Consider the following 57,671-nt stretch of genomic DNA (forward strand, 5'->3'; position numbering starts at 1 on the left):
ATCAGGGGAGAGAAAGCAGAGAATATAGAAGTTGCGATCGCATATTTCACTGCTGCATTAACCGTCTACACCCGCGATGCCTTTCCCGAAAAATGGGCCGGCACGCAAAATGATCTGGGAGAAGCCTACCGTAACAGAATCAGGGGAGAGAAAGCAGAGAATATAGAAGTTGCGATCGCATATTTCACTGCTGCATTAACCGTCTACACCCGCGAAGCTTTTCCCGAAGATTGGGCTATGACGCAAAATAATCTGGGAGTTGCCTACAGTAACAACAGAATCAGGGGAGAGAAAGCTGATAATATCGAAGTTGCGATCGCATATTTGACTGCTGCATTAACCATCCGCACCCGCCATGCCTTTCCCGAAAAATGGGCTAAGACGCAAAATAATCTGGCAATTGCCTACAGTGAAAGAATCAGGGGAGATAAAGCAGAGAATATCGAACTGGCGATCGCATCTTACACTGCAGCATTAACCATCCACACCCCCGATGCCTTTCCCGAGTATTGGGCCCAGACGCAAAATAATCTGGCAAATGCCTACAGTAAAAGAATCAGGGGAGAGAAAGCAGAGAATATTGAAAATGCGATCGCCTCTTTTACTGCTGCATTAACCATCCGCACCCCCGATGCCTTTCCCGAAAAATGGGCCCAAACGCAAAATAATCTGGCTTCTGCCTACAGTGGCAGAATCAGGGGAGAGAAAGCTCAGAATATCGAAAATGCGATCACATCTTACACTGCAGCATTAACCGTCTACACCCGCGATGCCTTTCCCCAAGATTGGGCAAGGACGCAAAATAATCTGGCTTCTGCCTACAGTGGCAGAATCAGGGGAGAGAAAGCTCAGAATATCGAACTGGCGATCACATCTTACACTGCGGCATTATCCGTCTACACCCGCGATGCCTTTCCCGAATATTGGGCAAGGACGCAAAATAATCTGGGAGAAGCCTACCGTAAGAGAATCAGGGGAGAGAAAGCTCAGAATATCGAACTGGCGATAGCATATTTCACTGCTGCATTAACCGTCTACACCCGCGATGCCTTTCCCGAAGATTGGGCTATGACGCAAAATAATCTAGCAAATGCCTACAGTGACAGAATCAGGGGAGAGAAAGCTCAGAATATCGAACTGGCGATCGCATCTTACACTGCTGCATTGTCCGTCCACACCCGCGATGCCTTTCCCCAAGATTGGGCTATGACACAAAATAATCTGGCAGCAGCCTACACTTACAGAATCAGGGGAGAGAAAGCTCAGAATATCGAACTGGCGATCGCATATTGCACTGCTGCATTAACCATCTACACCCGCGATGCCTTTCCCGAATATTGGGCAAGGACGCAAAATAATCTGGCAGCAGCCTACACTTACAGAATCAGGGGAGAGAAAGCAGAGAATATCGAACTGGCGATCGCATATTTCACTGCTGCATTAACCGTCTACACCCGCGATGCCTTTCCCGAAAAATGGGCTCTGACGCAAAATAATCTGGGAGAAGCCTACCGTAAGAGAATCAGGGGAGAGAAAGCAGAGAATATCGAACTGGCGATCGCATCTTGCACTGTTGCATTAACCATCCGCACCCCCGATGCCTTTCCCGAATATTGGGCCCAGACGCAACATAATCTGGCAGCAGCCTACAGTTACAGAATTAGGGGAGAGAAAGCTCAGAATATCGAACTGGCGATCGCATCTTACACTGCTGCATTGTCCATCCACACCCGGGATGCCTTTCCCGAATATTGGGCTCTGACGCAAAATAGTCTGGCAGCAGCCTACGCTTACAGAATCAGGGGAGAGAAAACTCAGAATATCGAACTGGCGAAAAAGTGTTTCCACAATGCTTTAACTATTAGAACTCGCGAGGCTTTCCCACAAGAACATACAGAAATTTTATCTAATTTAGGTAATCTTTACCAAAGTAACCAGCAATGGCAACTCGCTTATGATACCTATGCCACAGCGATTGAAACAGTAGAATTTTTACGGGGCGAGATTCAATCTGGGGATGAAACCAAACAGAAATTAGCCGAAGAATGGAATCAACTCTATCTGGGCATGGTAAAAGTTTGCATCGAACTGCAACGCTACACCGAAGCTGTGGAATTTGCCGAACGTTCCAAGGGGCAAAACTTAATCGAGTTGCTGTCAGTGAAAGATTTGTACCCCAAAGGAGAAATTCCCCCCCAAGTGCGCCAAGAGTTGCAACAGTTAAGACAACGAATTGCCAAAGAAAATCAACGGTTAAAACAAGCTGAAGAAAAAAATTATGACTTCATCAACCAACTGCGCCAAGATTTAGCTGCAAAATATCCCTATACACCTCTCAAATTTGGTGAAATTCAGAAGTTAGCCGATGAAAAAACAGCCATTGTAGAATGGTACATTTTGGGCGATAGTTTTTGTGCTTTCCTCATCGCGAACGCTGCCCCCCAGCCCCCCTTAAGAAGGGTGGAGAAAGAGGGATCGGAATCCCCCTTGAAAATGGGAGAGAATCAATTAGAAGTTACACAGTTATCTCACAGCGAACCCGATCGACATTCAGCACCCCCCTTATTAAGGGGGGCTGGGGGGATCGGATTTTGGCAATCATCACCGCAAGATTTAGAAAAACTAATTGATTGGGTAATTGAATATTTAGGAAGTTATGGAAATTATAGATACAGGTTATCTAATGAATGGAAAGATAGTCTACAGGAAAAACTAGCAAATCTAGCCCAAATTCTTCACATCGATGAAATACTCAATTCGATTCCCGAAATCTACGATAAACTAATCCTGATTCCCCACCGCTACTTGCACCTGTTCCCTCTCCACGCCCTCCCGGTGAGTAGGGAAAATTGGCAGCGCTTTCACCCGAACAACCAAAATTGCCCCCTGAATCCCTGTCTCGTTGACTGCTTCGATAATGGAGTTTCCTACGCCCCCAGTTGTCAACTATTGCACCAAGTCCAAAAATACGAACGCGGTAAATTCGATAAGTTATTCGCCATTCAAAACCCCACAGATAACTTGATGGCAGCCGAAATGGAAGTACAAAGCATCAAAAACATCTTCCCCAAGTCAGAAACTTTAGCTAAACAAGATGCCAAAAAAGGCGAACAATCCGAGTCAAAGTTAGAAATAGCCGAAAAAGTCGCCGACAGCCATCATCTGTTCTTTTCCTGTCACGGTTCCTTCGACCCCAACGCACCCCTAAAATCTGGTTTACAGCTATATGATGGTACTCTCACCCTAGAAGAAATCATCCGCTATTTCAACCTCAGTCAATGCAGCCTAGTCACCCTTTCCGCCTGCGAAACCGGACAAGTCCAACTCGACGACACCGACGAATACATCAGCCTCACCAGCGGTTTCCTACTAGCTGGTAGTCCCAGTTTATACGTCAGCCTGTGGTCAGTAAACTCCCTTTCTACAGCAATTTTACTGATCAAAACCTACGAAAACATCTACCACCAACCCGGTAAATTCGCCCTAGCATTAAGCCAAGCCCAAATCTGGATGCGAGACACCGACATCCAAGGCTTCCTCGACTGGACAAACCAATGTCACCTCCTAGACACTGACTGGCGAGAAACCTTACAATACTGCTTGGAAGAGGACAAAGCAACTCAAGGAGTCTGTGCTAAAATCTATCAAAACCCCTATCATTGGGCCGGCTTCTCTGCGGCTGGCAAAGGAGAGCAAAACATGACTAATAGCAGCAACAAAATAGAAATTTTCCAGCAATTAATTCAATCAGATTTATTTTTTAACTTGAGATATGCCCTAGCTTCTCTCAAAGTTGAATTAACAGACAATGATGACAACAATGTCGGACTTATTGAAAAGTGGCTGCAAGATAAGCCAGCAATGAAGCTTCAATACAGGGCTAAGGTGATGAAATCAGAGGAAGTTAAATTACCCAATAAAGGGCAATCACCCACTAAGCCGGGACAGCAAAGTCAAATTTTGAAAGACACCCTAGAAAATATGACGATAGCTGCGGAAAAACCTCCTGAAGCAAATCAAGATACGCCGTCTTCTCCATGAAAAAATTTAGTATCAGTGTTTGTTATTTCCATCTCAATCAGACTTTAGCTGAACCTCCGGATCGAGTTTCACCTACAGCCGAGTTTATTTGGGAAAATCTGATTAAACTAAGTGAAAAACTGCCTTTCACTGAACTCAAAGATTTAAAATCTCAATTAGTTTGCTACGAATTTGATGGAGAATACCAGGATTTCAAACATCAGACAAAAACCTTAAATTTAATCAATCAATGGCTAACCAAAGAACAAGAGAAGATCGTACTTACTGCGATTCACAAAAATCAATTAGCGATTAGCGGGAATCTGCAACCCTTCCTATGGCATGATACCTACGCTTTCGATCTAACTTTATCTCCCGCCGATGATGAGCGAGATATTGCAGCAGCAGAAATCGATTTATTTGAACCTAGCAGCCTTTTCTTAGACTTTTCGGAAAACACTCTCGGTGAAACCATCTGGCTTTACGGACAAACAGAAATACCTGATACAGAATGTCAAGGCGTAGCTGATGAATTAGTGAGAAATCTGCTAAAAAACACTAACTTTACATTTAGATTAGTCCATAAAGGTAACTTGCTCAAAGTTCCCCTATTTGAATATGAAATTAGCCAAGCAAATCAACCCAATAAACTCTATCGGATTTTAGTTTGGATCGACAATCAAGGGATATCTCCAGATGTAACCTCTGTTTATGACGATTTATTTAACTCACTCTTGACTCGCCACAAAATTGAATATATTTACCAACAAGCGAAAAAAAGTTATATTGCAGCCAGAAAAGCTTACAGCGAACTAGAAGCAAAGATTACACAATTCAAGCAAGATAAGCCCTTAGAAGAACTGCAAAAACTTCTCGAATCAATGCCCGAACTATCTATGCAGTATCAACGGCAACTGCGAAATCTGCAAGGGCATTATACCACAATCAAAACCAATCAGCTCAACTATCAAACTTACTTACAAAAATTCTGGCAACCGGGCGATATTCCCAGTTGGCGAGAGTTTGGCAAAATTACCTGCAAGCGCTATCTGGACCAAATAGAAATCTACCTCAGTTATATCCAGCCGGGTAAAGACTTAATCGGCGAATTTATCAATACATTGCGGGGTTTGGTGGAAATAGAACAAGCCAAGTCCGATCGCAAATTGCAAGAACTGTTACAGATTAAGGAAGATAGGGAAAAAGAGCGCGATCGCAATTTACAAATTACCATAGCCGTTATCGGTGTGGGTATAGGCGTTGCGGGGGTTGTTTCCAGCAGCTACACCTTGGCTGTAGACAAACCTTGGGCATCACCCTCTTTCCAGCATCCTCTGCCGCTTCATCCTTTCTTTAGTGCCGTTATAATTAGTTGCTTGTGCGGTGGAGTCTTGGGATGGCTTGCTTTGCTGACTGCTCGTAAAGTGCTAAAATCATCATCCGATAGGCAAAGTGTATCTGGTTCCCAAAGTCAACCAGTTAATCCTGTTTTGCAGGAAGCGGAAGAAGTGCGATCGACCAGAGATACAGAAGTTCGATAAGATAGAATTAGGTTCGCCACTGATTAAGCCAGCGAACTTGCCCTTTCCAGTCAGTAGCTTGTGTTTCTGAAAGCAGTCGATCGAGCGAAGCAATTAGACTAGATAATGTCCAACTGTTTTGAGCAGCCAAAATGATGCCACCATGTTCGGGATAACGCTGAGCTAAAACCTGAAAATCCCGGATATTAAACGTAAAAATACACCGCCCTCGCGCTGTTGCTTCTAGCAATTGAGCCTCATCGCTAGCATTTAAAGCCATCCACTCAGTCGGTGTCCGAGTGACATCGTGACTGCGAGATAAAAGGGCGGCTTGCAAAGCTTTAATAGAGGTATCGGCATCTAGATGCAATAGCGGTTTAGACATTAGCAGCTTCGATAATTTGCTCAGCGGCAATAGATGCGTCTATTTCTTGATGGTGAGCCACATAAAAAGCGAGAACATCGTTCACTCGATCTTCACTTAAGCCATACTCAGTGGCAATTTGGTTTGGAGAAAAACCCCATTTCTGCGCTGCGATGACTACTGTTTGCACCCGCAACCGAGTGCCGCGCAAAACGGGAACGAGTTCGCCGCTAGCGCCGCGCACATAGGTGATTTCAGGAAAAGCCGGGTCGTCATTCCGCTGGTTGAGGGTAGCGACTTTTTCGGCTACAGCCCAGAGGATAAACTGATCGAACGAAATGCCTTGGAGTGTTGCCAATTTTTCAGCTTCTTGCTGTAACTGAACGGGTAAGTTTAAGGCGTAGGATGTCATCGATCTAACTTCCGTTTGCTAATATAATTTCATCGGTTCATTCTTTAACAACTTCCATCAACTCCTCAATCAAAACATCGAGGGTGCGAGCTATCTTTTGAATGGATGTGATATCAACCGTTGCTAGTCCTTCCGATCGAGCATAGTGCCTGACTGTGCTGTACGGAACCTCGGATCGATCGGCAACATCCTTTAGCGTCCATCCTTTTTCGTCAGCCAACTCTCGAATTCGGAACCTAACTAACCCCATTCTACTTGACAAACGATAAGTATCTATCGTTTAATATTTGTAATCACAAAGACGATCGCCCTCAGACCTGATAAATCAAGGGCAATCGCCTCTCTAACCATCCACTTTCGTGGAAAGGATTTTCCTATGATACCAAAAGAACTCACTTATCGCGATCGACTTAAACCTTGGTGTATAATTCGCCAACTCCCAAACTGTCAGCGGTTAACAGTCGCCCGTTTTAGTCGTCGCCCTGATGCCGAATCTTACTTGAATGCACTGCGTCGCTTAATGCCCGCAGTCACACATACAATTGTTTTCGTAAATGCGCTGTGCGTCAATGAAACCAGCGTTCCTATTCAAACACAATTGTCGATCGACAGTTAAAGAATGCTTAGTTCGATCGAGTTTTCGAGAATCCCATCTAAAACTCGATCGACTTTCTAGAAAAACCACTCAATATAAAACAACTGCCGACAGCAAAAACTGTCAACAGTTGTTCTATATATTCAATGCGGATGGCGAGACTCGAACTCGCAAGGACATATTGCCACACGCACCTCAAGCGTGCGCGTATACCAATTCCGCCACATCCGCTCTTTCTGGCAATCTCCGGGATTTTTTGCGTTACGAGTTAAAGATCCACAGGTTGAGGTTCCTGACATTTAACTTGTGACTTGCCCTTTTGCACCGCCGATTTACAATCATAGCACCACTACCAGCCAAATGTAAAATAAACTTTTATGAACAATTTCTGCAAAACCATTATCCAGAACATACCGAAAGGCATTATTGTACAGAATATTGAGTGAATTAAGCAGCGAAGATGGGGTTCTCGAAAATTTTAATCGCTAATCGGGGAGAAATAGCTCTCCGCATACTGCGCACCTGCGAGGAAATGGGGATTGCCACGGTCGCCGTTCACTCCACCGTAGATAAACACGCCCTGCACGTCCAGTTGGCAGACGAAGCCGTTTGCATCGGCCCCCCCACCAGCAGCAAAAGCTATTTAAACATCCCCAACATCATCGCGGCCGCCCTGACGCGCAACGCCGCAGCCATTCACCCGGGCTACGGATTCCTCTCGGAAAACGCCCGATTTGCGGAAATCTGCGCCGACCATCAAATTACCTTCATCGGCCCTTCTCCTGCCGCGATGCGGGCGATGGGCGACAAATCCACCGCCAAAGAAACTATGCAGCGGGTGAAAGTCCCCACAGTTCCCGGTAGCGAGGGATTGCTGGCGGACGAACACGAAGCTTTGTCGATCGCCCGCGACATCGGCTATCCTGTGATGATCAAAGCCACAGCCGGCGGTGGTGGCCGGGGGATGAGGCTAGTGAGAGAAGCATCCGAACTCCCCAAACTATTCTCCGCAGCCCAAGGCGAAGCCGATGCAGCCTTCGGCAATCCCGGAGTCTACCTCGAAAAATTCATCGAAAAACCCCGGCACATCGAAATCCAAATCCTCGCCGACAACTACGGTAACGTCATCCACCTCGGCGAGAGAGATTGTTCCATTCAGCGCCGACATCAGAAACTCCTCGAAGAAGCCCCCAGCCCAGCCCTCACCCAGAAACTCCGAGATCAGATGGGTCACGCAGCCGTCGCCGCCGCCAAATCCATCAACTACACGGGTGCCGGCACAGTCGAATTTTTGCTTGACAAATCGGGCAAGTTCTACTTCATGGAAATGAACACCCGCATCCAAGTAGAACATCCCGTCACCGAGATGATTACAGGCCTCGATTTGATAGCCGAACAAATTCGGATCGCCCAAGGCGAAAAACTGCAAATCAAGCAAAACCAAGTAATTCTCAACGGCCACGCCATCGAGTGCCGCATCAATGCCGAAGATCCCGATCGCAATTTCCGACCTCACCCCGGCAGAATCAGCGGTTATTTGCCACCCGGCGGCCCGGGTGTGCGGATGGACTCTCACGTTTACACCGATTACGAAATACCCGCTTACTACGATTCTTTAATCGGTAAATTGATAGTATGGGGGCGCGATCGACCTTCAGCGATCCGGCGCATGAAACGCGCCCTGCGGGAATGCGCCATCACCGGCGTCCCCACAACTCTGGGCTTTCACCAAAAAATCCTCGATAGCCCTGAATTTCTCAACGGCGAGGTTTACACCAATTTCGTCGAACAGTTCATGAACAATAGTCAGTAGTCAGTTGGCAGTAGGCAGTTGGCAGTTGGCAGTAGGCAGTTGGCAGTTGGCAGTTGGCAGTTGGCAACTAACCCATGCCCCATGCCCCATGCCCCATGCCCCATGCCCCATGCCCATGCCCCATGCCCCATGCCCGCTGACTCTTACATCATCATCGTCAGGAGTCCTTGCTGACCGAGAATCATTTCTCGCAGCAAGCTACAGATACCGACCCAAATAATCGGCGTAATGTCCACCCCGCCGATCGGCGGTACAATCTTTCTAGTTACGGCTAAAAAAGGTTCCGTCGGCCAAGCAATCAGACTCAACGGCAACTTGCTCAGGTTCACCTCGGGATACCAAGTCAGAACGATCCGAAAAATAAAGAGCAAAGTCATCAGCACTAGGACAGAGCCCAGAATCCAACTTGCAACGGTAATACCAGTCATGGGTCTTATCTCGAAATCTTAAGTTTTGTTAAGTCAGCCGTTCATAATTTTAACCGTTTCACAGGTGCGATCGAAAGTATAAAATTAATAAAAATCAAATTGTTGTAACAAAGGCTTTGAATCTATGACTCCTTCTCTCGCGAACTTTTTGTACAGCCTGCTGGTGGGCGTGGCTGTGGTAGTGATTCCAGCAACGATCGGCCTGATCTTCATCAGCCAAAAAGACAAAATCAAGCGCACCTAAAAAGTCTGGGGGGCTTCAAGTCCGGCGTAAAAGTCAATTTTCGCCTGCACGTCGGGCCTTTCCCCGATCCGAAAAACCTCAGCTACCAGCAACTGTGAAGGCAAAACCTTCGGTTGACTGCCAAGCTGAGGTTTTTTCCCGTTAAACTCATTATTATACTCAGTTCCTAAGCTGAAACCCTGACCGGACGCTGCCCCAGAAAGCACAGTCGGGATAACAGACTTAATGATAGATGTAAAATCTAACTCGCTAACATAGGAAAGACATAGGAGATAGGCTAATGGTCAATTTAGGATTGAACTGGAGCAGCCTGTTAGGGATCATCCTAGCAGTAGCAGGGGCAGGACTGTACTTTCTGCGATCGTGGCGTCCCAAACTAGCCCGAGACCACGATATTTTTTTTGCAGCAGTCGGCCTGCTGTGCGGCGGTATTCTGTTATTTCAAGGATGGCGGCTTGACCCAATTCTGGCCTTCGGTCAATTTCTGCTCACCGGTTCGGCCATATTTTTTGCTGCAGAAAGCATTAAGCTGCGGGGAGCAACCACCGCCCAAGCCAAAAGTCGCGCTCAATACGTAGATGAAGAGCGACCTGTCAGCAACGCCTACGGTTACGAAAGCTACGATTCCGACATCGAGCAGCTAGAACCAGAGGAAGACTATCCGCAGCGTCCCCGGATCAGAGGCAGCCAAGACTACCGTTCCTCCCGGGAAGCCTACGACGACGAACCCCGCCGCCGTCCCTCGAATCGCAACGGCAGCGTTAACACCTCCAAGCCCGAGTCGTCCGATCGACGAGCATCGCGCAAACGTCCCTCTCGCCCAGAAGCAGAAGCCTCGCCTGCCCAAGAGTCTGACAACTGGGACGTTTCAGACAACCCCGAAGAAAGACCGACCCGCAGCCGCAGCAGTCGCCCCCCTGCTTCGGAAAACCGCAGTTCCGATACGCCGCCGAGAACCAAAAAACCCCGTCCTGCGGAAGCATCCAGGTCTCGCCCCAGCAACCGCGACGTGGAAGCACCGCCATCAGACTACGTGGAGTATCGACCTGTAGAATACCCGGAAGACCAACCGGATAATTCCCCCAATTTCGACAAATAGGCAAACATAAGTAGGTGGGTGAAACTAAACATTTATCCCCCAGCTCCGGCTTGGGACACCGCAGAACTCTAAGTTGCGTTTATTGATACCCATCTACTTATTATCAGATATTAGACTTATTAAAAAAACCGTAAATAGGGAGTGTGAAACCGCAGACAAACGCAGATATACACAGATAAAAGCTAATTTTTTTCTAAAAAAACCTTTTAACATACCGAACCAGTGGAACTAATCGACAGCATAATAATCTAAATATAAAATCCTCAATCTAAAATCAGCAAGATGCCTTTACTCGAAATAGGAGATCCGGCTCCCTGGTTTTCCATTCCTTCTACAAATAACCCCTTATTTAATTTCTCGACGGTTGGCGGCCGGCGAGTCGTGCTGTTTTTCTTTGGCAGCGCAGCTTTTGAACAAATTCAAGTTATCCTCAAAAGCTTTCAAGAGCGATCGGAGGAATTCCAAAGCTTGCAAGTAGCGCGGTTCGGAGTGAGCGTTGACCCAGCAGACAAAGAACAAAACAGACCAACAACTATTGCTCCGTCATTCCTCTTTTTCTGGGACTTAGACAAAAAAGTCAGCCAGCAGTACGGTGTTTCCCATGATGTTGAACAAAATGGAGTTGGCGGAGTTCACTATGCACCCCAAACTTTTGTTATCAACGAAAACCTTCAGATAATTAATATATTGCCGATGGGCGAACCGCACCAACACGCCCAGCAAGTATTAGATTTTTTCAAAACTTTGCCCCCAATTGAGGAAGCCCGAGCCGCCACTCGCCACGCCCCGGTGTTAGTAATTCCTAACGTTTTGGACAAAAAGTTTTGCCGTACTTTGATCGATATGTACAAAGCTAATGGTGGCAGTCCCTCGGGCTTTATGAGGCAAATAGAGGGGAAAACCGTTGGCCTGCACGACGACACTTTCAAAAAGCGCCGAGATTTCTTTATTAAAGACGAGGATTTCCGGCGAGAATTGAATGCGATTATTTTGCGCCGGGTGCGGCCGGAAATAGAGAAAGCTTTTCAGTTTACAATTACCAGGTTTGAACGGTATTTGATAGGTTGTTACGATGCCCAGAGCGGCGGTTATTTTCTGCCGCACCGCGACAACACTAGCAAAGCTACGCTGCACCGCAAGTTTGCGATGACGCTAAACTTGAATGTGGGAGAGTACACGGGGGGATTTTTACGGTTTCCAGAGTACGCGCCGCACGGTTATAAAGGCGATTCTGGCACGGCGATTATTTTTTCGTGTTCTTTGCTGCATGAAGCGACTTCCGTGATTAGCGGTCAGCGTTTTGCTTTGCTGTCATTTTTTTACGGTGATGAGGAGGCTGAGGTGCGGAAAGCTAATTTCAAGTATCTTGCTGCTGATTCAGATTCCCGAATTGAAGAACCGGCGTGAGGAAGGTCACTACCGTTGTGCAAGTCCTAAAATAATTACAGAGGGTAGTTAGCAGTTAGCAACAAAACTTAATTCCTAGCTACCGATCGCTAAATACTAAAATCGATCGCCATGAATTTCACACTTCTAAGTTTAGCAGTATCGGGAATTTTAACGGTTGGGGTAACAGCCAGCGCCAGTGCGGTTGTTACGACATCCCCTGTACGGCAATCAACAGATTTAACGGAATTTAACTCGGTGCATTCCCAGGGTGCGATCGCCCAAAATGTCGATGAACAAACCAATATTCGCGTCTACGAAAAAGCCAGCCCTGCGGTTGTTAGCGTCGATACCGGTAAATCTAACGGTAGCGGTACAATTATCAGCCCTGACGGCATGGTGTTAACGAACGCCCACGTTGTTTCGGCTGGCGGTACCGTGAATATAATTCTGTCAGACGGCAGAAAGCTTGTGGCCGATGTCGTCGGATTCGGCGAAGAAGGTCTAGACTTAGCCGTGGTTAAGATTCGCGGTCAAAACAATTTGCCCACCATTCCTTTAGCCCGTCCCGGTTCGGTGAAAGTCGGGCAACAAGCATTTGCGATCGGCAATCCATTCGGTCAATTTCAAGGTACTTTTACAGTCGGAATTGTCAGCCGCATCGACCTCGATCGGGGCTTAATTCAAACCGACGCCGCCATCAATCCCGGCAATTCTGGAGGGCCGCTGCTCAACAGTTCAGGAGAATTAATCGGCGTCAATACTTCTATTTTTACTCGCGGTCGAGGCGGTGGCAGTATCGGTATCGGTTTTGCAATTTCAGCAGACAAAGTACCCGCTTTCCTGACAGCGGTAAGAGAAGGGCGAGCTCCCCGCGTGGCTCAAACCCGATCGCCCTTTGGCAACAAATCACCTGAAAAACTCGCCTTAAACGGGCCCGCCGTCAGTGGCAAACTCACCAACCAGTCTAGCGTTCTGCCCACCGATAACAGCTTTTTTGACCTCTACTCGTTTGAGGGAAAAGCGGGTCAGCAAATCACAATAGAAATGAAAAGTCAAGAGATTGACCCTTATTTAATATTGCTCGGACCCAACCAGCGCGAAATTGCTCAAGACGATGACGGAGCAGGCAGTAAAGACGCCAGAATTACAGTTAGGCTGCCAGCAGACGGGACTTACACGTTAGTGGCCAATTCCTACGAAGCTAGGCAGTCGGGGGCTTATACGTTAGAACTGAAAGCGAGTGCTTCTACCGGCACTTCTCGGGCAATTTTGCAAGAAGAAGCTGCTTTAGTGGCAGGCGGTCCGGTATTGCCGTCTGACAACAGTCTGTATCGCGAGTATACTTTTGAAGGTCGATCGGGTCAGTCTGTAGCCATTTCCCTAGAAAGTACAGATTTCGATCCCTATGTGGCTATCTTTGGCCCTAACGGCCGATTAGTGGCAGAAAATGACGATGCGAGCGATTCGACTAAAAATGCGTTTCTGAGCGTTACTTTGCCCGCTACGGGTCGCTATCGCGTAATTGTCAATGCTTATGATGCTTCGGGCCGGGGTCGTTACACTCTAACTGTCCGTTGAAAATGGGTAATGGGGAATTGGTAATGGGGAATTGGTAATGGGGAATTGGTAATGGGGAATTGGTAATGGGGAATTATTTTTCTTCCTTCTTCCTTCTTCTTCTTCCTTCCTTCCTTTTTGCTTCCTTCCTTTTTCCTTCTTCCTCCTTTCTTCTTTGCAAATCGAGGTAATTCATGCGTCAAGTTAGATTTTGGGCGATCGCGCCAATTGCTCTGGTAGCTACTTTTTCTGGCAAGCCGACTCTCTCTTCGCCAGTTTCAAATTTAGGTGGAGTTGCTAACAGCAGTTCTACCCTCATTTCAGCAGAATTTCCTCAAAATTCACCTGATGCGAACCCTGCTGGTAAGGCTGTTTTAGCTCAAGCAAGCCCCAACCCGTCGCCATCACCACAGAGTTCGCCAACTCAGAGTCCAACTGTACAACCTTTGCCGAGTCCCGATCCGGGTTCATCTAAGGTCATTTTAGAGCAAAACGGAGAACTCACCCCTGCTAAGTCATCTGTACTGCCCTCGGACAGCAGTTTGTACGATGAGTATACCTTTGAAGGCACTCAGGGTCAGAAAGTGGTTGTTACCGTAGAAAGTACCGAGTTTGATACTTATCTCGCTATTTTCAACTCCCAGGGCGAGCTACTTGCAGAAAATGATGATGTGACGCAGCAAAATTCCAATTCTGAGCTTAGTGTTACCTTGTCTGCGAGCGGTCGCTACCGCGTCATTGTCAATGCTTACGAGCCGCCTCCAAAAGGTAGAGGCAAGTACAGTTTGACCGTCCGCGAAACAACTGGAAATTAGTTTGAACGAAATCCCTATCCATTATCTATGTGAATAATTTCTCGATAGGCGACTGGAAACCAAGCTTAAAAGTACAGGTTAAATTTGCACTAACTTAACTTGATTTCCGCTTTTTATAAGCAGGAATGCAGGTAAAAAATGGATAATTATCTATTTTTTTACCTGCTTTTTTATAGTAAAAGTAAGAAGGAAGAAGGTTTTAGTTATTTACGATAGAAGGAAGAAGAAATAGACCGCATTAGTTTCAGGGACTAAGAACGTCCTAAGCGTGTTGGCGGTTGCTAAATGAATAGGATTTACGCATCGTTGCCCTGAAATCTAGTTTTTTACCAAAATACTTTGTGGCAGCCCTATGATCGGTAAAAAACCAGGTTTTAGAGCATTTTTAGTGCCTGATATACCGATCGATTTAACGCAGACCCAGCCAGGTGAAAAAATCCTGGCGAGTGAAGAATTCTAGCAGCAAAAGTCCGACGAATCCCACCATCGCAAATCGTCCGTTGATTTGTTCGGCGTAGGCATTCCACCCAAAGGCTGGTTCTGCTTGTTTTGGGGTATTTGGGGTTGTCGGTTTTGGGGATGGAGGAGTTTTAGCAGTCATTTAAAAGTTTTGAGTTTCGTGTTTTGAGTGATGATTTTTGGGAAGCTTTGCGATCGCACAACTTGTAATTTACCAGGAAAATGACAACCGATCGCTAATCTGCTGACTTTTCTAAACTTTGAACCGATTCGATCAGATTTCGCACCGTTTCAGTACCTTCTGAAGGCTCAAAAAACAGTGGGAACTTGCCGCGAGCGATCATTCTCAAACCCAACGGGCCCAGACTCAGCAAACCTTTAACGTCGCGGAAGTAGTTTCCTACTACTTCGATGCCAAATTTGCGCTCGTCTATCCAGCCGCCTTCTTTGACCAGATCGATTAAAACTTTGCGGTGGCGGATCGATCGACTGGCTTGGTCGTCTTTGCGATCGAGAATCTCTTGTTTAATCTTACCAATTTGATCCATCGGCGCGACTTCCATCGGACAAACCGAGTTGCAGTAGTAACAGCGGGTGCATCCCCAGACCCCTGCGGTGCCCTCGTTGTATTTTTCGAGCCGATTTTCGGTTTCGCTGTCCCGGGAGTCGGCGATCGTGCGGTAAGCTTTGGCGAGGGCGTGGGGGCCGACAAATTCCGGGTTGACTTCGCGGGCGTTGCACTCAGAATAGCACGCGCCGCAGAGGATGCAGTTGCCGGTTTGGTCGAGTTTCGATCGCTCTTCTGGAGTTTGCAGAAATTCGCGTTCTGGAATTGCTCGCGAGGCGGTGCTGACATAGGGTTCCACTGCTTCCAGGTTGTCCCAAAAACTGGTCATGTCAACAACCAAATCTTTAATGACCGGCATATTTCCCATTGGGGCGACGGTGATTTCTGGGATGAAATCGACAGGCTTTTCTGCTGAACTGGAATGGGCTATTTTGTCAAGTCTTGCGAGTTCGCTGGCCACATTTTCTTTGCAAGCTAATGCCGATCGACCGTTAATTCGCATAGAACAACTGCCGCAAATTGTATTGCGACAATTTTTGCGAAAAGCTAATGTGCCGTCCTGTTCCCACTTGATGCTGTTGAGGCAGTCGAGGATGGTATTGCTCTCTTCCACGTCTAGGGTGTAAGTGTGAACCCGGGGAGCCTCGTTTTGATTTTGGCGGACTACGTTAAAGCGGACTTTCATATTTTGAGGGAGGAATTTAGTGTCTATTTTAAACTGAATTTTCTGGTTTTCTAAAAACCTATTGTTGTTTTTTACAACTACCTAAAGTAAGAGATTTAACCAGTTTTATTATTGTTTGATAAAAGGCAATAAGTCCAAAGTGGTAAATCCTAAATTGTAACTTTTTTAAGCGGATTTTTTGAGATGTTAATAGGAGAGACAAGTAATTGAGCGCTGCAGTTCGCGAGTCGGAGGTGCCTGATGTCCAGCTTGTTTGTCTTAACTTTCATGTTTTCAACGCCGGCTTTTTGTCTGGGTCTGCTAAATCCTCAATGGGTGGGACTGGGAACTCGCAAGCGATCGACTGCCTTGTACGGCGGGTTGATGGCAGTTTCGTTCCTTGTGCTTGGGGTTACAGCACCTAAGCCGCCGCAACCAGTTTCCTCGGGGCTGCTGGCCTCAACTGAATCGCCAGAATTTAGAGTCAGCGCACCTTTGCGCTGAACGTAGCTGGGTATGCATATCACTTTTATGGCAGCGTTACCAGAAATTTTACCAGGACTTACGCCCGGTTGGGGCGAGAAACCTAGTTTTTTTAATAAAAATACTTGGTTATACTCATTTACTGCAATTAAAAACTCCGGTTTCTCGGCGTCGGAGTGCGATCGCGAACTGTAGGAAAAAATCTTGGGTTTAGTAAGAAGAAATACACTCATAAACCGGGTTTCACCCGCGTAGGATATCCAGCGTTCTATTTACTTTGTAAATCATAGGGATTTGGGATTGGGTCTACCGCTAAAGAAGGAAGTTCACTTTTCAGGACTTACGCGCAGGGATTAAATAAATCGGGTTTTTTAAACAAATATCCTTCCTGATTCACTTCGTATTTTGGTAAAACAAACCCGGTTTCTGCGTCCTGGACTACTTCTATTTTTTACTGGTAAAGATCGCTATGTCTAATTTTTTCGTTTTAAGCTTTCTATTGTCGATCCCTGCCTTTTTTCTGGGTATTGTTAATCCGAAATGGGTGGCCGCACCAACCCGCAAGCGATCGGTCGCGATGTACGGCGGGTTGATGGCGGCTTCGTTTGTACTTGTTGGTGTAACCGCACCCAAACCGCTAAGCCAAGTTTCGGTGACGCCGGAGGCAACCGCTCCGCTAAAATCATCTCAAACCGCTAAGCCGTCACTGCTTTCGGCAGTGCCGACACCCAAGCCGGAGACTGCGAAAACGCTATTACAAACACCGAAACCTGCAATTTCTGCGGAGGTACCTGCACTTGCCAAACCAGATCCCGATCGCAAATTGCCATCTTCAGTCAAATCTGTTGAACGAACCGCAGAGATTGCTCTTGATGCACCACAGCAGCCAAAGGAAGATACCAAGAAAGTTATTTACGAGTCTTCTAAACCGAAGGTTAAAAGTGCCGATTTTCCCAGTTGCGTTAACTCGGATTGCAATTGTTCTGACTTTGCGACTCAAGCCGAAGCGCAACAAGTGTTAGAGGCATATCCGGGCGATCCGTTTAAGCTCGATCGAGATAAAGACTCGATCGCTTGCGAAACGCTGCGTTAGATTCGATCTCAGTTCGCGATCGCAAAAACCCGGTTTCTTCATGTAATTTGGTCATATACGCTCGATCGCGACACGAGAAACCGGGTTTTTTTGGGTAGCGTGCGATCGCGAACTGAATCTGCCAACATCCTCGGTTAATGATGAAGGCTTTTTTCGGTGCTTGTACTGATTTGAAGATGGAAATCGATCGGCTAACATGATTTGATTGTTGAGCTTGCGGTGCTGGTGCGTCTATGACTTACAGCTTGAGAATTGTCGATTTGCCAACGAGTGAACGGCCACGGGAGCGGCTGATGGCGGGTGGCCCGAAAAGTTTGGCTACTGCGGAATTGATTGCGATTCTGCTGGGTACCGGTCAGGGACAAGGCAAACTTTCCGCCGTCGGGCTCGGGCAGTATATTTTAAATCAGTTGAGTTTGCATTCTCGCGATCCTCTGGCTGTGCTGCGCAGTATTAGCGTTCAGGAGTTGACGCAGATTCACGGGATTGGCCCTGCTAAGGCGACTTCGATTTTGGCTGCAGTGGAGTTGGGAAAGCGGGTGTTTCAGTCGCGGCCGCCGGAAATGGCTGTGGTTGACTCTCCGCAAGCGGCGGCGGATGCTCTGAGTCACGATTTGATGTGGCAGTCTCAGGAACGTTTTGCTGTGGTGCTGCTGGATGTGAAAAATCGGCTGCTGGGTACTCAGGTAATTACGATCGGCACGGCTACGGAAACTTTGGCTCACCCGAGGGATATATTTCGGGAGGTGATCCGCCAAGGGGCTACGCGGGCGATTATCTCGCACAATCACCCCTCGGGAATTGTGGAGCCGAGCCCGGAGGATATTGCTTTGACGCGGCAGTTGCTGGCGGGAGCGCAGTTTTTGTCGATTCCGCTACTGGATCACTTGATTTTGGGGAATGGGGATTTTCGGAGCTTGCGACAGACGACGACGCTTTGGGACGATTATCCCCAGGGGGATTGAACTCTTATACTTAACTAATTTGATAGCTGTCATTAGTTATTTGTATCTTTGGGCTGCCGACGGCTGAATCACCTGTTACAGGAGGCAAATTTTCAGGCTGGAGTCCCGGGCGAGAGCGTGTTTTGGCTGAATGTCGCTGCTGATACTTAGTTTCGATCGCAACTCGGTTAATCTATTATAGGTAGGCTGAAGAGGTCGCTAATCCGATTTTTTTTTAGCATACTAAACGTATACTGAACCAGCACCTAAATACCCAGTTATTAAGAAATTCTTAAATGGGATGTAAAATACACGGTGTGGTGATAGGAGGAGAACGTGTTTCTGAGACTTGCAGAACAACACCGTAAATTCGTTCAAGATTTGGTAATGAACCTGCAAGCTTTAGCGATCGTGCTAGAGCATCGGGGTTATCTGGCATCCTGCTACACTTGCGGGGGTCAGATGAACAGTGCCTCATTTATGGTCAGTTTGACGGACAACCATCTGATTCGATTTTTAGTGTCAGATTACGGTATCACTTGGACTGAGATGCGGGACGACCGCGAACTCATGAAACTAGAAGGTGCAGAAGCGATTAATCAGTTACAAGAACTGGCAAATCTCGTAAAGTATCAAATCCAACCTTCGGAAGCTACTTTAGCGACGGCGCAGTGAGTGTAGCGATTGCACGGTTCCGAGGAAGGCGACGCAAGAAAGTGGGTGCTTGTCTGCTAAAACCGAATCCCCAGCGAGTTAGTTGATAGGGTTCATTTAGGTGCACAGCGATGGCTGCTCAACAGACAAGGGTGCTTTCAGGGTGCCTTGAGACTGTTTAGCGCTCAGTCGATCGAACTCTCATCGGGCAGACGGCATACTTTATGCAAAAAGTCTCAAACTTGGAACCTCTAGTTTTTTTTCAGCAGTTGATTCTCCCTTGAGAGCGATTAGCAAAATGTAGAAGTGCGACTGCTCGTCGGCTGCGATGTTAATTTCTCACTTTGCCATTCAAAAGTCAAGGAATTGAAATTAACTTTGAGCAGGCAGGTAGGATTTAACATCCAGAGTGAGGATGAGGCTGTGAAGATTGGGTGAAGCGCAGACCGAGGGCTATGGCATACGGGCGATTCAGCAGTCAACTGCAAAGTCGGTAAGGCTTAATTCGAGCCATTAGTCTGTGCTTGGTTGAAAACATCTTCATTTGTCTAAAATTCCCTGTTTGTATAGTCGCGAATTCCATGAGACTGTTGGCGAATCAATACTTTGTTTCTTTGGAGGGTTTAATAATGAACCGCCAAGACGCCAAGTACGCCAAAAAGGAAGAAGAAAGTGGAAGAAGGATAGAAAAATTAATTGCGGGCAATTATCCGGACACGATCTAAGAGGGGTGCGACGGGAGCAAATGTGAGGCGTCACCCTTCACGGATTCGCCAACATCATCACCATCTTCGCCCGGATCTTAAATTGACACCAATGCCCTTGCGATCGCCCCACCAAAGTGTTGCCAACCCCCTACACTCGTCCAATTTCCGGTTGCATCCGCAGTTGGGCCGACACCGGTCGATGCTCTGAACCGATTGCCGGTAAAACCTTGGCTGATTTCGCCCCCCAGTGCTGAGAATACCAAACATAGTCAAGCCTCACCAGGGGAAAAGTTAATTTCCAGTTTAACTGTTTAACCAGTAACTTCAGATCCCATCCGTTAGGAAAAGTAAAGCCAAAACCCACTCCTGCTGTTCGGAAAGCATCTTGCATAACCGCTTTCAAATAATAGTAGTCTTGAGACTGGTCAGTCAGATTAAAGTCCCCGGTGGCAATAGTCGGCAGCGTTTCTTTCTGGAGTCGCCGCACTAAATCTTGAATTTGTGCCGGTCGGTCGCCGTACTCGTAAACTGGGATTTTGAGGAAAGGCAAAATTTTATGCTGGCGAAACCACGGTGGGGTTGTTGAAATGTTATAAAGAACTACATCTTGCTGGTTCATCTCGATAATAGCTCGTTGCTGTGGTTCGTTCCCACCGGCTAGCCGTAACTTTTGGAAAGAGCGAATGGGATATCTGCTGAGAATCACATGGTATCCGCGCCCCAGGTGGTGCGGGTAGAATGCGGCCAACTTAGAGAATACTTCTGTGGCGTAATCCTCGTTAATTTCTTGCAAACAAATGAGGTCTGGTTTTTCTTCCTGAATTAGGTTAACCAAAGCTTGTCGGGATTCGCGATGCCAGCCGAGGTTGAGAGAAAAAACCTTGAGCGTTGGTTGGGAGTCACTGATGTTCGCCGGCTGGGGAGAAAAGTAAGTGACGTGTAGCCAACCCAGCAGGCAGAGGCTAGCCACAGATGAAACAATCGCGAACCAGCGTTTCTTTATGAGAAAAAACCCTAGAATTGGCAGCAGGAAGATTGGCAAGAAAATCCAAGGAACAAAATCCCCCATCAAGGCAACCGGCCACAGCCTGTCCCAAAAGATCAGTCTCAGAATCAAATAGCCGAAAATTAGTGCGGAGTAGGCGTAGGCGAACAGTTGAGCAATTCGCTGCAAAAATCGGTAAGGCTTAATCATAGCGCCGTCTGCAATAGCATCCTCTTACTGGTGTGGGGACAAAAAACTGGATACTGCTCAGCTCAAATTAACTGAAATGGCAGATCCCCTGCTGAGGCTAGGTAATACACTTCTCCTGTGTCCGGTTCTTTTATTTTATACAGACTTCTGGCTGGAAACAGTGATTGAAAATCACGATTGGTATATTGCTATTTATAGTAAGTTGTTGGTTAAACCAAAATTAGCGATCGCAAAGTTAGGAATCTCAAGCAAATGATCGATCTCAGCGAACTACTAGAACCCATCGCCAGTCAATTTCGCAGTCTGGGAATTCCCGAACCAATTACCCATTGGGGCCACCCTGTAATGATGGGGATCGTGGTAGTGGCGATGGGCAGTTTTGTCGGGTATACGGGATGGCAAGGACGTTTGGCCACCGATAAAGATCTCGCACTCAAAAGTCGCTCGGATCACCGCAAGCTGGCACCGTGGATGTTTCTATTTCTAGCTTTGGGCTATACAGGCGGCTTGCTGTCGCTGGTGATGCAGCACCAGCCAGTAATGGAAAGCCCGCATTTTTGGACGGGTTCGGCAGTGCTGGTTTTGCTGGCTGTTGGCAGCTTGATTTCGCTGACGGGTTTTGGGGGCAATAAGCCAGCACTGCGCGCGGTTCACGCTTATTTAGGCACGACGGCTCTTGCACTTATGGTGCTACACGCGGCTTTCGGTTTAAAATTGGGGTTGTCTATTTAACGCAGTACCGGTCTTTTGTCTTTTATCGTTCAGATGAGCTCCTCGATCCCCCCTAACCCATTAAAAAGATAGGTTAGGGGAATATAGACCAACTATCAAAGCGAAATTTGTCTGGGTTTTAAGCTTAAGTTGTTCCGCTTGGGAAATCAAACACAAAACTTACGCAAAAAGTGGTTTGACACGCTACATATAGCCCTAAGGTGCGGTGTACATAGCCCTACAGATAGCTGTAAGATGCGGTGTGCATGGAACCATACTTATAGAGGTTCTGCGTAAGTCCTTAAACTAACTCTATTTGTGACAGTAAAAATTGCTAATTACTTGCTAATTAATGAATCAAGCAACGGGTGTCATTTTCTGTCTTGCCTACATTTTGGGATTGATTTCTACAGCGGTTCCTTGGGGTAGATACGGGATACTTGCTTTGGGAATAGCGGTGGCGATCGCCCTGCCAAAATTGTTGCGAAAATTTACTAAAAATTCTGTCAAAGTCACCAAGAAAAGACGCAGCAGACAAAAAGAAAATGCTCTTGAAGAACCCTTAGAGGCGAGGGAAGAATTGAGTTTGTTGGAGATGCTGCCAAGGGCGAAATGGGTGTGGGCAGTTGCGGGTTTGGTGGCATTTCTAGCTAGCGTTTATTTTGCAGTTCGATCGCCCCAACCGGCAATAGATGACATCAGCAAAATGATTCCGGCTGGCGGCAACACTCAAGAAGTGGCGGTGACAGTTCGCGGTAGAGTTGTCAGTACGCCTCGATTGACTCGATCGGGTCGATCGCAATTTTGGCTAGAAACAGATTTAGTTAGCGAAATCAACGGCGGCGAGGGAGGAGCAGTCGTAAACCGCCCAGTATCCGGGCAACTCTACGTTACAGTGCCCCTGCTGCAAGCAACGGGTTTGTACGCCGACAATACGATCGCAGTTGTGGGATCTTTGTACAAACCGCAGCCGCCGTCGAATCCGGGGGCTTTTAATTTTCAAGCATATTTAGCCAGAGAAGGAGCTTTTGCAGGCCTCAAAGGGCGTCAAATTGACTGGACGAGAGAAAATGCGATCGCGGATGTAAATCGAGTTAACAGCCAAACGGCTGCTTTCTTGGAACCAAGCGGAATGCGGCCATCGAAAATTCAAGCGATGCGGCAGCGGATCGTGCGATCGCAACTATCGCAGTTGAATGTTCCCGAAGGGCCCTTGATCGGTGCGATCGCCCTCGGCAAACAAGCTGTAGATTTACCTTACAACATCCGCGACTATTTTGTGCAGGCTGGATTGGCCCACGCGATCGCAGCTTCCGGCACTCAAGTTTCGATGGTTTTAGCTTTAGTTATAGCTTTAACCAGGCGTTTTTCCAAACAATTACAATTTAGTTTTGGCGCCGGTGCTTTATTTTTGCTCGTGGGATTAACTGGCTTTGAACCTTCAGTATGCCGCGCCGCTTTGATGGGATTTGGAACACTATTTGCTTTGGTGCTGAACCGCCAAGTTAAGCCGCTGGGATTGCTGTTAATCGCTGCTACTATTTTACTGCTAGTTAACCCTTTGTGGATTTGGGATTTAGGTTTTCAACTGAGTTTTTTGGCAACTTTGGGGTTAATAGTGACAACGCCGCCGCTGATGGCAAAGTTAGATTGGATGCCGCCCGCGATCGCTTCGATTCTTGTGGTTCCAATCGCGGCTTCAGTTTGGGTGCTGCCGCTGCTACTTTACGTTTTTAGCGTGGTATCACCTTACAGCATTTTAGTTAATATTATTGCGGCTCCTTTGCTATGGATTTTGAGTATTGGGGGTATGGTTAGCGCTTTAGCTGGATTGATTTTTCCGCCGGCTGGCAGTGTTTTAGCACAACTGCTCGATTATCCGGCAAAGGGGTTAATTGCGATCGCCCAATATTTCTCGCAATTACCCGGTAATTCGGTAGCTGTCGGTCAAGTATCGGTGTTTCAGGTAATCGCGCTTTACATTTTAATTTGCTGGGTTTGGATCGGGGGAAGAAGGAAGAAGGAAGAGGGAAGAAGGAAGAAGGAAGAGGGAAGAAGGAAGAAGGAAGAAGGAAGAGGGAAGAGGGAAGAGGGAAGAGGGAAGAAGGGGAAAAGTAGAGTTATTTCGCTGCCGAGTTTTTCATCTCCTTGGATTTTACCGCTGGCGGTTGTGGCGGGAATTGCTATCATAGTTTTGCCAGCTTGGCACGTTCAAGCATCTTTATTTCAAGTTACTTTGCTGGCGACATCTGGCGAGCCAGTTTTAGTAATTCAAGATAGGGGAAAAGTGGCGCTGATCAATAGCGGTGATGAAAATACTGTGAGGTTTACAGTGCTGCCTTTTTTGCAGCAGCAAGGAGTTAATTCTGTGAATTTTGCGATCGCCACTCACGGTCATTTAGGTTTGAGTGGCGGTTGGGGAAAATTACTAGAACGCTTGCCAATTAAAACATTTTATGATAACACTGCTCCGAAACAAATTCACCGTGGCAACAATCAGGAATTTATGACGGCTGTGCAATCTCACCAAGGTGTTTACTTTCCTTTAGAAACTAACAGTACAGTTGATCTGGGTTCGACGCGGTTGCAGTTGGTGAATGCGGAGATTCCGATGGTAGAATTCCTGGTGGAAAATCGAACTTGGTTGCTCGTCGGTGAAATGACACCGCAAGAGCAAAAAAAATTGGCAGCAACGGGAACCTTGAAGCCCGCTCAAGTGCTGTGGTGGTCGGGAAAAACCCTGACGGCTGAGTTATTAAGCGCGGTTGGGCCCCAAGTGGCGATCGCATCTGCTAACGAAATCGACCCAGAAACCGTCGCCCAACTGCGCCAAAACAAAACCCAAATATTCTGGACAGGGCGCGACGGAGCCCTCCAGTGGACGCCAGCAGCCGGATTTAAGACCACCCTGGAATCTGAAGAAAATCAAACTTCTTTTCTGTAAAGATTTACAATGTGGCGCACTGTGCGGTAAAATACTTTTAGCTCACATCTCAAATCAATTGGAGAGGTGGCAGAGCGGTTGAATGCGGTAGACTCGAAATCTACTTTAGGGGTGACTCTAACGTGGGTTCAAATCCCACCCTCTCCGTTTTTCCTTTAAAAATCAATATTTCTGGCATCTCCCTGCTTAAGATACAACCCGCAAAATAAGATAACTTGGTATATTTTATGGGAGATTTTGCGGAAGATTTGGGGAAGATTAATGATTCCCTAGATCGAGTCCAGATCAGATCCAAGGGGAAGAGGTTTTACTTGCGAGCCACTTTCCCACCTCAGCCCGGTGATGGTGATAAACCGAAACGGTATGAGATTAGCAATGGATATGCAGCGCATTCAGAGGGGCTGAGATTTGCTAAAGCTAAGGCTATATGAAAATTGAAGCTCAGCTATTGCGTGGAATATTTGATTGGACACCGTGGGTCAACGGCAAGCAACAACAAATGGAGCACTTGCCAAATTTGCGCGCCTCGAAGTTAAATTTACTGAATTAGTCGCTGGGTGCAGATCTAAAATGCCCAGAGATTTGCCATCGGATTAAGAAATTGGGCGTTGCTGATTTAGGGTATGAAAGGCTAAATATTCAAGTAATAGAAACCAGTATCCACAAAGCTTCGGGATTTTCAAGTTATTTTTTTCATACCCTGATTAAGCAACGCCCAAGTTTCTTGTGGGGTCGGCCCCAGAGCCAGTCCGTGAAAGTTTGATTGAAAATGGTGCTAGATGTAAAATACAACTAACTATTTTCGGCAAGGACTAAAGGACACCCGGTGAAAGACAGATACACCGCAACGTTGCAAAGCTAATTTATGTTTAGCAGTTCCATATCCTTTGTTATTTGTCAAGTCATATTCAGGATACTTAACAGCCATCCGCAGGATTAATTCATCGCGCCAAACTTTCGCCACAATACTAGCAGCAGCAATCTGAATCGATCGCGCATCACCCTTGATCATCGTCTCTTGCTCGATCGCCAAATTGGGAATCCTTTGATTCCCGTCAACCAAACACAAATCAGGAGTAACATTCAGCTTCAGAATTGCGCGTTTCATCGCCAACAAAGAAGCCTGCAAAATATTCAAACGATCGATCTCCCGCACCGAAGCCACACCAATTTGGCAGTCAACCGCCACAGCCCGGATTTTTACGGCTAACCGACTCCGGGCTGCGGCACTCAACTGCTTGCTGTCACGCACCCCGCAACTTGCTAATTCATCGAGAACTTCGTCGGGCAAAATGCAGGCAGCAGCCACCACCGGCCCGAACAAAGCCCCTCGTCCAACTTCATCCACACCTGCAATTACCAGAGTGTTCGAGGGAGAGGGGGAAATGGGAAGATGGAAAGATGGGAATAGAGTAAAAATTTCTACTTCTTCTTTCTTCCCTCGAACCTCGGACTTCTTCCTTCTTCCCTCGGACTTCATATCACTCATCCAAAACGGCTGACGAGCGACGCCTGCGCCGCCGGTTGATAGCAGGCTCCTCGGGTTCGCTGGGTTCGCTGGGTTCGCTGGGTTCGCTGGGTTCGCTGGGTTCGCTGGGTTCGATCTGCTGATGCGATTCATACGGCTCGATCGATTCATTCGACTCATTGAGTTCAAACGGCTCATAGGATTCGTCCATCACATCGCTGGTTTCCTCGATATGAGCAAAATCATCAGTTTCGTCGATCGAACTCTCGCCGTAAATTTCAGCCTCATCATCATCCGAAAATACAGGCTCAGCTACCGACATTTCTGGATAATAATCGCGTTCCTCAGCATTCTCAGCAGGCGCCGCCGGTTCAAATTCAAATTCGAGCTGCTCGAAAGGCGGCTTGTTCGGGGCCGCTCCCGGGAGAGTCACCGAAACGATCGCATTCTTAGGATTTTTGACGCTGCGATCCGTAAGCACCAAAGGAGAAACCCCCATCAGCGCATAAACATCCTGCTCCTCCGGCGTCATTTCCACCGAAATCACCTCCGGAGGCTCCACCATCGGCTTCATCAACTCAGACTTAGCCGGACGCACGCGATCGAAATCCTCGCGCCTGCCAACAGTCGCCATATTCACCAACCCGAAGCCCTCCGAAGCTGCCCGGATACCGGGGGGTGCCAGATACTCAGAGCGCGTCTCCGCCACGGGCGCGCTCGAAGTATTCGGCAGCCGCAACTTGCTGCGCACCGGTTCCTCCTCCACCGGGAGGGCAAAAGGCTCTTCACCAATCCGGCGGCGGCGGCGGCGTCTCGTTCCGTTCCCCAAATCCTGATAGCTGGGATGGTTGAGCAAGTCCAAAGGCGAGGCGTTGCTGCCGGTCTCAAAATCCAAACTTTCGCTCTGAGGTTCCCAAGCAGCCCGAGCAGGTTCTGGGGGGCGTTCTTCCCGCACTGGTGCAGGAGTTGCAGCCGCCACAGGCGTCAAGCTGCGGCGTTCCAATCCTTCGGGCAAATTCAACAAAACGCGGTTCGACGTAGCAACAGTGCGATCGCTCGATTCCCGCACCGCTGCGGCGAAGTCTTCTTCCCCGGGCAGTTGCACCAGATGACCCAACCCGCTGCAAGTAGGGCAAGTGTGGCCGAACAACTCATAAATATTTTGACCTTGGCGCTTGCGGGTCAGTTCTACCAGTCCCAATTCCGAAAGTTGAGCGATTTGCGGCCGAGCTTTGTCAGCTTTGAGAGCTTTATTGAAATGTTCCAGCACCTGCAACTGATCGCGGCGGGATTCCATGTCAATAAAGTCAACAATAATCACCCCGGCAATATTGCGCAACCGCAGTTGTCTGGCAATTTCCGTTGCTGCTTCGCAATTTGTCCAGAGTACCGTTTCCCGAGCCGTGGCCGATCGAGTAAACGAGCCAGAGTTGACATCGATCACCGTCAGCGCCTCAGTCGGCTCGATAATCACATAACCCCCCGAAGGCAAATCAACCCTCGGTCTGAGGGCTTCTCGAATCGCAGCGTTAACGCGGAAAAATTCTAAAATCGAGGCGCGCTCTCGGTGGTGGTCGATCAAAACTCCCGCAGGAAGTTTACCGCCATTCCAGCTCATCAACTGCTGCTTCACCCGCTTAATTCCATTTTGCGAGTCCACCACAATCCGATTCACGTCACCGCTGAACATATCCCGCAGCACCCGCTGGATAAAATCGTCATCGCGGTTGAGCAGTGCCGGTGCCCGCGAGGTACCGCCTTCGAGTTGAACGGCTTCCCACTGTTTTTGGAGGACTTCCAAATCTTCCATGATGGCTTCTTCAGTCATCCCTTCAGCTTCGGTGCGCACCAGCAGCCCCATCCCGGCCGGTTTCACCAAAATAGCCAGGGCTCTAAGGCGGTTGCGCTCGGCTTCCGACTTGATCCGCCGTGAGAGATTGACTCCCCTGCCGTAGGGCATAAGTACCAAATAGCGGCCCGGCAGGGTAATGTTGCCTGTCAGCCGGGGGCCTTTGCTGCCCGTCGGTTCTTTCATCACCTGTACCACCACTTTCTGCTGGGGGGTCAGGAGTTCTGTAATTGCTCCTGCCGAGCGTTTAAGGCGCAGCGGGCCGAGGTCTGTTACGTGCATGAACCCGTTACGTTCTGGGTCGCCAATATTGACGAATGCCGCATCTATCCCGGGGAGTACATTCTCGACAATTCCCAAGTAAATGTCGCTGACTTGGTGGCTGCCTGTGGCTACCACAAGTTCTTGGATTTGATCTTCTGAAAAGACGGCAGCAATGCGATGCTGCTCTGCTATAACTATCTGCTTTGTCATTCAATTTCCTCACAAAACTGGCAGCAAGTTAGAGACACTTACGCACAACAGTGCCTCTGACTTTGACTGTAATTAGTAGTAGCTTGAAGAGTTATGAGCTGTGAGTTGGTGCAGGGAGGAAGGAAATTTAACTGTTGACCGTTCACCGTTCACTGTTAACTGTTACAGATAACTGTTCATTGTTAACGGTTCACTGTTACAGATAAAGTAGTTAAACCCGCCCGTACAGAGTTATGAGTTATGCTCAGCAGATAAATCTGAGAGATAGAAATAAGGAGGCTTTTATCGAGTTAGCAATATTGAGTTTTGAGTTGAGAATTGCGAAATCAATACTCAAAATCCAACACTTAGAACTCTTCCTTTGAACTCAGGGAATAAATTCAGTGACACCGTACCAATTTCTTAACACACAACTTAACACTACGAACTGATAACTCCGCTTGCGTGGTGGTTGAGGGCTGGTTTTGAGCGAAAGTAGGTAGGAGTGAAAGCGCCTAGACTTTTGTTGAATTCTTGCGCGATCGCACTCAACACACCCCTGATTGGCATTCGACTGCAACCTCCGCCCCTGCCAACCCTAAAACCTCGTCAATCGATTTTAGATTTTAGATTTTAGATTTTAGATTTTAGATTTACTCCACAGATGAATCTGGGAGATTGAACTTTAGTCTAAAATCTAAAATTTTTGGTTCTCTACGACTTAAGTCGGGGGCTTATCTCCGTTTTTTGACGGTGAGTCGATTTTAGATTTTAGATTTTAGATTTTAGATTTACTCCACAGATGAATCTGGGAGATTAAACTTTAGTCTAAAATCTAAAATTTTTGGTTCTCCACGACTTAAGTCGGGGGCTTATCTGCGTTTTTTGACAGGGCAAAAACATCTATTGTTGAATACCCGCTCTGCGGCTTGAACCGTTAGATTTTTGAGTAAGCCGACGGCCGACAACCAGTCGATCGGTCGAAATTAATCGCTAAATTTGGTTCATACCCCGCTCCTGCGGGTTTGGCGCTAGATTTAGCCTGTGAATGTACAACAAAAAGGCTTGAAGTCTTGAACAGAAGCAATTTGCACCCAGCCCGCGTTGCTGGTTGACGAGGGCGGCGAGCGACTAAAGCGCTCGAGCCGCCGTGGCTTCCATAACAAGCGATTATAGCGTGAAACGAAACATCCCGATCGACTAGAGCCGAAGGTGAAATATTCCACCACAGCTCCCCTATTTTAACCATAACCCAGTATTAGCTGACTACGCTCAACCTGCTGAAGCTGAATTTGCTGCTGGCTGACTTGTTCGAGCATGAAAACAATATGTTCTGGCTTTAGCAAGTTGCCGTCGCTGCGACAACTGCCGGTAAAGCGCAAGACGGCTCTACTTTCGGATGTACCGCCAGAGGCAGAGGCGCTGCTTTCTGCTTTCTGCTCTACAAGTTCTAGTTTGTGCAGCCGATCGCGCAAATTGACATCCTGCGTCTTTCCCGACTTAGTAGTGTGCACCCGCCAAAAAGCCTCGGTTTCGGCGATCGTCTTGACCCAAGCTTCCCAGTTGGCATCAGGAGCCACGGAGACAGGAGCAGAATTTTCACGGTCTGATTCGCCATTTTCTGTCAACGAACCCGTTACAGCGACAGTAATCACGTACTCCGCTGCTTCCAACAACTGACTGGCAGAAGGAGCCTTGAGATCGATCGGTTCAACCTTGTAAATCGGAATATTTTCCGGCAGCTTAGCGGCCAACTTTTCCCGAAAACTCTCAATATCGATCGGCTCAGTTAGCTCAAAGTCAGCAATTTCCCCAGTGCTGGTAACGCCCAGAGGCAGAGCATTTGCCAGAGAAATCCGAGGGTTCGGGTGGAACCCGCCGGTAAAAGAAATCGGCAAATCGGCTCTGCGGACTACTCGATCGAGCAATCGGAGCAAATCCAAATGACCAACCAAAGCCATATCGCCCACTTTCCCGAACCAAACCCGCAAACGCTGTTTCCGATCCGTATTCGGCACGAACTCCCCGGCAAACTCTGGAATTGGCAGCGCATCCACAACCACATTGTGTCCGAAATCGGTGCCGCAAACCCCGCAGCGCGAACAGCCTTCAAAGGAACAGTCGGGAACCGTCGCTGCTTCTAAAGCCTTTTGCAAGTCAATTTTCAGCCAGTTTTTGTCGATTCCCGTATCTAAGTGATCCCAAGGCAGGGCCCGATCGAGAGAGAGGGGGAGAGTGGGGGAGGGGGAGTGGGGGAGATCCGGAGAATTGGGAAAATCTTCCTTGATTTCTCTTCCTTCTTCCTTCTTCCTTCTTCCTTCTTCCTTCTTCCGTCTCCCTTCTTCCTTCTCCTCTTCCTTCTCAAAAAGATTCCACTCGCCGCTTTCAACTTGGCGGTATTTCCAGGTAAGGCCCGACTCATCGATCGCCTGAGTCCAAGCTTTGTAAGCCTGATCCAAACTTTCCCACCACGCATCCATACCCGCGCCAAGTTCCCAAGCGCGGCGGACTACAGCAGCCAAACGCCGATCGCCCCGTCCGACAAAATCCTCCATTGCCGAAATCCGCACATCAGTGTAATTCACTTTTACGCCCCGCATCCCCCGAAATTCTCCCTTCAGGAGTTTTTGCTTGCGGGAAAACTCAGCAGTAGAAACCGAGTGCCACTGAAAAGGAGTGTGAGGCTTAGGCGTAAAATTAGAAATTGTCAAGTTAAAATTCAGTCCCCGCCGGCCATCGAGCCTGCATTCCCTGTGCAGCCAGCGGACTGTTTCGGCGATACCCAGAACATCAAAATCTGTTTCCCCAGGCAAACCGATCATAAAATACAGCTTGATTTTATCCCAGCCGCGATCGACCGCAGTTTTGACACCCCTAAGCAATTCTTCGTTTGTCAAACCTTTGTTAACGATGTCGCGCATCCGCTGAGTACCAGCTTCCGGGGCAAAAGTCAAACCGCTTTGCCGCGTGCCGCCGAGAATGTCGGCAATATTATCGTCAAATCTGTCAACCCGCTGGCTGGGTAGAGACAGAGAAATATTTTTATCTTTCAGGCGATTTTTGATTTCCATCCCGACTGCTGGGAGTGCCAGATAGTCGGAACAACTCAGGGAAAGCAGGGAAAACTCGCTGTGCCCGGTGGCTTGCATTCCCTGTTCGATCGCCTCTACGACTTGCTGCGGTTCGACATCGCGCGCGGGGCGAGTCAGCATTCCCGGCTGACAGAAGCGACAGCCGCGGGTGCATCCCCGGCGGATTTCTACTGTCAATCTGTCATGTACTGTCTGGACGTAGGGAACCAGGCCGATCGAATAAGCTGGTATCGGAGTCGCGACGCGGCGCAGAATTCGTTCTGGAACTTGCGGGCGGTTGGGATGAACAGAACCGTCGACCGCCATGTCGTAAAATTGCGGGACGTAGACGCCTGGAATTTGCGCTAAATCCAGCAGCAATGCTTCTCGGCTCAAATTATTAGTTTTGCCTTCTGCCAAAATCAAGCCAATTTCTGGCAGCAATTCTTCTCCATCTCCCAAAGCGATGAAGTCAAAAAAGTCAGCGTAGGGTTCGGGATTGGAAGTTGCTGTTTGCCCGCCAGCAAAAATCAGCGGCATTTGACCGTTTTGGTCATTTGTCGCTCTTTCTTGCCAAGTTAGGGGAATGCCGGCTAAATCCAGCATTTCCAGAATGTTTGTTGCTCCCAGTTCGTAGCTCAGGCTGAAGCCCAGAATATCAAATTCTGTGAGCGATCGCCTGGATTCTACCGCAAACAGGGGAGTTTGAGTCGATCGCAGTTTTGCTGCCAAGTCTGGTGCGGGCAAATAAGCTCGATCGCACAACTGCCTCGGCAAGGCATTCAAAATGTTGTAAAGGATGATGTGCCCCAAATTGGAAGCACCAACTTCATACACTTCTGGGTAAGTGAGCACCCAGCGCACAGACGCCCCGTCCCAATCCTTGTGGGCAGCCCCCAATTCGTTTCCCAGATAACGAGCAGGCTGATTGATTTCTGCTGTAAGTAATTCTTCGACTTTTACTGCCACGGCTCGACTCGCTAAATATCTGCGACTCTTAAGCAGCCTACCTTAAAATCTGCCAACACGCCAACGGCAGTCCTTTGTCTTTTCGGACATTTAGGCGAATTTACTGGGTTTTGTTGCTTGTTTTCGCCGAGGAGGAACCTCTACCAGTGCTGGTTTGCGCAGGAGTTTTCGGCTTCAAAGCTATCGACATTTTCAAATATCTCAAAAACTCGATCGAGTTGACTCAGTTCCAGAATCATCCCAATCCCGGGGGATACCGAGCAAATACTAAACCTGCGCCCCATTTTTTTTGCCTGCTTGAGGCCCGAAACCAATGCCATCAAACCGGCACTGTCAATAAATGTTACTGCGCCCAAATCTACGAGTACCGCTACAACCCCGGGGGCTGCAATTGCTGTGATGAGTTCCCGTCCGAATTCTCCGGAGGTGGCTGCATTCAGGTGGTCTAGGGGTCGAATCACCGTAATTGGTTTATGGGCAAGAAGTGTCTGCATAATATGTCAAACCTATGGTTGCTACGTATTTTCAACTACTGCGCTGGACAGGTGTAAGCCTAAACCTACTTGATTACTCTGAGCCTAGCTTACTATAAGGGAAACCGACCAGTTGTTTTCAGTATTTTTACGTAATCTTTATTTATTGACTGGTTTTTATGAAATTTTGCGTAAGATTTGCGGAGGAAAAGTAAGCTACTATACTATTTTTTATTTATGCCAGTAGGTTTAGTATTGGTAAGTGTAAACATTGCGATCGACCTTGCCCTAGCTGTTAGGTTAAACTGAACAATGTAATTGGAATCACTTATTAGTTCTGATTTAGATCACTTGCTCGCTCGACTGTTCAGAGGAAAATAAAACTGTACGGAGTTCTCCGACCTACTATGCAAGCAACTCATGCTATTCGTCAACTTGTAGAAAAAGCCCTCTACATTAAGCAGTTGACACCTGACATTGAAAACGAAATCAACTACGAGCTCACCCGTTTGGGGTACATCTCGGATATTGATTATGAGGCTTTAGAGTTATTAATGGATGAAATGGATGCTGGCCGGGTGCAATTGGTATCTACCTGTGGATAGTTGCAACGGGACGACCAGTCCACATCAAAGAGGGAAAAAATCCTTGCACGGCGGGAAATAGAGGAGTGTTAGAAGCATTGACCCCAGCAGAATATTTTCCAAATGAAGCAGCTAGTTACTGAACTTGAGATTTGAGGAGATACTGTTAAGGGCGATCGTCCCTGCACCTCCGATCGAAAGCAAAAAATTTTGACCTAAATTAAATTTATAACTTTAGAGGCTTGACAAATTAGGTTTAATTGTGATTAAAAGTCAGGCTTAATGAAGCAGCAAGTTACTGAACTTGAGATTTGAGGAGATACTGTTAAGGGCGATCGTCCCTGCACCTCCGATTGAAAGCAAAAAATTTTGACCTAAATTAAATTTATAACTTTAGAGGCTTGACAAATTAGGTTAATTGTAATTAATACTCATCCTTACTGTTAGCAGACTGAGGCAAAAACCGGGTTTTTTTACAACAAGCATTTTTTAGGAGTGAGAGGGAGACGGTCGCAGACGGACAGTAAATGCAAAACAGAGATGCTCCCGGTTTTTTTGTGCTGAGATACTTGATTGGTAATTGGTAAGCAAGTTTGAGCCATTACGCACCCTACGAACTGACTTGAAAAAAACATTTTTCGCCCGGATGCTACGATCGCTCAAATGCAAGAAAATTCATCAGAAAATTGGGTAGAAACCTCGTCCTTTTAGGACGGCTTTATATTACAATATAATTGGTCAACGACCCACCCGAGACGTGCGATCGAACAGCCTATACGAGCGAAGTTCAGCCAGGTGCTGGCGGCGAAGCAAAATCGGTAGACCGGGAAAAGAGGATAGGGCAATGGTAAACATCCCTAGAATCAAAACTACGAAGAATTCCGTTTGGTATTCGATACGTAAAAACCGCAGGGCTTGCGGGGTTAGTGCGCGAGAGCGAACATAAGACCAAATCTCTTTTAGGGTGGAGGCAGTTGCGAAGAAGCAGAAATTCAAATCGTGAGGTTTGGGAATCCCCGTACCTTCAGGTCGGGGTGGATGTCAAGTGTAGTTACTACATCCGTCATCGCGGAGTCAATCTAAAATCTAAAATCTAAAATCGTTCGATCGCGCCGCCAAACTTTGCACCACCGCGACCAACTCAACAGGCTCGATCGGCTTGGACACGTAAATTTGAAAACCTTGCTGCAGCGCCCGTACCCGTTCCTCTACCCTACCAACCGCCGTGAACGCCAACGCCGGAATTTCCCTGTCCGCCACGAGTGATCGCACTTGCGGGAGTAGAGCCTCTCCATCAGGGGCCTGCATCTCGATATCGATCGCCAACACATCCGGATTCAGGCTGGTGATCGCCTCTAGGGCTTCCATTCCCGAGCTAGCGGTCTCCACCAGGGCCCCGCAATCTTCGAGCACTGTACAAGCCAAATCCAGGCAATCCGCGTCGGTATCGACCACCAACACCCGCAATCTAGAAAGATTGCTGCTGACAAAAGACTTATTTACAGGGGCTCGCGCCTTGCTGTGAGCAACCGCAAACTCATCTGGCCCGGAAACAGAAAATCCGCAGTCGCCATTTGGCTGTTTAATTGGCAATCTCACCAAAAAGCTCGCTCCTTTTCCCTTCCCGGCCGATTCCGCTTGCACCGTCCCCCCGTGCATTTCCACAAAATGGCGCACTAGGGCCAAACCCAAACCCAATCCGTTGTACAATCGCTTTGTAGAGCTGTCAGCTTGGCTGAACCGCTCGAAAACGTGGGGCAAAAACTCTTCCGCAATCCCTTGTCCCGTGTCGCTGACCTCAATTTCCACACAAGCGGGCGACAAATTTGTACAGCAAGCGGATTCCTCAGGGGCAAGCGTCCCCTCCAGCTTCCGCACCGCCACCCTCACCTGTCCGCCATCGGGAGTAAACTTAGTCGCATTCGACAGCAAATTCCACGCTACCTGTTGCAAGCGGCCGGCATCGCCAAAAATCCGCCCCGCAGTTGTGTCGAAATCCGTCACAATTGCAATATTTTTTGCCCCAATCGCGGGTGCGAGAGTCTTTATCGCAGCCTCAACAGTCGAAATCAAATCAACCGACCGCAAATTCAGCGACAGTTTGCCGGTAATAATCTGCGACACGTCCAACAAATCCTCGATCAGAGTTGCCAGCGATCGCGTATTGCGGTCGATCGTTTCCAGAGCCCGAACAGTGGTTTTTTCGTCAAACTTGCGGTTGCGCAGCAGTTGCGCCCATCCCAGCATCGCATTGAGCGGCGTTCGCAATTCGTGGGACAAAGTTCCCAGAAATTCGTCTTTAATCCGGTTCGCCCGCGCCAATTCCTGGGCTCGAGCTTGCAGTTCTCTTTCCAATTGCTTGCCAACGGTCAAATCGAGAATAAAAGCCACAGATTCTTGCCGCTTTTTGGCCAGCAAAACATATCCGATCAACACCGGAATCCGACTGCCGTCTCTCCTCCAAAATTCCTTTTCGTAGGGAGTGCAAGCCCCCGTTGCTTCTGCCTCTGCAATCCCCTTCTCGTCGAGAGAGAGGTACTCCGGCGGCGTGATGTCAATCCAGTTTAATTCCCCGCGCTGCAAGTGTTCCCGCGTGTAACCAACTATCCGCAAAAATTCATCGTTAGCCTCCACGATATTGCCGTTAACATCTCCGAAGATAATTCCCATCAGGTTAGCTTCGGCCAACATTTTCAGCTTTTCTTCGCTAGCTTTGAGTGCAGCTTCTGCTTGCTTGCGATCGCTAACGTCTTGGATGTAAGCCGACAAACCAGAATCGGAAGGATAAAAACGCACCTTCAACCACTTATTCCATAACGGCACGAATTCTTCATACTCGACCGTTATCTTTTCTGCTAATGCTTTGCCAGCCATTTTGTTAAACGGTAAATCGATAGCCCAGGGAAATATCTCCCAAACATTTTTACCGATCAGTTCGGCTTCTGACTTGCCTAAAAGCTCCAGAGCTTTCTGGTTGACATAGGTGTAGTTTCCCTTTAAATCGACCGCGATAAAAGCGTCGGTAATGCTTTCGAGAATGTTAGTAATTCGATCGTTTGCCGATTGCAGCGCTTTAGCTGTTTCTTCTGCTTGCTGGCGAGCTGCTTGTTCGCGGGACAAAGCAGCAGCGCGTTCTTGTTCTGCAAGTTTTCGATCGCTAATATCGATGTAAGAACCGATGTAACCTGCAAAAGTGCGATCGGGCCTGTACCGGGGTACGCCCGTACCCAAAACCCAGCGGTATTCCCCGTCATAGCGCCTCATGCGGCATTCGATCCGGTACTCGGTGCGATCGTCGAAAGCTCTCCGGTAAATATCCCGACATTCTGGCAAGTCATCGGGGTGCAAGCTTTCCATCCAACCAGTGTCCCTTTCTTGCGCCAAAGTTCTACCGGTAAACTTCAGCCATCCTTTGTTAAAGTAATCGCCAAGTTGGTCAGTGTCCGACATCCAAATCATCACCGGCGCGGTATCTGCCATAATCCGAAATCGAGCTTCGCTCTCTTGCTGCTGTGCTTCGGCTTGCTTGCGGTCGTTCCGTTCTTGAACTTCCCGCAGGGCCCGCTGAATCGACGGCACCAGGCGTATCAAACGGCGTTTGAGAACATAATCGGTAGCGCCGCTTTTCAAAGTTTCGATCGCCACTTCCTCGCCCAAAGTAGCCGACACAAAAATAAACGGCACTCCCGGACAAGTAGCGTGGGCGATTTCCAGCGCTTCTTCTCCGCTAAAACAAGGCAACATATAATCTGCCAAAATAATGTCAAAATAGTGTTTTTCCAACGCGGTGGCAAAGTCTTCCCGAGTTTCCACACACAGCAGAGAAAATTCGATTCCGCCATCTATTAGATATGCCTCAATCAGTTCGGCATCTAGGGGACTGTCTTCTACTAAGAGGATATTGAGCTTTTTCACAAAAATTCCTTTTATTTATATATTAGTTCTCACACAACCCCCTCTGGCAGCTACTTGTTAAGTGCGATCCACAAAAGTATTGCGTGTTAAATTGCCTAAAAAAATGTAAAAATCCATTGTTTCATCAGTTAAGCATTCACATTTCAATCATAGCTTCTAATCAAGTCTTTTGCTACTTGCAGCAAGGTTAATCTCTGGTCTAACTTGATTGCCTATCGCCCTTGCTTTTCCTTAACTTTCACCGGCTTTCAATCACTCCACACCGCTGTGGTCTTGCTTCTTGCCAGCAGTTTAACCATACCCTGTCAAACAAATAGTCTCGCTCTTACTGCTAGAAACAACTAGCTATTTAGTAATTTATCTCGCTTACTGCTAACTACTGCTACCTCGTTTGGCAGATTATTTTTTTGTAGTGAGTCCCGAGTTACTTCTAAATTGCTTTGCCACTCCTCTAAAGCTTAAATTCGCTTTAATTCTGCCCTTATATCCTTAATTTCGATCGATCCCTTCAAAAAAGTGAAAGTTGCTGGTGTGTCTGCTTTACTTTTTGCCGGATTTGCCTACAATGCAACAGTTGAAACCGGGCGAACATTTGGCTTGTCGATCGCCTTCGTTCCTCAAAAATCACTCTTTGTATAGTGAAAATTGTACTCGCCCTGCATCTGTCCAAAGATATATTATTGGATAAACATTAAACTCACCCTGCATAGATTCCGCTGAATTCGGTAGAAAGAAGTGTTACCCGGCATAAAATATGAGAAAGCTCGATCGACCAATTAATTTCCGACACCAATCACAGAAAATTTTCTCTGGACTCGCTACACTTGCACACCCAGGTAGCCTCTGACCGATCGGCTTATTGGTTGAGCCAGAGCCAAACTGTCTTAAAATATACAATACGGTGAGCTGCTGCACAGCCCGCATATATTAAAAGCAAGCGCCAACTTGCAATAATTCTTTAAAATATAGGTACAGCACCGGCGATCCTGAACTCTTCCCCGTCAAAAAGGGTAGGGTTTCGCACAATTGAAGACGATCGTCTATGGTGACTTGCAGTAAAGCCCGTGCAGTTGCTTTAGTCTCAGGTTTATTCAGGTTATTGGCAACCAGTTACGAGGAGATTTGACCCGCCGTGCTCCAACGCATCAAACAAGACTTAAAAAACGACCTGATCGCAGGTCTACTGGTAGTGATACCGTTAGCTACCACCATCTGGCTGACAATTACCGTCGCCAGTTGGGTCATCAATTTTCTCACCAAAATTCCCAAGCAGATCAACCCTTTTGACGGACTCCACCCGATTTTGGTGAATCTGCTAAATCTATTAGTAGGGCTGGCTGTACCCCTGCTGAGCATCTTAGTCATCGGTTTAATGGCCCGCAACATTTTCGGCAAGTGGCTGCTAGACTTTGGCGAACGGCTGTTGCAGGCAATTCCCCTAGCCGGTTCGGTTTACAAAACTCTCAAACAACTGCTGGGAACCATCCTCAACTCAAACGACAAATTTCGCCGCGTGGTGTTAGTGGAATATCCCCGGCGGGGAATCTGGACTTTAGCATTTGTGACCGGTACGATCGAGACTAACGATATTCCGCCTCACCTGTCCGGCGAAACCCCGATCGGCATTTTCATCCCCACCACTCCCAACCCCACCACCGGATGGTACGCTATAGTCCCGGAGGCAGATTTAGTCAATTTGTCAATGTCGATCGAAGATGCCTTTAAAGTCATCATCTCCGGCGGCATCGTCAACCCCAGCAACTCAGTTCCAGTACCCCCCGAAAACAATAAGGGCAAAACACTCGAACCCTTGGTATCCGAATCAAGATACCAGGCTGTCCCAGTCGAAGAAGACTAAACCAAGACATCTTTATTCGCCCGTAAAGCCGTGTAAACTTTCCCCATAGCAGATAATCTTTGGACAAAACCAGCCCAAACCGAGACAGCCTACATTCAGAAACCCGGTTTCGAGCATAAATCTGGGGTTTGACAGCGAAGTATCTGTAAACAACCCGCCGCTGGCGAGTCAGAGGGCTGGTCTTGTTCCGCTTTTAGTTTAGTTTTCTGCTAAAGTCCAAGTCGGCGCGCGATCGAAAAATTTCCTAAATTCTCAATTCCTATCTAAAAACTATGAAAAAAGCCCGCGAAACAGCACGCGAACTCGCACTCCTCGGCATCAGCCAACTGCCGACGAATCCAGAACTCTTAGAAGCCAAGAAACTGCAAGATGTTCTCCTGGCAGCTATCCGCGCCCTGACAACAGAAGTTCAAGAAGCCCTAGAAACAGCAGCATCCGAAGTGCAGCGGAGTAGCGACAAACTGCTTGCCAGCGAAATCCGCGCTGCCGATATACAAAGTGCTAGAACAATGGTGCGGGAAGCAGTCGAACTCACCCAAACCGCAATCAACCGTCTCGGTTCAGCAATGGAGTTTCCAGAACTGATCCAGCTAGCCAACCAGCAAGATGTCCGCACCTATGCTTTGCAAATCCTGACGAAAGTCAGCGCCAACCGCGTTCAAATTGACGAATTGCTCTCGGAAGCGCTGGTAGATTGGCAAATAGAACGCTTGGCCAGGATCGATCGAGATATCATGAGAATCGCCATCGCCGAAATCCTATATCTCGGCCTAGCCGAACAAGTCAGCGTCAGCGAAGCCGTCCAACTCGCAAAACGCTACAGCGGTGACGAAGGACATCGCTTCATCAACGGAGTCCTCCGCCGAGTAGTCGATAAAATCAATGCAGAAGTTGTTAGTCCGTAGTCCTCAATCATCAGTCAATAGTCTGTAGGGTGCCCTTCCGGCCGCGCACCTTACTTACCCCGCAGTCTGTAGGGTGCCCTTCCGGCCGCGCACCTTACCCAGAGTCATGAGCAATCGGCAATCACACCAATCAGCAATCGGCAATCGGCTCTAAACTAGGGACTGATAACTATATTCGCAATTTCCTATGGTATTTAATTGGTTTCGTCGCCAGTACAGCGAAAGCAAATCTTCTGAAACAGAGGCAACCCCCGAACAGCCGCCAGATGAGCCGGCAAAATCGGCATCGGTTGAGCCTCAAACAGATGCAACAGAGCAAGGCTCTCCTGCTGTAGCCGAAGATTATCTCAACTGGGCCAAAGCTGCTTACAAAAATATTCAAAAACAGCAAAAACCAGAAACAGAAGTTTCCGAAACAGCAGCGCCCGAGGTTCCAACAGCCGAAACAGAAATCGCGACAGTTCCAGAAGTTGCAGAAGCGGCGACTATGGAAACAACCGAGGCGATCGAACTCGAAGCAGCACCCACAGCACAAACTGTTGCAGAAGTTCCAGAAGTGGCAGAAGCTCCAGTAGTTGAAGCTACCGACGCGGTAGAAATCGATGCAGCTAACCCAGTAGAAATTGCCGAAACTCTGCAACAAACAGCCGGGGCGATCGACGTTGCACCTATTGCTCAAAAATTAGAAGTTACAGCAGAAAATATAGAAATTGCCGAACCTGCAACGGAGGTTGTAGAAACCGAATCACTCGTATCTGAGGGCGAAGCAGGGGAAGCCCTGCCGTTTTGGGCAAGAGCTCAGGCCGATCGCATGGAGCGCATCGAACGCCTCAAAGAAACCGCAATTGAAGAACCAGAGGCAATTGCAGCCGCGGCCGAGAGAGCGGCTATTATCGAAGAAATTCCCGGTTTCGCCTTTGACGAAGGCTTCCTGTGGTCTTCAGAAATCTTAGCCAGTCAAGGCCGCCGGCCAGACCAAGTATCCGTTGAAGAAATCACTTGGCTGCAAAAACTGCGGAAAGGCTTAGAAAGAACTCGCCGCAGCTTAATTAATCGACTAAAGGCGATCGTCGGTCAAGGCCCGCTCAATCAAGATGCGGTAGCCGAAATTGAGACTTTGCTGCTGCAAGCCGATGTCGGAGTCGCAGCCACCGACATCATTATCAGTCGCCTCCAAGAAAGACTAAAACAAGAAGTGCTACCGCCAGAACAGGCTCTAGCCTACCTCAAAACCATCCTGCGCGATATTCTCGACGCTCCCTGTGCCGAAACAGCCGCCGGCAATCCAGCCTACAGTCTGACATTTGCCCCGGAAAAAGACACCTTCAACATCTGGTTGATCGTAGGAGTCAACGGCGCGGGCAAAACTACGACGATCGGCAAACTTGCCCACATTGCCCAAAAATCCGGCTACAAAACCCTAATTGCCGCTGCCGACACTTTCCGCGCCGCCGCCGTCGAACAAGTGAAAGTTTGGGGTTCCCGCAGCGGCGTCGAAATTATTGCCAACCCAGGGAAAAATACCGATCCGGCTGCTGTCGTCTTTGATGCGATCGCCGCCGCCAGCGCCCGAGGCACTGAACTGCTGATCGTAGACACCGCAGGCCGCCTGCAAAACAAAAAAAATCTGATGGACGAATTAAGTAAAATCCGTCGCATAGTAGATAAGAAAGCCCCAGGCGCTACCGTAGAATCTCTACTGGTCTTGGATGCAACACTGGGTCAAAATGGTTTGCGACAGGCAGAAGTATTCGCAGAATCTGCAAAATTAAGCGGAGTAGTATTGACAAAGCTCGACGGTTCTGCTAAAGGTGGTGTTGCCCTAGCAGTAGTGCAGCAGCTTGGTCTGCCAATCCGCTTTATAGGAGTAGGGGAAAGCATCGAAGACTTGCGTCCGTTTTCTAGTTACGAATTTGTGGAAGCCCTACTCGATTTTAGATTTTAGATTTTAGATTGATGAGGCATTGGCCAGCCGCGCCCATTTTTGGGAGGCGGACACAGAGCTTCAAAATCTCAAATTATTAACCTCAAACTAGCATCGCAGGACTTGCGCCGATCGCCGCGAGCGATCGAGTGAAAACTAAATATCTAGAAACAATACCTTAGTTCTGTTATTGCTTGGTTGGGTTCAAACCGCCAGCCCAAACAAGCGTGTCAAATTAAGCTCAAATGTGTAGTATCAGTAGGCTGTCTGATTGCACTTTCTTCCCGATCTCCCTGGCGCCCCCCTGATAGTCGGGTGGGACAGGAAATGGTCAAAGTCCCCCTTCTTCTTAAGGGGAGCCGCTGCGGTCTTGGGCGGGTCCAAGTAGAGCCAGCAGCGTGGATTTAGGGGGTATCTAGACTCAGCTATAAACGAGATTTCTTAAGAATTTTAGACTTAAGTTGATACCAATGTCCTAGTGCCCAACTTACTCGATCGAACCAAACTACTTGCTCGAAAAAAAAACGGGTTTCTGTTCAAGTGGCCCGTAAGTCCTCAATCATTCCTCCCTCTAACATCGAAAATCACAAATTAAAAATGACTGCTGTGCCTTTGCCTCGCCCCTCACCTCAACCTGCTGACCGCCCTCCTGGTCGCAATTCCACCGACGCGACGCCAGTATTTGCCCTCAAAGAACTGGTGGCGCGCTTGCACCGATACCAGCACAACGTTCAAGATATGTTGGGTTCGCTGGGATTTGCCCTGCGCAGTTTTAACAATCTCAACCAATTTTTGGAGTTGGTGCCTTTAGTGGCGACTCGCGTTACTGACGCCGACGGGGGAGCTTTAGTGCTGTTCAAACCCAACGGTCAAGTCAGGTTCCAGCAGTTGCACTGTCAGGAAGGACGGCAGTGCCAAGATATGCGAAAAGCGCTAGAAATAGCCACCAGGCAAGCTACAGCAGGTGCGAGCGCTAATGCTGCATCTTATTCGGAAACCTCTGGGCAAACCTCTAGTCTCGACCTGCAAGTCGGTCGTTATTTGGGCCCGGATGTTCATTTGTTTGGGGCGCCAATTTTAGTCAAGAATTTGGAACGGGGACGGCTTTATGTTTTTAGCAGTGACCCGCAATATGTCTGGACTCCCAGCAGACAGAAATTAGTTCGGTTGGTGGCGGATCAAACGGCCGTGGCGATTTGCAAAGACGAACTTACTGTTAAGTTGGCTGAAAAAGACCGCTTAGACAGAGAGTTAGAAATCGGGGCGGAAATTCAATTGCGGCTGCAACCCCGCAGTTGTCCGAAAATTCCCGGCCTTGACGTAGCCGCCCGCTGCCAAACTGCTAGCAGAGTCGGCGGAGATTATTATGATTTTATTCCGGCTGACTATGACCCGATCGGCAAGGAAGATGAGGGGGAACACCCCCCATCCCTGATTAAAAATCTCAAGTCAAAAATCGACAAGGGCCGCTGGAGCATTGTGATTGGCGACGTGATGGGCAAAGGAGTGCCGGCTGGCCTTCTGATGACGATGACACGGGGTATGCTGCGGGCCGAGGTTTTGAACCGCCACTCGCCTGCGAGAATTTTGCAACATTTAAACAGGGTTATGCACGCGGATTTGGAAAATTCCCACCGTTTTGTGACTCTGTTTTATTCGGAGTATGACCCGAAAACTCGCGTTTTGTCTTACAGCAATGCTGCTCACCACCCGCCTTTGCTGTGGCAAGCTGCAACTAATACGATTCTTCAGCTTGATACTTTGGAGGGAATGTTAATTGGCCTGGATGCTGATTCTCAGTACCAAGAAGCCCAAATTCAATTGCAGCCAGGAGATACTATTATTTATTACACAGACGGATTTACTGATGCTGCTAATCAAAGGGGCGATCGGTTTGATGAGGATAACTTGACCTCGGCTTTTCAGTGGGCTTGTCAAAATTATCAGCACTCTGAAGAAATTTTGGATTATTTGTTCGATCGGGTTCACCAGTTTATCGGCATCGGCAATCGCAATGAAGATGACATGACACTGGTTGTACTTAGGCTAACACCTTTAGCAGGAGAAAATCACCATGATAGTTAATTTAATGCCGGAAATTACTGCTGGATTAATCAACTCGATTAATTGGCACGATTCTGCTCACGTGTTAGTTTTGAAATCTCATTTGAGTTCGACGGTGCTTTTGGGTCAAAGCTACGACATTTTTAGCAATTTCCAGAAAGCTTGGAACCATTTTGTTTCGACTGGTCAAATAGGAGCTTTTTTTATAGGTATTTTTGTGGGCTGGTTTATTAAAGGGATTATTCCTTAGAGTTCTTGTCGAAGCAGGAATCGGCAACGCATTTAAAAGGTTTGTAGCCACAAGTTAACTGTTTTCTGATGCAGCAAAAGTTTCACAATTTTGTAGTCAAGACTTCAGTTTTTTCCGATCAAAAGATGTATAAAAACTTTGTAGTCAAAACTTGAGTTTTTTCTTGCCGAATAGGGAATGGACGACTAAAGTGCTGGCTACAAACCGGAGGAAGGACTAAAGTCTTTGCTACAAATCGGTTTTTATAGACTTCGGCAACAGAGATATAATCTAGTTTTAGCTTGAGCAATGACAACACAACAAAAAACTTGGAGTCAAAGATTTGAATCGGCGCTGCACCCGGCGATCGCCCGATTCAATGCTAGTATTGGCTTCGATATTGAATTGATTGAGTACGACTTGACTGGTTCTGTCGCTCACGCTAAAATGCTGGCAAAAACGGGGATTATTTCCGCAGCAGAAGGCGAACAGTTAGTCAATGGTTTGGAACAGATCCGATCCGAATACCGCCAAGGACTTTTTGTTCCGGGAGTTGAGGCAGAAGACGTTCACTTCGCTGTAGAGAAGCGGCTGACGGATATCGTGGGAGATGCGGGGAAAAAGCTGCACACGGCCCGATCGCGCAACGATCAAGCAGGTACCGACACTCGGTTGTATTTGCGCGATCGCATCGCAGAAATTCGCGAGCAATTGCGGGAATTTCAAGGGGTTTTGCTCGATATTGCCGATCGTAACGTGGAAACTTTAATCCCCGGTTACACTCATTTGCAGCGCGCTCAGCCGATCAGTTTAGCTCATTACCTGTTAGCTTATTTTGAAATGACAGATCGCGATTGGGAACGTCTCGGCGATATCTGCAAGCGGGTTAATGTTTCGCCTTTAGGTTGCGGCGCGCTGGCGGGGACGACTTTCCCGATCGACCGAAATTATACGGCAGAACTCTTGCAATTTGACAAAGTTTATGCTAATAGCTTAGATGGAGTGAGCGATAGAGATTTTGCCATCGAATTTCTCGCTGCTGCCAGCTTGATTATGGTACACCTGAGCCGCTTGTCAGAAGAAATGATTTTGTGGTCTTCTCACGAATTTGGATTTATTACGCTCAAAGATAGCTGCGCTACTGGTTCTAGCATCATGCCCCAGAAAAAAAATCCCGACGTGCCGGAGTTGGTGCGGGGCAAAGCGGGGCGGGTGTTCGGTAACTTGCAAGCCTTGTTGGTAGTAGTGAAGGGACTTCCTTTGGCCTACAACAAAGATTTGCAAGAAGATAAAGAAGCTTTGTTTGATACCGTGAGAACGGTACAGGGTTGCTTGGAAGCAATGACGATTTTGCTGCGGGAAGGAATCGCGTTTAATGGCGATCGCCTCGCCGCGGCAGTTACGGAAGACTTTTCTAACGCTACAGACGTAGCCGACTACTTGGCCGCCAAAGGCGTTCCCTTCCGCGAAGCTTACAACCTAGTCGGCAAAGTCGTCAAAACTTGCCTCTCGGGGGGCAAACTCCTCAAAGATTTGACACTTGAGGAGTGGAAAGATTTGCACCCTGCGTTTGAGACAGACATTTACAGCGCGATCGCACCTCAGCAAGTGGTGGCGGCTCGCAATAGTTACGGGGGTACCGGGTTTGAACAAGTGAGAAAATCACTTATCGCTGCGCGCGATCGGATCGCCTAAACATCGTTGAATTATTGGACAAATTCCGGGTGGCTATCTCTCCTTAAAACGATCGTGTTTTCCACTCTGGTTCTAAGTTCGGCAGATAGCCTCAGCAATTAATCTTCAGCAGCAGCCATGTCTTTGTCTCTGCCGCCACCGCTCATGGCGCCCATGCCACCGCCGTTGCCACCGTCAAATCGCCTTCTCTTGTTGGAGAACATATCTTGATTTCTCCGCTTGCGAAACTTGCGAGCGTATGCTTGATTTCGTTGTGCCTTCTCTTTCTTGAGATTGCGGCGCTTAGCCATTCTGACCTCACTAATAAACATTGACAGTCCCCGGGCTTTCACGCCCGGGGATTCTTAAGGTTGACACTCTGTGCACTCTTGGTGACGGAGATTCTTGGTTCAGCGAAGTCACTTGCTTGCGACTGGATTTCTCCAGCCTAAGTAGAGGTGTTTTCTCCCCAAGCGTAAATTCCGGTATGTCCTACCGTACTCGATCAGTTCTCTTTATGTAGTTAGGTTTTGTTCAAATTTAGCTTTCCTAAACCGCAACACCGTTAGGTGTGACTACGCACTCAACTAATCCAGTTAAGTTTTTACGTTGTCTAGTTATACTCAATTTTAGACCGATGACGATCATAGCACACCCGGCACAAGACCCCGAAAAAAGAACACGGGGATTCAAGTCGCTGGGAATCCGGGCCCGATGGGAGGCAATGTTTTCGATCTTCCAGAATATTTCTATAAACTCTTGACAAATACGACAAATGACTATAAAACCCGGTGACGTAGCTCCTGTCTTCAGCCTGCCCGACGCGCAAGGCAATGTCGTCAGCCTTGCAGATTTTCGAGGGCGACGAGTTGTACTTTACTTTTACCCTCGGGACAATACCCCTGGCTGTACCAAAGAAGCTTGCGGCTTTCGCGACATTTACTCACACTACGAGTCGCGCAATATTGCAGTCCTCGGCGTCAGCACAGACGGGGCCGGGTCCCACGCCAAGTTTGCAGCTAAATATCAACTGCCTTTTCCCTTGCTGTGCGACTCAAACGCCGAAGTTGCTACCGCCTACGGCTGTTACGGACTCAAAAAGTTTATGGGAAAAGAATTTATGGGAATTACTCGATCGAGCTTCGCGATCGACCCTGATGGTAGGATTGAAAAGGTTTATCGGAAAGTCAAAGCAGAAACTCACGCAGCCGAGATATTAGCAGACTTGCCAGACCTCTCGCCTGAATTAAAAATTAAAAATTAAGACTTTTGAGCTGCCAGCTAACAAACCTGAAATTACTTTCCCCTAAACAAGCTTTTAAGTTTATGCGTCGATTGTGGCAAATTGGACAAACTGTGCTGGGGCTGATTTTTCGACATCCCATCACTGGTACTGCCGTGATTCCGGTATTGCCTGACGGACGAATTGTGTTAATTCGCCGCCGCGACAACGGTCGCTGGGCACTGCCGGGAGGTATGGTGGATTGGGGAGAAGATATTCCCACAACAGTGCGGCGGGAATTAGCAGAGGAAACAGGACTCGATTTAGTCAAAATCCGCCGCTTGGTGGGTGTTTATTCGGCGGCAGATCGAGACCCTCGCCTGCACTCGATTTGTATCGTGGTGGCAGCAGAGGTAGATGGAAAGATGCAAGTTCAGGATACGCTTGAAGTCAGCGAGGTTGAGGCTTTTTTGCCCGCATCGCTGCCGGAGGGCGAGCTCAGCCACGATAACGACCAACACTTACAGGACTATTTTCAAGGCCTGACAACTTTGGCGTAAACCGGCGGGGCATCCAAATTTGAGAAAAGTCGGAAATTACCTCGCCGTCAAAAGTTTTCTGTTATGACTGTGAAATTAATTTTCACTGTTTTCCTACTTTTATTTACAAACTCTGAACATTAAATTAATCATCTTTTTATTACTGAATATTTAACCGGATGTACTCATCGCTACGCAATTCTCGGGTCAAACTCTCTGTAGGGCAAATCTTCTGGCACGAAGTCGGTCAAGGCCCTAATTTAGTATTTTTGCACGGTTCTTGGCAGGACAGCAGTCAGTGGCTGAGGACGATCGAACATTTGAGCCCCTACTACCAATGCTTCGCACTGGATTTGCTGGGGTTTGGCGACTCGGAACGCCCGAATCTTAATTATTCGATCGACCTGGAAGTAGAATGTCTCGCCCAATACCTCGATACTTTGAAGCTGCGACAGGTTTATTTAATCGGTCACTCTGTGGGCGGCTGGGTGGCTGCCAGCTACGCTATCAAATATCCCGATCGAGTTCAGGGTTTGGTGTTGGTGGCCCCAGAAGGCGTCAAGGTCGGCCATCGGCGGGGGCGGTGGCAGACGGCTAGCTGGCTGATCGGCCAACCACCCCTCGCTTTCTGGTTGCTGCGATCGATCTATCCAATTGCTAAGTTGCTGGGCCGCCAAAACAAGATTGACAGGCTGTTAAAGTTCAGACAGCAGTTGATGCAGTCCCCAGTTGCCGTGCAGTTGCTGTTCCGGCGGCGGCGGGCTGAAATTACAGCGGAATTAGTTGATGAGAATTTGCCTTTGCTGAAAGCGCCTGTTTTGCTGTTACACGGTTCTGAAGATACCCCCGCAGCTTCGTCTCTATGTCAATCCTATGCTGCTCTGGCTCCTAATGCCGAACTGCAATTAGTCAGTCCGGGGGAGAGCAATTTGCCGCAGGAAGTCCCGGAACTTGTTGCTAAGTATATTCGCGAGTTTGCTAAGTGAATTGGTAATTGGTAATTGGTAATTGGTAACAGTCAACAATCAACACTCAACAGGCTAATTCCCCAAAAAATGGCTTCGGGTGCGACAATTACTGCGGAAGCCGTATCGGGAAAAGCTGAGGCGAGATATTGCAGTAACAAAGTTCGATCGCCCCCCGTGAGTGCAATTTTGCTATTAGGAAACAAACACCGCCAATCTTCAATAAAATCCCTAACTCCTGCCACCGTCGCATACACAACTCCGCTTTGAATTGCCCCAGCAGTATCGGTAGCCCAGCGGTGCGGCAGATTTTCTGGTAAGCTGATTAAGGGTAATGCAGCGGTTTTTTTGCCTAGCGACGATAACTGCAAACCCAAACCCGGTAAGATGGCGCCCCCAACTAAATACCTATTGACATCAGCCCCAGTAAATGTTAAAGCTGTACCAGCATCTATAAGTAAAACTGGCCAACCCAATTGGTTGCCAGCACCGAGTAAAGCCAAAGCTCTGTCAATTCCTAGGGTAGGATAGAGTCCCCCGATCGGCAACTGGTCTAAAGTAATAATTCGGACATCAGGATAACTCTGCCAAATAGCTGTTTGTTGGGGAACAACTGAGGCTAAAACTAGAGGCAGGGGAACTAAAGAAAGTGTGTGAGGACTAGAAAAAGCGGGAGTAGCAGGAAGACAAGGGAGATTTTGAGAAGATATTTCCTCGATCGACCTCCTTACTGTTTGTACCAAATATTCGACCTTTTGGGCTTCGGAGAGCCGGGAAACAGCATCAGCTTTGAGATGCTCTGTATCCCATGTTTTCTCCAGAGTTTTACCCGCAAATAATCCCCAGTGCAGGCGCGAATTCCCGATCGCCAAAGCTATTTTAATTTGACCTTTACCTGTCAATTCAGAGGTAAGGTTCTCGGTGCAATCTTGCGGGCGAAAATTGTCAGCAATTGATTTTTCCATGATGCTCGAACGCGCAAATATTGAACTAAAGATAGATGTTAGATTAATTTTATTCGCTTAATCGCGCGGTTAACTCTATTTGACATCTGACCAAGTTCAATGGGGCGCGCCAATTAGTATTGTAGGCTGCAGAGCGCATACTTTATATTTATAAATATTTGTAAAGCAAATAATTGCTATGCTCTGGCTGCATCCTTTATAATGTCTTAAGATATTCCAAAAGTCCTGGTAGCTGCGATCGGACTCTTGGCGGGGTAAGCACAAATCTAAAAAACCAGGATCGATCAAAATACTGTACCAATGCTGAGTAAATATGTCTTTAAAAATACAAGAACACGAAAACCCCTCGCCGAGATTAACTTCGCGGTTGCCTGAACCTGAAAAGTGGATGCAGGAAGAAAGTCTTTCGCAGCCAGAAGTAGACAAACAAAAAGCCCTAATCGTGCAGATGCAGCAGCAAGTTCAGTTATCAAACTTGCTGAACCAAATTAATAACGAAATTCGCAGTACACTTGACATAGAAGAAATTTTGACATCGGCCTGCCGATTGCTGGGGCAAGCGCTACAGTCCAGCCGCGCGAGCATTTTAGTCAAAGAATCAAATACAGAAAAAACTTTAGTCACGCGGGGAGAGTACAACGCGGGGGACTATCCGATCCAACTGGGCATGAAAGTACCGATAACTGACAACCCGCATTTGGCTGCAGTCGTGTCTCAGCAAGAGTCGCTAGCAGTGACAAAGTTTCTCGATTTTCCGGGATTGAACCCACAAACCCGAAAGATTGCCGAAGCTTTGGAGATTAAGTCAATGCTGGCAGTAGCTACTCGCTATCAAGGTGAAGTGAATGGCATAATTGGCTTGCATCAGTGCGATCGCGAACGGGAATGGACTGATTGGGAACGGCAGCTTTTAGAAGGGGTAGCATCGCAATTGGCAATCGCGATCAATCAAGCCAAACTCTACAGCAAAACGCGCCGCCAAGCTGAACGAGAATCGCTGCTGCGGCTGATCGGCAACCAAATTCGCAGTACCCTGGATCTGGGAACTATCCTGGAAACAGCGGTGAGGGAAGTGCGCCAACTGTTGCAGTGCGATCGAGTAATTATGTACCAGTTTCAAGACAATTGGCAGGGAAAAGTTGTTGTTGAAAACATGACGGTTCCTTGGCCTTCAATTTTAGGAGATATGGGGGCGGATAAGTGTTTCCGGGGAGATTACGCCGATCTTTACCAGCAAGGGCGAGTCAAAGCAATTAATGATATTTTTAATGCCGGTTTAGAGCCTTGCCACGTTAATTTCTTAGACAGTTTGCAGGTAAAAGCTAATTTGATCGTGCCGATCGTTACCGCGCGAACAGAAGAAAATTACCCCGACACAGCCGGAAGCTATAATCCTAAATTTCCCGGTCAACTGTGGGGTTTGCTGATTGCTCACGAGTGCGGGGATACTCGCAACTGGCAGCGGCAAGAAATGGAGTTGCTGTCGCAGCTAGCAGACCAAATGGCGATCGCCATTCAGCAAGCAGAACTTTACAGCAAAGTCCGAGAAGCTGCGGTCAAATCTCAAGCTCAAACCCAGCAATTGCAAGCAGCGTTAGAAGAATTGCGATCGACACAGCAGCAATTGATTCAAAGCGAAAAAATGTCCGGTTTGGGGCAAATGGTAGCGGGAATTGCTCACGAAATTAACAACGCCAACAATTTCATCCACGCTAACTTGTTTCACGCTCAAGAATATTTTAAAGTCTTGAACGAAGCTCTAGAACTGACCGGGAATGCCTGCCCGGAAGCAGCGGCAGCACTTGTCAAAATAAATGAAGAACTCGAACTGGATTACATTCGAGAAGACTTTGGCAGCTTGCTCAAGTCTATGCGGGAAGGCAGCGGGAGGATTCGCTCGATCGTGATGACGCTGCGAAATTTTTCTCGTTTAGACCACGCTGAATTACAACCAGTAGATTTGAATGAAGGTTTAGAAAGCAGTTTTTTGATGCTGCAAAATAAGCTAAAAACCAATATCAAAATCGACAAACAATACGGCAGTTTGCCGCCCGTCAAATGTCATGCCAGTCAAATCAACCAAGTATTTTATAATTTGATTGACAATGCTTTAGATGCGCTCCAGTCAACGAGCAAACCGGGGGAATTAACCATCCGCAGTTGGCAAAGGGAGCCGGACTGGGTAACAATCTCTGTGCGCGATACGGGAACTGGCATTCCTGCAGAAATTCAAGACAAGATTTTTGACCCGTTTTTTACTACTAAACCTGTGGGGAAAGGCACTGGTTTGGGACTTTCTGTGTGCTATCAGGTAATTGTTCAAGCTCACGGCGGCAAGCTGAGCTGCATCAGTCAGGTGGGCGAAGGAACTGAGTTTATTGTAGAGTTGCCGCTGACAAATCAGAGGGTAAGTGCATAATTCCTGCTTTAGTCAGATTAATGACCAATGCTTCATGCCTGCAGATTTGTAAGTAGTTAACTGGACTTGATATTAATTGTCAATTTGCTGCTGATAAGCATGATATACAGCCTCTAAAAAGACATTAGCATCAACTTTGGTCGGCAGTTTTTCCAAACTAATGATTTGTTTAACCTGACTAGCCAGTTGTTTGCTCAATTCATTTCGGGCATTTGGTATCATAGCTTCGCGCCGCTGCAAATACTCTCGAATTACAGCAAAATCTTCTGGCAGCAAGCTGGAAATATCGGCCTCTATCAGCAATTTTTTTGCTAGGGAACGAGCCGGTGTTGATACTTTCAATGCAGCAGATTTCACAGGTTGTTCTTCTTGAATTACCAGGGTGCCTCCTACCAAATCTCCTAAACGTTTTTCCCGCTGGTTGAACACGATCAAAAATACACCTATAAAAAATAAGTCGTCAAAAGGCCGCAGCAAAGCCCGTAATGTTGATTGTTGAAGCCTGACTGGACGGCCGTCATCTCGAATTACTCGGATTTTGACATAACGCTTGCCTGGTGTTTGACCAGACCACGCTGTTTCAAAAAATACAAAGTAACCTACATAAATGAAAAAACCAATTAATGCCTGAACTGCTATCAACCAGAGTTCTAAGCCATTGGTACTTCCTAGCAACTTTGCGATCGCCTCAAGGAAAAATGAATTAAATATCAGTACACCTATTAGAAACAGTATTAGAATCAAACCAAAAATGATATAGTCGATCAGCAATGCGTAGGCGCGGTTGCCAATTCCCGCTAAGGTAAATTCGAGTTCAACACTTTCTGGAGTGTGGAGAGTAAATCGATTAAAAAGTCGCATAAATTTGAGCAAATTTTGTGTTTTGACTTAGGCTTAATTAGCGATCGCGCATTTTCAAACCCAAACCTTCTTTGCGGCTGCGGAGGTCGTAGTAGATAATGGCTTTCATAGCCTGCCAAAAAGGAGTCACAAGTGCACCGCTGCCAAAGCTCAAGGGCAAAATCAGAAGATAATAAACTAAGTAAAATAGACCCGTTTCTGCGCCCAAAAGTGGAGTTAAAACAAGTTGAACGATCACACTAAGTATCTGCACAACAATCGTGATCGGGAGTGAAACCAAAATGCCCACAAAAACTATCCATTGAATGCGTCCGACCGACCCCTTAGTTAACTGCCAACTGCGACTGATTGCTGAACTAGCGTCTATATTATTTTCGATCGCCAGCGGCAGCTCAACAATCAGCAAGCGAGAGAAAAGCCGGATACAGATAATGAAGAAAGCAATGACCGCAACTGCTACCAGCAAAACTGCAACAATTGAGGAATTTTGCCCAAAAATAGCAGCAACCCCCACTCCCAAAATTATCATAGCGATCGTACCTGCCAAGTATACCCCAAGGAAAATTAGAGATGTCAAAACACCCGCCCATAAAAAACTCCACATCCGAGGATTGACCTCAAGACGAGCATCACTGACAGTCTCTGGCTTTTCCCTAACTTCACCGAAAGCCAGACGAGAAATGAGCGCTGAAATCGCAGAATATTTAGCCCAACCGTAAATCGGAACTAACAACCACAGATAAGCTACGAATGCCAAACCAAAATATGGCTTAAAATGGTCGCGGTAAATCCGTAAACTAGCACTAACAACATTACCGACGCTCAAGGGGCCTGTTTGTCCAGAAGAACTAAGATTTTTTTTAGGCATGACTGGATGGGTATAATTCTGTGAGGCGGAAAATTTACAACTATCTTAAGCTATATCTAATAGAACTTAGAGAAAACTTTATGAATATTAAACGTTGGATCGCGCGGAGAGAACCGAACTGGAAACGGTTAGACACTCTTTTACAGCAAGTAGAAAAAAAGGGGCTAAAGTCCCTACCTGCGTCTGAAATCACGGAATTAGCCAGTTTGTACCGTTCTGTTTCGGCGGATTTGGCTAGGGCTAGGACAAACGAAGTAGGTAATATTTTGTTACAAGATTTGCAAAGCTTAACTTCTCGTGGCTACACCCAAATTTACCAAGGTTCCCGCCGCCAAGATTGGGAGGCTGTAGTGGAGTTTGGCCGCTGGGGTTTTCCTGCTACTGTACAGCAAACGTTTGGTTATACGGCAACTGCGACGGGTATTTTTTTAGTAATGGCGTTGATTGCTTGGTGGTTTGCTTGGCAAGATCCGACATTTTTGTCCCTAGTAGTTCCTGGAGACTTGATTAAAACGGTGCGCGATGACGGGAAATTGTGGATGGGTTCAATTGTGGGAGTGGAACCTTTAGCTTCTAGCAGTATTATGACTAACAATCTATCGGTATGCTTTGCGGCTGTTGGGGGAGGGATTGTTTTCGGTCTTTACACTGTTTATATTATGGCACTTAATGGAGTGATGATCGGCGTGATCGCCAGTTTAGTAGCTCAGCACAATTTAGCTTATCCTTTTTGGGCGTTTGTATTTCCTCACGGTTCCCTGGAATTGCCGGCTATTTTTTTAGCTGGCGGCGCTGGTTTAATCATCGCCCGCGCCATCTTTTTTCCTGGCAAATACCGCCGTGCTGATGCGATGAAATTTTACGGTACTCAAGCTGCACAATTGGTATTTGGAATTGTGCCGATGCTGGTAATTGCTGGTACGATCGAGGGTTTTTTCTCGCCAAATCCGGCAATTCCCGATCCGTTGAAGTATTTGGCTGGGATCGGGTTGTTTGCACTGTTGGTGATGTATTGCAGTAAAAGGCGATCGGCTGAAATTCCTAGATAATTCGGATCTTGAAATCGGGCAACCACCGGGGAATTGCCCCTACCTATATCGAGCCAAGTAACTAATTAAAATCATGACTCTTACTAACATCCGCTTTCCCGAAGACAATCCGTTTGCTCGAATCAAGCTTCGGCATATATTTGGATGGTTGTTGTTATGCAGTATAGCCATTGGATTTCAACTAGCAATTATTAGTTCTATATGGGGGATAAGGTTGGACAACACAGAACCATTCGTTAATGCGCTCTTGGGAGCTTATGTATTAATTCTGTCGCTAAGTTTGTTCTGGCGAGAATGCAGGCTAGCGGGAATTGAAATTAAATATCTCATTGGTAAAGTTCCCGATCGCTACCAATGGTTGCCATTCGTAGGTCTGGCGATCGCTAGCGTGGTTTTTTCAATAGGTGTATTCCGAATATTTTATTATCCTTTGTCTTTTATTGTACCTTCCTTTGTTGAACGAATACTGACTGAAAACAGAAATAGCAGGATTTTAATAGCAGCTTCAAAATCATTCTCACCAGCGCTTTACTACTTAAAATTTGCCTTGAATCAGCTAATAGATCCTGTATTTACGGCGTTTTTTTTGATAAGTATTCCGCTACACAGATGGGCAGCCAAATGGGGAAATATTACAGCAATAATAGCTATATGTTTGCTGTTGGGAACTTGGGCGTATCAGAATTTGACAACGATTATAATTGGTCTATTGATTTCCGCAATTTTATATGTAAAAACCCGCAGCTTACTTGTAGTAATAATTTTTAGAATCTTGCGAAATATTAGTTTTACAATTTGGGATTTGTCAGAGACAATATTTTTTAACACTCAAACAGCAAACATTCTAGATACATTTCGCTCTCAAGTACAGCTAGGTGTCTTGTTTTTTGCTTTGTCAGCCCCTTGGGTAATCGGTTTCATCTATAAAAACTGGTCTGTTCTCAAAGGACCTTTACCTTACTTTGCGAATGCTTCCGAAGCTGAGAAAATCAAAGCTGATTCCGAGACTTAAGTTGCAGATATCGGTTAACCAATTGCTCGCTAATTTGATTGGCTGGTGCATCCAAAACCAAAACTCCTTTTTGTTTCAACTCTGCAAAAGCTACCTGACGCTGTGCTAGTAAATCTAAAGCTACAGCACGATTATAAGCAGGTGTAATTTCCACGGTGGAAGTGTGAGCGATTTGGTCAACTAGAGGGTCGCGCAAAGTTACGCAAAAAGGCAAATAACGAGGTGTTAAGCGCGCTAATGCCGAAAGCATTTCTGTAGAGGCTGTGACATCTACTAAATCAGTAATTAGCACTACTAATGCACGGCGAGTTTGTTGACTTACTAATTTAGTTACAGCACCAACATAGTCTGGTTCTAACAAAACTGGCTGAATTGGCGCAAGGCGTTCAATCAATTTAGATAGTTGATGTTGACCCCTTTCTGGGGGTATCCAAGTGGTGATTTCCCGATCGAACACACCGACTCCCACGCGATCGCCCCGATTTAGTCCAGCCAAGGCTAAAGACAGCGCTGCATTCACTCCCCAGTCAAAACGCTTCAAACCCTGCACTCGCGCCGTCATCAGCCGTCCCCTGTCGAGTAAAATAATCAAAGTTTGCTCTTTTTCTGGTTCTAAAACTCTGATTAAAGGGCGCGATCGCCTCGCAGTAGCTTTCCAATCAATCAAGCGAGGATCGTCACCAATACCGTATTCCCGCAGTTCGGCAAATTCAGTTCCCATGCCGAGTTTTTGTAACCGCCGCATTGTGCCAGTATTTTCCAATGTTAGCCGAATAGAGAGTTCTTTCAACATCACTAAATCGGGATAAACCGCAACTTTTTCACTAGCAGGTATTGTCCAGTTGTTCCATGCTAAACCCCAATTTCCCAACTGCCGCACCTGAATATCTCCCCACTTATATTTTCCGCGATTTTGCGGGCGGATTGTATAAGTTAATTCTTCCTCGCTGTTAGGATTGAGGGAGGCTTCCAGCATCGGTTGAGAGACATCAAACTCTAGCGGATAGGAGTCGCACAGCCGAATTTTAGCTGTTTGATTTGCCGATCGCACTGACAGTAAAACCGGATTGTCTCGCCCGATTGAAAGTCTCTGCAACGGATGGCGTGTCACTTCCACCCGATGAGATTTGACGCGCAGTGCGTCGGTAACAGCTAAACCTACAATTAAACAGTCAAATAGCAAAGTGCCGATAATACTTGTCTGCTGATTTACAAGCATAGCAAGCAAAAGGGCGATCGGAATTGCGATCGCTAACAGGAAATAAAGGCGAATAGCAGGAATCATTACAATTTCTGATTAAGATACTGGTGTACACAATTCAACGAGAGTTCCGTCTGGACATCTAACATAGGAAACAATCTGACCCCAAGGTTTTTTGAGAGGTGCTTTTAACTCTAATGCACCTGCTGCGATCGCTTGTTGATGTGCCATTTCTACTGAATCAGTGGTAAGTGCTATTTCAACACCCAAAGGTTTATCCGATGAATCAGCCGAAATATAACCATTTGGGAAATTTGACGCGCCTAGAGAATGTGTAGCAAAAGATAAAGTTGTTTCCCCAGTGTCAAGCTCACCATAATCTCCTGATTCATCAATGAACTTCTTTTTGAACCCAAAAGCCATTTCAAAAAAAGTCAATGAACTTAGTACGTCAGC

Annotated in this window: 49 protein-coding genes and 2 tRNA genes (1 of these 51 cut by a window edge); 28 read left to right on the forward strand and 23 right to left on the reverse strand. The window is 47.3% G+C overall.

The genetic code is table 11. From position 1 onward, the window contains the following. Both QUA54_RS10470 and QUA54_RS10475 read left to right on the forward strand, forming a co-directional pair. Positions 1–4,041, forward strand: a 4,041-nt coding sequence (locus QUA54_RS10470; RefSeq protein ID WP_333414535.1) for a CHAT domain-containing protein, incomplete at its 5' end; no start/stop codon positions are given. Continuing rightward, on the forward strand, positions 4,038–5,561 hold the full coding sequence (locus QUA54_RS10475) for a hypothetical protein (RefSeq protein WP_333414536.1): 1,524 nt from the start codon (positions 4,038–4,040) through the stop codon (positions 5,559–5,561). The genes QUA54_RS10470 and QUA54_RS10475, both read left to right, overlap by 4 nt. A gap of 7 nt (positions 5,562–5,568) precedes the next feature. Here the strand turns inward: QUA54_RS10475 and QUA54_RS10480 are convergent, their stop codons facing one another. Genes QUA54_RS10480 through QUA54_RS10490 form a run of 3 tightly spaced genes read right to left on the reverse strand, consistent with a single transcriptional unit; the run spans position 5,569 to position 6,566 of the window. Further along, positions 5,569–5,925, reverse strand: coding sequence for a DUF5615 family PIN-like protein (locus tag QUA54_RS10480; RefSeq protein WP_333414538.1), 357 nt, complete (start codon positions 5,923–5,925; stop codon positions 5,569–5,571). Continuing rightward, positions 5,918–6,316, reverse strand: coding sequence for a DUF433 domain-containing protein (locus QUA54_RS10485; protein ID WP_333414539.1), 399 nt, complete (start codon positions 6,314–6,316; stop codon positions 5,918–5,920). Before QUA54_RS10485 ends, QUA54_RS10480 begins: the two co-directional genes overlap by 8 nt. Positions 6,317–6,353: 37 nt before the next feature. Further along, on the reverse strand, positions 6,354–6,566 hold the full coding sequence (locus QUA54_RS10490; RefSeq protein ID WP_006634859.1) for a helix-turn-helix domain-containing protein: 213 nt from the start codon (positions 6,564–6,566) through the stop codon (positions 6,354–6,356). Between the two features lie 126 nt (positions 6,567–6,692). On the opposite strand from QUA54_RS10490, the gene QUA54_RS10495 reads away from it, so the two are divergent. After that, entirely contained in the window at positions 6,693–6,932 is a 240-nt protein-coding gene (locus tag QUA54_RS10495) for a hypothetical protein (RefSeq protein WP_333414541.1), read from the forward strand. 126 nt (positions 6,933–7,058) lie between these two features. On the opposite strand, the gene QUA54_RS10500 is transcribed toward QUA54_RS10495, so the two are convergent. After that, positions 7,059–7,142, reverse strand: a tRNA-Leu gene (locus QUA54_RS10500). 229 nt (positions 7,143–7,371) lie between these two features. Between QUA54_RS10500 and accC the strand changes: the two genes are divergently transcribed. Next, entirely contained in the window at positions 7,372–8,724 is a 1,353-nt protein-coding gene (gene accC / locus QUA54_RS10505) for an acetyl-CoA carboxylase biotin carboxylase subunit (RefSeq protein ID WP_333414542.1), read from the forward strand. 143 nt (positions 8,725–8,867) lie between these two features. On the opposite strand, the gene QUA54_RS10510 is transcribed toward accC, so the two are convergent. Then, positions 8,868–9,152, reverse strand: coding sequence for a YggT family protein (locus QUA54_RS10510; protein ID WP_015176974.1), 285 nt, complete (start codon positions 9,150–9,152; stop codon positions 8,868–8,870). 124 nt (positions 9,153–9,276) lie between these two features. Between QUA54_RS10510 and psbX the strand changes: the two genes are divergently transcribed. Further along, positions 9,277–9,396 (forward strand): photosystem II reaction center X protein, encoded by a 120-nt coding sequence (psbX, locus tag QUA54_RS10515; protein WP_332985557.1) that lies wholly within the window; start codon positions 9,277–9,279, stop codon positions 9,394–9,396. On the opposite strand, the gene QUA54_RS10520 is transcribed toward psbX, so the two are convergent. Next, entirely contained in the window at positions 9,393–9,602 is a 210-nt protein-coding gene (locus QUA54_RS10520; protein ID WP_333414543.1) for a hypothetical protein, read from the reverse strand. The genes psbX and QUA54_RS10520 overlap by 4 nt on opposite strands. A gap of 74 nt (positions 9,603–9,676) precedes the next feature. Between QUA54_RS10520 and QUA54_RS10525 the strand changes: the two genes are divergently transcribed. From QUA54_RS10525 to QUA54_RS10540, 4 genes are all read left to right on the forward strand, one after another. Beyond that, on the forward strand, positions 9,677–10,495 hold the full coding sequence (locus tag QUA54_RS10525; protein ID WP_333187224.1) for a Ycf66 family protein: 819 nt from the start codon (positions 9,677–9,679) through the stop codon (positions 10,493–10,495). A 282-nt stretch (positions 10,496–10,777) separates the two neighbouring features. After that, a complete protein-coding gene (locus tag QUA54_RS10530; RefSeq protein ID WP_333414545.1) occupies positions 10,778–11,902 on the forward strand; it encodes a redoxin domain-containing protein in 1,125 nt (374 codons plus the stop codon). Between the two features lie 111 nt (positions 11,903–12,013). Further along, positions 12,014–13,462, forward strand: coding sequence for a trypsin-like peptidase domain-containing protein (locus tag QUA54_RS10535; RefSeq protein WP_333414547.1), 1,449 nt, complete (start codon positions 12,014–12,016; stop codon positions 13,460–13,462). Positions 13,463–13,635: 173 nt separating this feature from the next. Further along, a complete protein-coding gene (locus tag QUA54_RS10540; protein ID WP_333414549.1) occupies positions 13,636–14,256 on the forward strand; it encodes a pre-peptidase C-terminal domain-containing protein in 621 nt (206 codons plus the stop codon). Positions 14,257–14,665: 409 nt separating this feature from the next. Here the strand turns inward: QUA54_RS10540 and QUA54_RS10545 are convergent, their stop codons facing one another. From QUA54_RS10545 to QUA54_RS10555, 3 genes are all read right to left on the reverse strand, one after another. Then, on the reverse strand, positions 14,666–14,857 hold the full coding sequence (locus QUA54_RS10545) for a chlorophyll a/b-binding protein (protein WP_190741410.1): 192 nt from the start codon (positions 14,855–14,857) through the stop codon (positions 14,666–14,668). A 94-nt stretch (positions 14,858–14,951) separates the two neighbouring features. Beyond that, positions 14,952–15,968 (reverse strand): succinate dehydrogenase/fumarate reductase iron-sulfur subunit, encoded by a 1,017-nt coding sequence (locus QUA54_RS10550; protein ID WP_333199772.1) that lies wholly within the window; start codon positions 15,966–15,968, stop codon positions 14,952–14,954. Between the two features lie 308 nt (positions 15,969–16,276). Continuing rightward, positions 16,277–16,663, reverse strand: a complete 387-nt coding sequence (locus QUA54_RS10555; RefSeq protein WP_333414550.1) for a hypothetical protein — start codon at positions 16,661–16,663, stop codon at positions 16,277–16,279. A gap of 236 nt (positions 16,664–16,899) precedes the next feature. Here QUA54_RS10555 and QUA54_RS10560 point away from each other — a divergent pair, with 236 nt between their 5' ends. After that, positions 16,900–17,523, forward strand: a complete 624-nt coding sequence (locus tag QUA54_RS10560; RefSeq protein WP_333414552.1) for an excalibur calcium-binding domain-containing protein — start codon at positions 16,900–16,902, stop codon at positions 17,521–17,523. 51 nt (positions 17,524–17,574) lie between these two features. On the opposite strand, the gene QUA54_RS10565 is transcribed toward QUA54_RS10560, so the two are convergent. Next, complete coding sequence (locus QUA54_RS10565) at positions 17,575–17,721, reverse strand: hypothetical protein (RefSeq protein WP_333414554.1); 147 nt, start codon at positions 17,719–17,721, stop codon at positions 17,575–17,577. A 35-nt stretch (positions 17,722–17,756) separates the two neighbouring features. On the opposite strand from QUA54_RS10565, the gene radC reads away from it, so the two are divergent. Then, the gene (gene radC / locus QUA54_RS10570) at positions 17,757–18,488 is read left to right on the forward strand and encodes a RadC family protein (protein ID WP_333414556.1); all 732 of its coding nucleotides are present in this window, start codon (positions 17,757–17,759) and stop codon (positions 18,486–18,488) included. Between the two features lie 315 nt (positions 18,489–18,803). After that, entirely contained in the window at positions 18,804–19,142 is a 339-nt protein-coding gene (locus QUA54_RS10575) for a DUF1815 family protein (RefSeq protein WP_015176985.1), read from the forward strand. An 834-nt stretch (positions 19,143–19,976) separates the two neighbouring features. On the opposite strand, the gene QUA54_RS10580 is transcribed toward QUA54_RS10575, so the two are convergent. Beyond that, complete coding sequence (locus QUA54_RS10580; RefSeq protein WP_333414557.1) at positions 19,977–21,023, reverse strand: endonuclease/exonuclease/phosphatase family protein; 1,047 nt, start codon at positions 21,021–21,023, stop codon at positions 19,977–19,979. Positions 21,024–21,275: 252 nt separating this feature from the next. On the opposite strand from QUA54_RS10580, the gene QUA54_RS10585 reads away from it, so the two are divergent. From QUA54_RS10585 to QUA54_RS10595, 3 genes are all read left to right on the forward strand, one after another. Further along, positions 21,276–21,755 carry a DUF4079 domain-containing protein gene (locus QUA54_RS10585; protein WP_333414559.1) on the forward strand — a complete coding sequence of 160 codons (480 nt, stop codon included), beginning with the start codon at positions 21,276–21,278 and terminating at the stop codon, positions 21,753–21,755. Positions 21,756–22,086: 331 nt separating this feature from the next. Then, positions 22,087–24,678: a ComEC/Rec2 family competence protein gene (locus QUA54_RS10590; protein WP_333414560.1), complete on the forward strand. Its 2,592-nt coding sequence runs from the start codon at positions 22,087–22,089 to the stop codon at positions 24,676–24,678. A 60-nt stretch (positions 24,679–24,738) separates the two neighbouring features. Then, positions 24,739–24,825, forward strand: a tRNA-Ser gene (locus QUA54_RS10595). A 649-nt stretch (positions 24,826–25,474) separates the two neighbouring features. Here QUA54_RS10595 and QUA54_RS10600 read toward each other — a convergent pair. From QUA54_RS10600 to QUA54_RS10620, 5 genes are all read right to left on the reverse strand, one after another. Beyond that, complete coding sequence (locus QUA54_RS10600; protein WP_333414629.1) at positions 25,475–26,158, reverse strand: ribonuclease HII; 684 nt, start codon at positions 26,156–26,158, stop codon at positions 25,475–25,477. A 1-nt stretch (position 26,159) separates the two neighbouring features. Next, the gene (locus QUA54_RS10605) at positions 26,160–28,469 is read right to left on the reverse strand and encodes an Rne/Rng family ribonuclease (RefSeq protein ID WP_333414562.1); all 2,310 of its coding nucleotides are present in this window, start codon (positions 28,467–28,469) and stop codon (positions 26,160–26,162) included. 420 nt (positions 28,470–28,889) lie between these two features. Then, positions 28,890–29,018: a hypothetical protein gene (locus tag QUA54_RS10610; protein ID WP_281363593.1), complete on the reverse strand. Its 129-nt coding sequence runs from the start codon at positions 29,016–29,018 to the stop codon at positions 28,890–28,892. 671 nt (positions 29,019–29,689) lie between these two features. Then, positions 29,690–32,488 (reverse strand): TIGR03960 family B12-binding radical SAM protein, encoded by a 2,799-nt coding sequence (locus tag QUA54_RS10615; protein WP_333414564.1) that lies wholly within the window; start codon positions 32,486–32,488, stop codon positions 29,690–29,692. 140 nt (positions 32,489–32,628) lie between these two features. After that, on the reverse strand, positions 32,629–32,982 hold the full coding sequence (locus QUA54_RS10620) for an STAS domain-containing protein (RefSeq protein ID WP_333414565.1): 354 nt from the start codon (positions 32,980–32,982) through the stop codon (positions 32,629–32,631). A 386-nt stretch (positions 32,983–33,368) separates the two neighbouring features. Here QUA54_RS10620 and QUA54_RS10625 point away from each other — a divergent pair, with 386 nt between their 5' ends. Further along, entirely contained in the window at positions 33,369–33,566 is a 198-nt protein-coding gene (locus tag QUA54_RS10625; RefSeq protein ID WP_172185910.1) for a hypothetical protein, read from the forward strand. Between the two features lie 1,065 nt (positions 33,567–34,631). On the opposite strand, the gene QUA54_RS10630 is transcribed toward QUA54_RS10625, so the two are convergent. After that, positions 34,632–37,460 (reverse strand): PAS domain S-box protein, encoded by a 2,829-nt coding sequence (locus QUA54_RS10630; RefSeq protein ID WP_333414567.1) that lies wholly within the window; start codon positions 37,458–37,460, stop codon positions 34,632–34,634. A 1,132-nt stretch (positions 37,461–38,592) separates the two neighbouring features. Here QUA54_RS10630 and QUA54_RS10635 point away from each other — a divergent pair. The 6 genes from QUA54_RS10635 to argH all read left to right on the forward strand — a co-directional run bounded on the left by QUA54_RS10635 (position 38,593) and on the right by argH (position 46,135). Next, positions 38,593–39,318 carry a DUF502 domain-containing protein gene (locus QUA54_RS10635; RefSeq protein WP_333199630.1) on the forward strand — a complete coding sequence of 242 codons (726 nt, stop codon included), beginning with the start codon at positions 38,593–38,595 and terminating at the stop codon, positions 39,316–39,318. Between the two features lie 272 nt (positions 39,319–39,590). After that, positions 39,591–40,223 carry a transcription antitermination factor NusB gene (nusB, locus tag QUA54_RS10640; protein WP_172185907.1) on the forward strand — a complete coding sequence of 211 codons (633 nt, stop codon included), beginning with the start codon at positions 39,591–39,593 and terminating at the stop codon, positions 40,221–40,223. 187 nt (positions 40,224–40,410) lie between these two features. Next, positions 40,411–42,168 (forward strand): signal recognition particle-docking protein FtsY, encoded by a 1,758-nt coding sequence (gene ftsY / locus QUA54_RS10645; RefSeq protein ID WP_333414569.1) that lies wholly within the window; start codon positions 40,411–40,413, stop codon positions 42,166–42,168. 576 nt (positions 42,169–42,744) lie between these two features. Beyond that, on the forward strand, positions 42,745–44,232 hold the full coding sequence (locus QUA54_RS10650; protein WP_172185905.1) for a GAF domain-containing SpoIIE family protein phosphatase: 1,488 nt from the start codon (positions 42,745–42,747) through the stop codon (positions 44,230–44,232). Next, entirely contained in the window at positions 44,222–44,461 is a 240-nt protein-coding gene (locus QUA54_RS10655; protein WP_333414571.1) for a hypothetical protein, read from the forward strand. Before QUA54_RS10650 ends, QUA54_RS10655 begins: the two co-directional genes overlap by 11 nt. A 288-nt stretch (positions 44,462–44,749) precedes the next feature. Continuing rightward, positions 44,750–46,135 carry an argininosuccinate lyase gene (gene argH / locus QUA54_RS10660; protein WP_172185903.1) on the forward strand — a complete coding sequence of 462 codons (1,386 nt, stop codon included), beginning with the start codon at positions 44,750–44,752 and terminating at the stop codon, positions 46,133–46,135. Positions 46,136–46,233: 98 nt separating this feature from the next. Here argH and QUA54_RS10665 read toward each other — a convergent pair whose 3' ends face one another. Then, positions 46,234–46,425 carry a hypothetical protein gene (locus tag QUA54_RS10665; protein WP_190738786.1) on the reverse strand — a complete coding sequence of 64 codons (192 nt, stop codon included), beginning with the start codon at positions 46,423–46,425 and terminating at the stop codon, positions 46,234–46,236. A gap of 464 nt (positions 46,426–46,889) precedes the next feature. Between QUA54_RS10665 and bcp the strand changes: the two genes are divergently transcribed. From bcp to QUA54_RS10680, 3 genes are all read left to right on the forward strand, one after another. Further along, on the forward strand, positions 46,890–47,378 hold the full coding sequence (gene bcp, locus QUA54_RS10670; protein WP_333414573.1) for a thioredoxin-dependent thiol peroxidase: 489 nt from the start codon (positions 46,890–46,892) through the stop codon (positions 47,376–47,378). A gap of 62 nt (positions 47,379–47,440) precedes the next feature. Beyond that, complete coding sequence (locus tag QUA54_RS10675; protein ID WP_333187158.1) at positions 47,441–47,896, forward strand: NUDIX hydrolase; 456 nt, start codon at positions 47,441–47,443, stop codon at positions 47,894–47,896. Between the two features lie 158 nt (positions 47,897–48,054). Beyond that, positions 48,055–48,861 (forward strand): alpha/beta hydrolase, encoded by an 807-nt coding sequence (locus QUA54_RS10680; protein WP_333414574.1) that lies wholly within the window; start codon positions 48,055–48,057, stop codon positions 48,859–48,861. Between the two features lie 32 nt (positions 48,862–48,893). Here the strand turns inward: QUA54_RS10680 and QUA54_RS10685 are convergent, their stop codons facing one another. Beyond that, complete coding sequence (locus QUA54_RS10685) at positions 48,894–49,805, reverse strand: pantothenate kinase (protein WP_333414575.1); 912 nt, start codon at positions 49,803–49,805, stop codon at positions 48,894–48,896. A 313-nt stretch (positions 49,806–50,118) separates the two neighbouring features. Between QUA54_RS10685 and QUA54_RS10690 the strand changes: the two genes are divergently transcribed. Beyond that, positions 50,119–52,224: a GAF domain-containing protein gene (locus tag QUA54_RS10690; protein WP_333414576.1), complete on the forward strand. Its 2,106-nt coding sequence runs from the start codon at positions 50,119–50,121 to the stop codon at positions 52,222–52,224. A gap of 72 nt (positions 52,225–52,296) precedes the next feature. Here the strand turns inward: QUA54_RS10690 and QUA54_RS10695 are convergent, their stop codons facing one another. Then, a complete protein-coding gene (locus tag QUA54_RS10695; RefSeq protein ID WP_333414577.1) occupies positions 52,297–53,085 on the reverse strand; it encodes an RDD family protein in 789 nt (262 codons plus the stop codon). Between the two features lie 37 nt (positions 53,086–53,122). After that, a complete protein-coding gene (locus QUA54_RS10700; protein WP_333414578.1) occupies positions 53,123–53,953 on the reverse strand; it encodes a DUF975 domain-containing protein in 831 nt (276 codons plus the stop codon). Positions 53,954–54,033: 80 nt separating this feature from the next. Here QUA54_RS10700 and QUA54_RS10705 point away from each other — a divergent pair, with 80 nt between their 5' ends. Together QUA54_RS10705 and QUA54_RS10710 are read left to right on the forward strand one after the other, a co-directional pair. Next, the gene (locus QUA54_RS10705) at positions 54,034–55,002 is read left to right on the forward strand and encodes a stage II sporulation protein M (RefSeq protein WP_333414579.1); all 969 of its coding nucleotides are present in this window, start codon (positions 54,034–54,036) and stop codon (positions 55,000–55,002) included. 73 nt (positions 55,003–55,075) lie between these two features. After that, positions 55,076–56,014, forward strand: a complete 939-nt coding sequence (locus tag QUA54_RS10710; RefSeq protein ID WP_333414581.1) for a hypothetical protein — start codon at positions 55,076–55,078, stop codon at positions 56,012–56,014. Here the strand turns inward: QUA54_RS10710 and QUA54_RS10715 are convergent. Together QUA54_RS10715 and QUA54_RS10720 are read right to left on the reverse strand one after the other, a co-directional pair. Next, the gene (locus QUA54_RS10715; protein ID WP_333414582.1) at positions 55,992–57,299 is read right to left on the reverse strand and encodes a DUF58 domain-containing protein; all 1,308 of its coding nucleotides are present in this window, start codon (positions 57,297–57,299) and stop codon (positions 55,992–55,994) included. The two genes, QUA54_RS10710 and QUA54_RS10715, sit on opposite strands and share 23 nt — an antisense overlap. Before the next feature lie 12 nt (positions 57,300–57,311). Continuing rightward, a protein-coding gene (locus QUA54_RS10720) for a VOC family protein (RefSeq protein ID WP_333174707.1) crosses the window boundary here: on the reverse strand, positions 57,312–57,671 show its 3' portion. The gene runs 30 nt beyond the window's last position; only the last 360 of its 390 coding nucleotides appear in the window; the start codon falls outside the window, past its right edge — the gene reads right to left on this strand; the stop codon is at positions 57,312–57,314.

Source organism: Microcoleus sp. MOSTC5 (genome assembly GCF_036701825.1).
GTDB lineage: Bacteria > Cyanobacteriota > Cyanobacteriia > Cyanobacteriales > Microcoleaceae > Microcoleus > Microcoleus asticus.

What these genes read in the sequence shown, in the direction of transcription:
- QUA54_RS10585 (WP_333414559.1), top strand. Translation starts at nt 21,276, where the DNA reads ATGATCGATCTCAGCGAACTACTAGAACCCATCGCCAGTCAATTTCGC.
- nusB (WP_172185907.1), top strand. Translation starts at nt 39,591, where the DNA reads ATGAAAAAAGCCCGCGAAACAGCACGCGAACTCGCACTCCTCGGCATC.
- QUA54_RS10680 (WP_333414574.1), top strand. Translation starts at nt 48,055, where the DNA reads ATGTACTCATCGCTACGCAATTCTCGGGTCAAACTCTCTGTAGGGCAA.
- QUA54_RS10530 (WP_333414545.1), top strand. Translation starts at nt 10,778, where the DNA reads ATGCCTTTACTCGAAATAGGAGATCCGGCTCCCTGGTTTTCCATTCCT.
- QUA54_RS10705 (WP_333414579.1), top strand. Translation starts at nt 54,034, where the DNA reads ATGAATATTAAACGTTGGATCGCGCGGAGAGAACCGAACTGGAAACGG.
- bcp (WP_333414573.1), top strand. Translation starts at nt 46,890, where the DNA reads ATGACTATAAAACCCGGTGACGTAGCTCCTGTCTTCAGCCTGCCCGAC.
- accC (WP_333414542.1), top strand. Translation starts at nt 7,372, where the DNA reads ATGGGGTTCTCGAAAATTTTAATCGCTAATCGGGGAGAAATAGCTCTC.
- QUA54_RS10695 (WP_333414577.1), bottom strand. Translation starts at nt 53,085, where the DNA reads ATGCGACTTTTTAATCGATTTACTCTCCACACTCCAGAAAGTGTTGAA.
- QUA54_RS10700 (WP_333414578.1), bottom strand. Translation starts at nt 53,953, where the DNA reads ATGCCTAAAAAAAATCTTAGTTCTTCTGGACAAACAGGCCCCTTGAGC.
- QUA54_RS10685 (WP_333414575.1), bottom strand. Translation starts at nt 49,805, where the DNA reads ATGGAAAAATCAATTGCTGACAATTTTCGCCCGCAAGATTGCACCGAG.
- argH (WP_172185903.1), top strand. Translation starts at nt 44,750, where the DNA reads ATGACAACACAACAAAAAACTTGGAGTCAAAGATTTGAATCGGCGCTG.
- QUA54_RS10690 (WP_333414576.1), top strand. Translation starts at nt 50,119, where the DNA reads ATGTCTTTAAAAATACAAGAACACGAAAACCCCTCGCCGAGATTAACT.
- QUA54_RS10525 (WP_333187224.1), top strand. Translation starts at nt 9,677, where the DNA reads ATGGTCAATTTAGGATTGAACTGGAGCAGCCTGTTAGGGATCATCCTA.
- QUA54_RS10480 (WP_333414538.1), bottom strand. Translation starts at nt 5,925, where the DNA reads ATGTCTAAACCGCTATTGCATCTAGATGCCGATACCTCTATTAAAGCT.
- QUA54_RS10610 (WP_281363593.1), bottom strand. Translation starts at nt 29,018, where the DNA reads ATGCCAATCAGGGGTGTGTTGAGTGCGATCGCGCAAGAATTCAACAAA.
- QUA54_RS10590 (WP_333414560.1), top strand. Translation starts at nt 22,087, where the DNA reads ATGAATCAAGCAACGGGTGTCATTTTCTGTCTTGCCTACATTTTGGGA.
- psbX (WP_332985557.1), top strand. Translation starts at nt 9,277, where the DNA reads ATGACTCCTTCTCTCGCGAACTTTTTGTACAGCCTGCTGGTGGGCGTG.
- QUA54_RS10625 (WP_172185910.1), top strand. Translation starts at nt 33,369, where the DNA reads ATGCAAGCAACTCATGCTATTCGTCAACTTGTAGAAAAAGCCCTCTAC.
- radC (WP_333414556.1), top strand. Translation starts at nt 17,757, where the DNA reads ATGACTTACAGCTTGAGAATTGTCGATTTGCCAACGAGTGAACGGCCA.
- QUA54_RS10550 (WP_333199772.1), bottom strand. Translation starts at nt 15,968, where the DNA reads ATGAAAGTCCGCTTTAACGTAGTCCGCCAAAATCAAAACGAGGCTCCC.
- QUA54_RS10605 (WP_333414562.1), bottom strand. Translation starts at nt 28,469, where the DNA reads ATGACAAAGCAGATAGTTATAGCAGAGCAGCATCGCATTGCTGCCGTC.
- QUA54_RS10475 (WP_333414536.1), top strand. Translation starts at nt 4,038, where the DNA reads ATGAAAAAATTTAGTATCAGTGTTTGTTATTTCCATCTCAATCAGACT.
- QUA54_RS10620 (WP_333414565.1), bottom strand. Translation starts at nt 32,982, where the DNA reads ATGCAGACACTTCTTGCCCATAAACCAATTACGGTGATTCGACCCCTA.
- QUA54_RS10665 (WP_190738786.1), bottom strand. Translation starts at nt 46,425, where the DNA reads ATGGCTAAGCGCCGCAATCTCAAGAAAGAGAAGGCACAACGAAATCAA.
- QUA54_RS10485 (WP_333414539.1), bottom strand. Translation starts at nt 6,316, where the DNA reads ATGACATCCTACGCCTTAAACTTACCCGTTCAGTTACAGCAAGAAGCT.
- QUA54_RS10560 (WP_333414552.1), top strand. Translation starts at nt 16,900, where the DNA reads ATGTCTAATTTTTTCGTTTTAAGCTTTCTATTGTCGATCCCTGCCTTT.
- QUA54_RS10490 (WP_006634859.1), bottom strand. Translation starts at nt 6,566, where the DNA reads ATGGGGTTAGTTAGGTTCCGAATTCGAGAGTTGGCTGACGAAAAAGGA.
- QUA54_RS10510 (WP_015176974.1), bottom strand. Translation starts at nt 9,152, where the DNA reads ATGACTGGTATTACCGTTGCAAGTTGGATTCTGGGCTCTGTCCTAGTG.
- QUA54_RS10535 (WP_333414547.1), top strand. Translation starts at nt 12,014, where the DNA reads ATGAATTTCACACTTCTAAGTTTAGCAGTATCGGGAATTTTAACGGTT.
- QUA54_RS10650 (WP_172185905.1), top strand. Translation starts at nt 42,745, where the DNA reads ATGACTGCTGTGCCTTTGCCTCGCCCCTCACCTCAACCTGCTGACCGC.
- QUA54_RS10675 (WP_333187158.1), top strand. Translation starts at nt 47,441, where the DNA reads ATGCGTCGATTGTGGCAAATTGGACAAACTGTGCTGGGGCTGATTTTT.
- QUA54_RS10540 (WP_333414549.1), top strand. Translation starts at nt 13,636, where the DNA reads ATGCGTCAAGTTAGATTTTGGGCGATCGCGCCAATTGCTCTGGTAGCT.
- QUA54_RS10710 (WP_333414581.1), top strand. Translation starts at nt 55,076, where the DNA reads ATGACTCTTACTAACATCCGCTTTCCCGAAGACAATCCGTTTGCTCGA.
- QUA54_RS10555 (WP_333414550.1), bottom strand. Translation starts at nt 16,663, where the DNA reads ATGAGTGTATTTCTTCTTACTAAACCCAAGATTTTTTCCTACAGTTCG.
- QUA54_RS10655 (WP_333414571.1), top strand. Translation starts at nt 44,222, where the DNA reads ATGATAGTTAATTTAATGCCGGAAATTACTGCTGGATTAATCAACTCG.
- QUA54_RS10545 (WP_190741410.1), bottom strand. Translation starts at nt 14,857, where the DNA reads ATGACTGCTAAAACTCCTCCATCCCCAAAACCGACAACCCCAAATACC.
- QUA54_RS10495 (WP_333414541.1), top strand. Translation starts at nt 6,693, where the DNA reads ATGATACCAAAAGAACTCACTTATCGCGATCGACTTAAACCTTGGTGT.
- QUA54_RS10580 (WP_333414557.1), bottom strand. Translation starts at nt 21,023, where the DNA reads ATGATTAAGCCTTACCGATTTTTGCAGCGAATTGCTCAACTGTTCGCC.
- QUA54_RS10715 (WP_333414582.1), bottom strand. Translation starts at nt 57,299, where the DNA reads ATGATTCCTGCTATTCGCCTTTATTTCCTGTTAGCGATCGCAATTCCG.
- QUA54_RS10565 (WP_333414554.1), bottom strand. Translation starts at nt 17,721, where the DNA reads ATGTTAGCCGATCGATTTCCATCTTCAAATCAGTACAAGCACCGAAAA.
- ftsY (WP_333414569.1), top strand. Translation starts at nt 40,411, where the DNA reads ATGGTATTTAATTGGTTTCGTCGCCAGTACAGCGAAAGCAAATCTTCT.
- QUA54_RS10600 (WP_333414629.1), bottom strand. Translation starts at nt 26,158, where the DNA reads ATGAAGTCCGAGGGAAGAAGGAAGAAGTCCGAGGTTCGAGGGAAGAAA.